We start from the raw sequence: 57,671 nt of genomic DNA on the forward strand, positions 1-57,671 counted from the left end.
GCGAAGCCGAGACAGTGGCGCACGAATGGCAAGGCATGGCCCAACGTGCCGTTTTGCAGGCGAGGGCTGGTCTGTACAGCGGCCCTCAGCGCGTCGCTTCGCAACGCAATGCGCTGACTGCTCACGATGATGTGCTGACCGCGCAGGCGGATCAGGCCAGGGCCTGGTTCCGCCTGTACCGCAGTCTGGGTGGCGGTTGGAACGTCGATCCGGATGCCATCGATCAACTGGCCGCTCAGTCATGAAGCATCGTTTCGCCTATCTTTCGGCCACCGCTGCGGCCCTTTCCATTGTCTGCGCCGCTCTGTTCGTGGCCATGCGTGATACGGCTCCTCTTGTCTCTGAATCGTCCTCTGCGGTGCCGCCTGCCTTGACGGTCAAGCGCACCTTGGCCACCGCGCAGCGGTGGCCACAAACATTGGACGCTGTTGGCGGCATTGCCGCCTGGCAGGAAATCGTGATCAGCGCTGAGATCGGCGGGCGGCGTCTGTCGCGCTTGCTGGTCGATATCGGTGACCGGGTAACGCAAGGACAGCTTCTGGCGCAGCTTGGTCCCGGCACGCTTGAGGCCGATCTGAACATCAGCCGTGCGGCGCTTCGAGAGGCCGAAGCCACTGCTGCGGAGGCGGGCCGTGCGGCGGATCGCGCCCGTGCCTTGCAGGGTACCGAGGTCTTGTCTGCACAGGCTATCGACCGGGCGCTGGTAGCCGGCGACGTAGCGCAAGCTCGTCTGGCTGCGGCCCGCGCACGCGTGCAGGCTGATGCGTTGCGGCTGGCCTACACCCAGGTGCGCGCGCCGGATGACGGCGTGATCAGCTTGCGACCTGCGGTGGAGGGTGCGCTCGTTCAGCAAGGGGAAGAAATCATGCGCCTGCAGCGCCAGGGTCGGCTTGAATGGCGTGCCGAATTGCCGGGGCCGGAGCTTGCGCGCGTGACGCCTGGTCAGGCCGTACGGGTCACGCTGGACGGCACGCGGACTGTCGAAGGCCGTGTGCGCAACATCTCACCACAGGTCGATCCGCAAAGCCGTACCGGCATCGTGTACGTGGATCTCAAGCCCGCCGCTCGAGTGCGGGCCGGGCTGTTTGCCCGAGGCGAGTTTCTACTGGATCAGCATGCGGTGCTGGCGCTGCCCGCAACCGCCATCCTGCTGCGCGACGGCTTCAGCTATGTCTTCCGCATCGAGGGTGACAGGGTGCGGCAGCAGAAAGTCATGCTGGGCGCAAGGCGCGGCGATCAGGTGGAGATCCGTGAAGGACTGGCTGCCGGCGCCGCTGTGGTTGAATCCGGGGTCGGCTTCCTGGCGGATGGGGTGACGGTGCGTGTCACCGCGACCGCTGCGACACTATCCTCCGACACGGTGCGCTGAAGAGGGCGGTCATGAATTTTTCAGCCTGGTCGATTCGCAATCCTGTGCCGACTATCTTGCTGTTTGCCCTGCTGACGGTGGCGGGGCTATTCGCATTCGGCGGCGCCAAAATCCAGAATTTCCCGGACGTCGACCTGCCCCTGGTGACGGTCGTGGCCAGCTTGCCGGGCGTGGCGCCCGCCCAAATGGAAACCGAGGTGGCGCGCAAGCTGGAGAATGCCATGGCCACCATGAAGGGGCTGCGGCACTTGCATACGACGGTGCAGGACGGCGTAGCCACGGTCTCGGCTGAGTTCCGCCTGGAGAAGCCCCCTCAGGAAGCTTTGGACGATACGCGGGCTGCTGTGGCCCGTGTGCGGGCGGACTTGCCTGCCGCCTTGCGTGACCCCGTCATCAGCAAAGTAGAGTTCAAGAATGCCCCGATTCTGACGTATACGGTGGCCTCGTCACGCATGGATGAGGAAGCCTTGTCATGGTTCGTCGATGACCAGATCACACGGCGTCTGCTGGCCGTTCCCGGCGTTGGAGCCGTCACCCGTGTCGGTGGCGTCAACCGTGAAGTCCGCGTGGAACTGGACCCCGATCGACTGCTGGCATTGCGCCTGAGCGCGGCTGATGTGTCACGCCGACTCGGCCAGATGCAAGGCGAGGCCCCTGGCGGTCGCATCAGGCTGGGTAGCAGCGAGCAGACGATACGCGCGGTCGTTGCGGCACCCTCGGCGGCGGCTCTGGCGGCGATTGCCATTCCCTTGCAGGATGGTCGTGTCGTGCGCCTGGACCAAGTGGCCACCGTGACCGATACCGTGGCCGAGCGCCGTAGCGCCGCCTTTCTCAACGGCAATCCGGTCGTCGGCTTCGAGGTCCTGCGCACCACGGGCGCGGGCGACCTGGATGTGGCCGACGGCGTGCGCCAGGCGCTCGCCGCATTGAAAGCCGAGCAGCCGGATCTTGAACTGACCGAAGCATTCAACGCCGTCGATCCGGTTGTGGAGAACTTTGAAGGCAGCATGTCGCTGCTTCTGGAAGGCGCTTTGCTGGCGGTGCTTGTCGTGGGACTCTTTTTGCGCGACATCCGCGCGACGTTCATCAGCGCCGTGGCGCTGCCGCTGTCCATCATCCCCACTTTCCTGTTCATGCAATGGCTAGGGTTCACGTTGAACGTCGTCACCTTGCTGTCGCTATCGCTGGTGGTGGGCATCCTGGTGGATGATGCCATCGTCGAGATCGAGAACATCATGCGCCACCTGGCGCAGGGCAAGGATCCGCTGGAGGCCGCGCGGGAAGCAAGCGATGAGATCGGGATGGCGGTGATCGCCACCACCTTCGCACTGATTGCCGTCTTCCTGCCCACTGCCTACATGGATGGCCTGGCCGGCAAGTTCTTCGTGCAGTTCGGATGGACCGCGTCCATCGCGGTCTTCTTTTCGCTTGTCGTGGCCCGGCTGTGCACGCCCATGATGGCGGCCTATTGGTTGAAGAAGCCGGCCCGGTCCCATGTCGAACCATTCTGGATGCCAGCCTATCTGAAGGCTGCGCACTGGGCATTCGCGCACAAGGGCGCGACGCTGGCGATCGTGGCGTTTTTCAGCATCGCCAGTTGCATGCCGCTGCTGACGGGCGCGATCAAAAGCGACTTCATGCCGCCCGCTGACGTGAGCCAGACCCGCGTCAGCGTCGAGCTGCCGCCGGGCAGCACCTTCGAACAAACGCGCGCTGTCGCTGATCAGGTGGGTGCAGCCGTGGCCGCGCATCCGCAGGTGACCATGGTCTATACCGCTGTCGGCGGCGGTAGCGCCGGAGATAGCCCGGTGCACAACGCAGCCGAAGCGCGCATGGCGAATCTGACGCTGAACCTGACGCCGCGCGAAGAGCGCCCAGGCCAGAGCCAGCAGCTCATCGAGCGCGAACTGCGTTCCCGTTTGCTGGATGTGGCGGGCGCACGCATCAAGGTGGCCGTGGATGAGGTCTATACCTTGGTGCTCTCCGGCGAGGATAGCGACCTGCTGGCGCAGCATGCGGCCAGGGTGGAGCAGGAATTGCGCGGTCTGGCGGGCATCGGCCAGGTGATCAGCAGCGCGAGCTTGCAGCGGCCGGAATTGATTGTGCGTCCGGATACGGCCCGCACAGCCGATCTGGGCGTGAGCACCGATGCGATTGCAGAGACGTTGCGGGTGGCTACTCTGGGCGATTATGAGCAATTTCTGCCAAAGCTGAATCTGGACCAGCGTCAGGTGCCGATTGTGGTGCGACTGCCCGATGATGCGACGCATAACCTCGTCTTGCTGCGCCAGCTCACGGTGCCGGGCGCTCGCGGCCCCGTGCCGCTGAGCCATGTGGCCGAGATGACGATTGCCAGCGGACCGGCGCAGATCAGCCGCCTTGATCGCCGGCGCAATGTGAACTTCGAGATCGAGCTCAACGGTCAGGCGCTGGGCGATGTACAGCAGCGCGTCGCCGCCTTGCCCAGCCTGTCGCATCTGCCTCCCGGTTTGTTCAGGAACGACATTGGCGAGGCGGAAACGTCCAACGAACTGGGCCGGAGTTTCCTGCTGGCGATGGGCGCCGGCGTGGCCTGCATCTACATCGTACTGGTGCTGTTGTTTCGTGCCTGGGTGCAGCCGGTGACGATTCTTGGAGCGCTGTTGTTAGCGGTGCCTGGGGTGATCCTGGTCTTATTCGCCACCGGCACCAATCTCAGCATGCCCGTCATGATCGGGGTGATCATGCTGATGGGGATTTCCTCCAAGAATTCCATTTTATTGGTGGAATATGCAATCATGGCGCGCCGTGATCACGGCATGTCGCGGCACGAGGCATTGCTGGATGCCTGCCATAAGCGTGCGCGCCCCATCGTGATGACGACGCTGGCGATGGGCGTTGGCATGCTGCCCATTGCGCTGGGCTTGGGCGCCGATCCGAGCTTTCGCGCACCAATGGCCATTGTCGTGATCGGCGGTCTGATCACCTCGACGTTCTTGAGTCTGTTGTTTGTTCCGGTGTTCTATGCCGTATTGGACGATCTTGCTCAGCGTTTCACGCCGGGATCTGGGCTGGCGAGGCCGTCCCGCCGCTAGCCTGCGTCGCCGCGGTTTACTCGCCCGCATTCACTAAAAACCTCAACTTGATGTTGGTCAATGATTTGCATACTATGCCCTTAAATCTGAGTGTTTTAGTCGGGTACTAAGCTATACTTGACTTTAATAGTCGGGTATAAATTTCCCGTGTGATTTGATTCAGAACCAAAAGGGGTTTCATCATGCGTTTGACGACCAAAGGGCGTTTCGCAGTAACGGCAATGATCGATCTGGCTCTACGCCACCACAGCGGCCCGGTGACATTGGCCGCCATCAGCGAGCGACAGAATATTTCCCTGTCGTATCTGGAACAGTTGTTCGGCAAGCTGCGGCGCCATGAATTGGTGGATAGCGTGCGCGGGCCGGGCGGGGGATACATGCTGGCCCGCCATGCCCGCGACCTGTCCGTCGCCGATATCATCTTTGCCGTGGACGAGCCGCTGGACGCAACTAGCTGCGGCGGCAAGGAAAACTGCGACATCGGACGCAATGGCCGTTCGGGGAAATGCATGACGCATGACCTGTGGGCGACCTTGAGTCGTAAAATGCTGGAATACCTGGATTCGGTGTCGCTGCAGGATCTGGTCGATCAGCAGCGTCTGCGGGAATGGCAGGAATCAGGGCAGCTGCGCAGCGGCCGCCCGACGATTCCCATCACACCCGTCGCCAGCAATACCCAGGAGCCCGTTTCCGCCTGATTGTTCTGGAGTCTCAATGTCGCAAGGTCTGTCAGCAGATCGCCCTATCTATCTGGATTATTCGGCTACCACGCCGGTGGACGAACGCGTGGTGCAAGCCATGCTGCCTTGGCTGGCCGAGCGTTTCGGCAACCCGGCCTCGCGCAGCCATGCCTGGGGCTGGGATGCCGAAGAGGCCGTGGAACAGGCGCGCGCCCAGGTGGCTGGTCTGATCCATGCCGATCCGCGTGAAATCATCTGGACCTCGGGCGCGACCGAATCCGATAATCTGGCGATCAAAGGCGTTGCCGGATCCCACGCGGCGCGGGGGCGGCACATCATCACCATGCGCACGGAGCACAAGGCCGTGCTGGATGCCTGCCAGGCATTGGAACAGCACGGTTTCCAGGTCACCTACCTGGACGTGGATGCCGATGGCTTGGTCGATCCTCAGGTGCTGCGGACAGCCTTGCGCCCCGATACCATTCTGGTATCGATCATGCTGGTGAACAATGAAATCGGCGTCATCCAGGACATCGCGGCGCTGGCGGCCGTGTGTCGGGAACAGGGTGTCCTGTTTCATACGGATGCGGCGCAGGCCACCGGCAAGGTCGCCATCGACGTCAATGCCCTGGATGTCGATCTGATGTCCCTGTCGGCCCATAAGACCTATGGCCCCAAAGGCGTCGGGGCGCTGTATGTGCGGCGCAAGCCCCGTGTGCGCCTGGAGGCGCAGATCCACGGTGGCGGCCACGAACGCGGCATGCGGTCCGGCACTTTGCCTACGCATCAGATCGTCGGCATGGGCCAGGCGTACGCCCTGGCGGCCGAACTCATGGATCAGGAAATCCCCCGCATTCGGGCTATGCGGGATCGTCTGTGGGACGGCTTGAAAGATTTGCCCGATATCTACCTGAACGGGGCGCCCGATCATCGCGTGGCGCATACCCTGAATGTCAGCATCGCTCATATCGAAGGCGAGGCCTTGCTGATGTCGATTCCTGAATTGGCCGTCTCCAGCGGGTCGGCCTGCACGTCCGCCAGCCTGGAACCCTCCTATGTGCTGCGGGCGTTGGGGCGCAGCGACCCCTTGGCGCATAGTTCTCTGCGCCTGACGCTGGGCCGCTATACCACGCAGGAACAGATCGACCTGGCCGTGACGCTGCTGCGTGCACAGATCCAACGGTTGCGCGAACTCTCGCCCTTGTGGGAAATGCGCCAGCAGGGCGCCCTGGAAACGTGGGCGGGGGTGCTGTAATGGCGGGGCCGACGTACGGGCCGCAGGTCCTGGATCACTACCTGCATCCGCGCCATGTCGGGTCTTTCGATCCGCAGGACCGTCAGGTGGGCACGGCGCTGGTCGGCTCTCCGGCCCTGGGCCAGGTGCTGAAACTGCAGATCCGTCTGCAGGGCGAGGCTATCGAATCAGCCTGTTTCCGCGCGTTTGGCTGCGGTGCGGCCATTGCGGCCGGGTCGCTGGCGACCGAATGGCTGCAAGGCCGCAGCCTGGATCAGGCGCTGGCCATCCACAGCCAGGATTTCGTCCAGGCCTTGGATCTGCCGCCCGCCAAGTTGCATTGCGCCCTGTTGGCCGAAGACGCCATTCGCGCGGCCGTCGCGGACTATACTGATAAGCATTCCTGAACACCGGTTTTTATTGTCGAGGTCATCATGGCAATCACACTCACACAACAGGCAGCCGATCACATCCGGCGCCATCTGGAAAAACGCGGCAAGGGCCTGGGCCTGCGCCTGGGCGTGAAACCATCCGGCTGCTCGGGCATGTCCTACCAGCTGGAATACGTGGACGATCCGATGGCCGAAGACCAGATCTTCGAGCAGTTCGGCGCCCGGCTGTACGTCGCGCCTGACAGCCTGACATATCTGCAGGGGACCGAATTGGACTACGCCCGAGAAGGCCTGAACGAAGGCTTTCGCTTCCGCAACCCCAATGAAAAAGCGGCGTGTGGCTGCGGGGAATCGTTTACGGTCTGACGCCGCATCGCGTTCAGTCCAGCAAAAAGGCCGGTTGATGAAACCGGCCTTTTTGCTGGGTGCGGCAAAGGATCAGTCTTCGCGCCGCAGGTGCGGGAACAGGATCACGTCACGGATGTTGGGGCTGTCGGTCAGCATCATGACCAGGCGGTCGATGCCGATGCCGCAGCCGCCCGTGGGCGGCATGCCGTATTCCAGCGCGCGCACGTAGTCGGCGTCGTAGTACATGGCTTCCTCGTCACCGGCGTCTTTTGCTGCAACCTGGGCCTGAAAGCGGGCGGCCTGGTCCTCGGGGTCGTTCAGCTCGGAAAACCCGTTGGCGATTTCCCGGCCGCAGGCAAAGAGTTCAAAGCGTTCGGTGATGCCGGGCTGGGTGTCGGATGCCCGGGCCAGCGGCGAGACCTCGATCGGATAGTCGATGATGAAGGTCGGGTGCCAGAGCTGGGCTTCCGCCGTTTCCTCGAACAGGGCCAATTGCAGGGCGCCCAGTCCTGCGTTGGCCAGGACCGGGCCGTTGACGTCGGCGCCCAGGCGGCGCAGATCCTGGCGCAGGAAATCGGCATCCTGCAGCTGTGCGGCCGTATAGGCCGGCGCATATTTCAGGATGGCTTCGGTGATGGTCAGGCGGTCGAACGCGCGGCCCAGGTCCAGTGGCTGGCCCTGGTAGTTCAGATCCGTCGTGCCGCAGACGCGCAGCGCCGTCTCGCGGATCAGGGACTCGGTGTAGTCCATCAGCCAGCGGTAGTCGGTGTACGCCGCATAGAATTCCATCATCGTGAATTCAGGGTTGTGGCGCGGGCTGACCCCTTCGTTGCGGAAATTGCGGTTGATCTCGAAGACCCGTTCGAAGCCGCCCACGATCAGGCGCTTCAGATACAGTTCCGGCGCGATGCGCAGGTACATGTCCATGTCCAGCGCGTTGTGGTGCGTGGTGAACGGTTTGGCGGCGGCGCCCCCGGGGATCGGGTGCAGCATCGGGGTTTCGACTTCCAGGAAATCGGCGTCCGACATGATCTGGCGGATGGCGGTGACGATGCGGCTGCGGGCCAGGAAGGTCTGACGCGTTTCCTGCGTCATGATCAGGTCCACGTAGCGCTGGCGATAGCGCAGTTCCTGGTCGGCGACGCCGTGGAATTTGTCGGGCAGGGGGCGCAGGGATTTTGACAGCAGGCGCAGCGATTCCACGCGCAGCGACAGTTCGCCCTTGTGGGTCTTGAAGACCTGTCCCTCGGCGCCCACGATGTCGCCGATATCCCAGGACTTGAAAGCCGCGTAGATGTCGTCGCCCAGCACGCCCCGGTCCAGGTACAGCTGCAGGCGGCCGCTGGCGTCTTGCAGCGTGGCGAAGCTGGCCTTGCCCATGACGCGCTTGAGCATCATGCGACCGGCCACGCAGGCGCGGCGGTTCAGGTCCTGCAGGGCGTCGGCGTCCAGTGCGCCGCAGTCCTCGTGCAAGGTGGCGGCGTGAGTGTCGGGGTGAAAATCGTTGGGGTAGGCGGGACCGGCGTCGCGCAGGCTGGTCAGCTTGGCGCGCCGTTCGGCGATCAGGCGGTTTTCATCGGGAGTATGGGATTCGGTCTGCGCGGTCATGTCGGAAGATCTGTAAGTCGTGGAAGAGGGCCGGGCGGGGACGCCAGCCCGGCCTGGGCGTGGCTGGGGGCTCAGACCCCTTGTTTCAGGCTGGCGGTGATGAAGGGGTCCAGGTCGCCGTCCAGGACTTTCTGCGTGTTGGAGATTTCGACTCCGGTGCGCAGATCCTTGATGCGGCTCTGGTCCAGCACATAAGAGCGAATCTGGTGACCCCAGCCCACATCGCTTTTGGCGTCTTCCAGTTTCTGCTGTTCCGCCATGCGGTTGCGCATTTCCAGTTCATACAGGCGCGATTTCAGCATCTGCATGGCTTCGGCGCGGTTGCGGTGCTGGGAACGGTCGTTCTGGCACTGCACGACGATGCCGGTGGGATTATGGGTGATGCGCACCGCCGAGTCGGTCTTGTTGATGTGCTGGCCGCCGGCGCCGCTGGCGCGGTAGGTGTCGATGCGCAGATCAGCCGGATTGACCTCGATTTCAAAGGAATCATCGATCTCCGGATAGACGAACACGCTGGCAAAGGACGTGTGGCGGCCGTTGGAGGAATCAAAGGGGCTTTTGCGCACCAGGCGGTGTACGCCGGTTTCCGTGCGCAGCAGGCCGTAGGCGTATTCGCCTTCGAATTTGATCGTGGCCGATTTGATGCCGGCGACTTCGCCTTCGGATTCTTCCAGGATTTCCGCCTTGAAGTCCTTGCGTTCACCGTAGTGCAGGTACTGGCGCAGCAGCATGGAGGCCCAATCCTGGGCCTCGGTGCCGCCAGCGCCCGCCTGGATGTCGATGAAGCAGTTCATGGCGTCGGCTGGATTGTTGAACATGCGGCGGAATTCCAGCGCCTCCAGACGTTCGCCCAGGGCGGCGCAATCGGCTTCGATGGCCTGCAGGGTCGCATCGTCATCGTCTTCGCTGGCCAGCTCGAACAGGTCGCGGGCGTCCGTCAGGCCGCGTTCCAGTTCGGTCAGGGTCTGGACGATGGTTTCCAGGGATTTTTTTTCGCGCCCCAGTTCCTGGGCGTGGGTGGGGTCGTTCCAGACGTCGGGGCTTTCGAGTTCGGCATTGACGACGATCAAGCGTTCGGCTTTGGTATCGTAGTCAAAGATACCTCCGAAGAATGGCCTGGCGCTCCAGATAGTCCTCGATGTGGGTGCTGATCTGGTTCTGGCGTTCGGCTTCCATGCGGGTTTCCTTTTTTCTGATACTGCGAAGATAATCTACCATTTTAACGCGCCAGGACGCCGGTATCGATACCGGCGTGGAAGCACCAAGGAGAGCTGCATGGATGAAGGGGAACAGGGCGGGAATGCGGGCGTGCCGGCGCCGCGCGCCGGCACGGCGTTGCTGGACCGAAGAGCGCGCGTGATCGGCGGGCTGGATGGGCGGCTGCGGGATCTGTCGCCTGCTTATTTCGGCCTGGTGATGGCGACGGGTATCGTGTCCCTGGGGGCCCATATGATGGGCCAGCCGCTGGTCGCACGGGCGCTGTTCCTGTTGAACGTGCTGCAGTATGGCGTGTTGTGCGTGCTGTATGTGCTGCGGGCGGTCTATCACCCCCGGCAGTTTTTCGGCGACATGGTCAGTCATCTGCGCGGGCCGGGCTATTTCACGGCGGTGGCGGCGACCGGCGTGCTGGCCAGCCAATGCTTCGTGCAGGTCGACGCGCCGCGCGCGGGTTTCGTCCTGTGGCTGCTGGCCGTTGTGCTATGGATCGGGTTGATCTATACCATCTTCACCGCTTTTACCGTCAAGACCGACAAGCCCACCCTGGACAAGGGCATCAGCGGCGGCTGGCTGCTGGCCGTGGTGGCGACCCAGTCGCTGGCTGTCTCCAGCGCGCTGCTGGCGACCCATATCGGGCAGCCGTATCGCCTGGAACTGAACCTGATGGCTTTGTCCATGTGGTTGTGGGGCGGCATGCTGTACATCTGGATGATGTCGCTGATTTTCTACCGCTATGTGTTTTTCCGCTTTTCCCCGGATGACTTGTCGCCGCCGTACTGGATCAATATGGGGGCGATGGCGATCTCGACGCTGGCGGGTTCTTTGTTGATCCTGAATGCCCCGGATGCGCCCTTTTTGGTGTCGCTGCTGCCGTTTTTGAAGGGTTTCACCGTGTTTTACTGGGCGACCGGGTCCTGGTGGATTCCGATGTTGCTGCTGCTGGGGATCTGGCGCTATGGCTTCCAGCGCTTTCCCTTTCAGTATGACCCCTTGTACTGGGGCGCCGTGTTTCCGCTGGGCATGTACGCCGCCAGTACCTGGCAGATGAATCTTGCCATGGAATTCGGCTTCCTGGCCGGCATGCCGCGTATTTTCCTGCATGTGGCCCTGTTCGCCTGGCTGGTGACGTTCATCGGCATGGTGCGGTCCGTGCTGCGGCTCAGGCGGCAACCGTCAGGGCGGGTTTAGTCGGCGTATTCGATCATCACGCCAGCCCCTGCATCCAGCTGGAATTGCGCCAAGGTGCGGCGCAGTCTGCTGATCCCCGAATCCTGTTCGGCGACGGCCTGTGCAGTGTCTTCCGCATGGGCCGTACTGCGGGCGCCCATGGCTTCCAGCAGGCGGGCGGCCTGAGCGGTTTCGTGGATCGCCCGCGCCTGCTGGTCGGTGGCAGCGGTGACCTCGTCCATGATCTGGCTGCTGCGGTGCGTGGCCGTGACGACGGCGCTCATGGCTTGCTGCGCCTCGGCAGCCAGTCGGGCGCCTTGCCGGCTGTTGCGCACGGCTTGCGCGATGGCGGTGTGAATGGTGTCGGCGGCGGCATGGCAGCGTTGTGCCAGGGATCGGACTTCCGCAGCCACAATCGCGAATCCCCGGCCATGCGGGCCGGCATGAGCGGCCTCGACAGCGGCATTAAGCGCCAGCAGATTGGTCTGGAAGGCGATTTCACCGATCTGCCGAGCAGCGGCCTCGACATGCAAGCCGTCTTCAGTGATGCCTGAAATGGCCTGGCTTAGCCGGGCGACGCTGTCAGAGCCGGTCTTGGCCTGCTGGTCGCTGCATTCGCTCAGGCGCCGCGCTTCCAGCGCCCGGTCGTGATTCTGCCTGACCGTGTCGTCCAGGTAGTGCATGGCGGCCGATACCTGGCTGGCCATCTGGCGCTGCGCGTGGCTGTCCTGCAAAGCGGCGTCCTGACTCGATGTCAGCAGGCCGGCGCTGGCATCCACGCGGGTGAAATGATCAGAGACCTCGCAGAGCGTTTGATTCAGACCGGTGCGGATGTTTTCCAGGGCCGCCATCATCCTGCCCATTTCGTCGCGCCCGGTTTGTTCGATGCCGATGGTGAGATTGCCGGCGGACAGATGGCCCGCCAGTACCAGGCCCTGATCCAGGGGGCGCTTGATGGATCGGTACAGGCTGAGCAGGGCCGCCATGCTGGAGAGCAGCAGCGCCAGCACGGCGGCGATGGCTGTATAGCCTGCGGATTGTCCGGCAGTGGCGGCGTTGTCGACTTGGTGCGCCAGACGCTGGGATTGTCGGGCATCGAATGCGTTGATCAGCGCTCTGATGGCAGCCTCGGTGTCCGTGTATTGCTGGCTGAAAATCAGAGCCTTGGCCAGCATGGCGTTAGGCAGGGCGATCTTGATGCCGCCGTTGCCGTCATCCAGTTCGCCCTTGGCGGTGCCGATGGCCTCTCGCTGGATCTGGGTCAGCGCCAGCAGCTGAGCGTTTGCGTCTTCGATCAGGCTCAGTTCTGCTGCATCGAAACCGGCGCCGCGAAAACGCGTCATAGTATCGGCCTGGATGCCTTGGGCATCGGGCGCTTGCCCCGTCAGGATGGCAAGATCCTGTTGGTGTCGCTGTTCGAATTCCGGCTGTTCGCTGCCGACGAATGCCATGGTGTTGCGGGTCAAGGCGTCGGTCAGGGCCTGGTAGCGGGTGGCCAATTGGGTCGCCTGGTAACGCGCAGATTCCGTGTGCTGCAAAGAGTCTGTCGTGCGTAGCAGATGCAGCACGGCGCCCAGCACCAGGGCCGTGCACAGGGCTAGCAGCGTCAGAAACAGGATGAATCGGCTTTTCAGTGTGAACGCAGGCCGCATGCGTGGATCCCCTGGCAGGAAGGCCTGGGCCGGATGGCCCAGGCATCGCAGGGATTATGGGTGTCGTATGTGACACCCATATGTCAGGCGCTTAGCCGAACAGTCCGGGCAGCCAGAGGCTGATGATGGGGACGTAGGTGATGAAGACCAGATAGACCAGCAGCAACGCCAGCCAGGGCAGCGCGGCGCGGATGACCTGACCGATGCTCATCTTGGTGATGCCGGCCGTCACGAACAGGTTCAGGCCCACCGGCGGGGTGACCATGCCGATCTCCAGGTTGACCACCATGATGATGCCCAGGTGCACCGGATCGATGCCCAGTTCCATGGCGATCGGAAACAGGATCGGGGCCAGGATCAGGATGATGCCGGTCGGCTCCATGAAGGCGCCGGCCACCAGCAGCAGGATGTTGACCACGATCAGGAACTGCCAACTGCTCATGTCCCAGGCGATGATCTGCTCGGCGATGGCCTGCGGGATGCGTTCGGTGGTCAGCACGTGGGCGAACAGCAGCGCGTTGGCGATGATGAACATCAGCATGATGGTCACCTTGGCCGCGTCGATCAGGACCTCGGGGACCTGCGTCATGCCGATGTCGCGGTAGACGAACACCGCGATGAAAAAGGCATAGACGGCGGCCACGGCGGCGGCCTCGGTCGGGGTGAAGATCCCGCCATAGATGCCGCCCAGGATGATGACGATCAGCAGCAGCCCCCAGATCGAGTCGCGCGCGGCGGCGCTGACCTCGCCCAGGCTGGCGCGCGGCTGACGGGGCATCTTGCGCACGCGCGCCACGATGTAGATGGCCACCATCAGCACCAGGCCCAGCAGCATCCCGGGGATGACCCCGGCCATGAACAGCGCGCCCACCGAGGTTTCGGTGACGGCGCCGTAGACCACCATGACGATGGACGGCGGGATCAGGATGCCCAGGGTGCCGGCGTTACAGATGACGCCCGCAGCAAAGGACTGGGAATAGCCCGCGCGCACCATGCCGGCGATCACGATCGAGCCCACCGCCACCACCGTGGCGGGCGAGGAGCCCGAGACGGCGGCAAACAGCACGCAGGCCATGACTGAGGCGATCGCCAGGCCGCCGTGCAGGTGGCCCACCGAGGCGATGGCAAAGCGGATCATGCGCTTGGCCACGCCCCCGGTGGTCATGAAGGCGCCGGCCAGGATGAAGAAGGGGATGGCCATGAGCGTGAAGTGCTCGGAGGTCTCGTAGAGCTTGAGCGAGAGCGAGGCCAGCGAGTCGGTGCCAAAGGCCATGATGGTCAGCAGAGACGACAGCCCCAGGGCCACCGCTACGGGCAGGCCCATGAACATGAACAGGAACAACAGGATGAACAGTGCGATGGTGGTCATTTTTGTTCTCCCGCGTCGTCGCTACGGTACTTCATGGCATCGGCGACCTCGTCGCCCAGCAGCGAGGCGTGATCGCCCTTGATCAGGTGCCAGAGCACCTCGCCGAATCGGTAGATAAGCAAGGCAAAGCCCAGGGGCATGACCACGCGCGGGACCCACTGCGGGATGGGCAGGTCCTGGGCCATGATGCCGATCATGTGGATCTTGCTGACGTAGATCCAGCTGCCGTAGAGCACGATGAAGGCATAGGCTATGCACAGCACCGTGCTGGCGATGGCCAGGCGGTGGGCGGCGCGCGCCGGCAGCAGGCGCACAAAGGCGTCCACGCCGATGTGCGCGCCCACGCGCACGCCGTAGGAGATGCCCAGAAAGATCAGGGCGCCGAAGAAATACATGGTCAGCTCGAGCGCCCAGACAAAGCTGTAGTTGAAGACGTAGCGCGCGATGACCTGGGCGAACGTCACCACGGTCATGGCCGCCAGCAGAAAGGCGATCAGGCTTTCCTCGATGTGTTCCAGCCAGTTTTTCAACATGAGAGGGAACTCCTTGATTCAGAGATGAAACGACCGCTGGGGACCTTCCGGATCAGAGGGTCCCCAGCGGTAGCCGTGTGCAGGAACTGCAGCGACAGATTTAGGGCTGGTTTGAGGCCTGAGCGGCGTCGATCAGGTCCTTGCCGATGCCGCCCTGGAATTTTTCCCAGACCGGATGCATGGCGGTGCGCCACGCGGCGATGTCTTCCTTGGACAGGGGCTGGATCTTGGCCTTGCCGGCTTCGGCAATGCGTTTCTGGTCGCGGTCATTGATCTCGGCGGCCAGCTTGTTGGCGTGTTCCGTGGCGCCCGCCATGGCTTTTTTCAGCGCGTCGCGGACATCGGCAGGCAAGCCGTCCCACCAGCCGGCATTCGTGATAACCATATAGTCCAGCGCGCCATGGTTAGTGACGGCGATGGTCTTCTGGACTTCGTGGAATTTCTGCGAGTAGATGTTGGACCAGGGGTTCTCGGCCCCGTCCACCACGCCGGTCTGCAACGCCTGGTAGACCTCGGCGAAGGCCAGTTTCTGCGGATTGGCGCCCAGCTGGCGGAATTGGGCTTCCAGCACGTCAGACGCCTGGATGCGGAATTTCAGGCCTTTGACGTCTTCCGGGCGGGTGAGCTTGTCCTTGTTGGTGGACATCTGCTTCAGGCCGTTGTGCCAGTAGGCCAGGCCCTGGATACCCTTGGATTTCATGGAGTCCAGCAGGCTTTGGCCGGCGGGGCTGGCCTGGAAGCGATCCAGAGCGGCCATGTCGTCAAACAGGAAGGGCAGATCAAAGATCTGGACCTTTTTGGTGTAGCGGTCGAATTTGGCCAGGGACGGGGCGATGATCTGCACGTCGCCCAGCAGCAGGGCTTCCATTTCCTTGCCGTCGCCAAACAGTTGCGAGTTGGGGAAAACCTGGACTTCGACCTTGCCCGGCAAGGCGGCTTCGGCCAGTTCCTTGAATTTCAGAGCGCCCTGGCCCTTGGGGGTGGATTCGGCCACCACATGGCTGAATTTGATGACGGTGGGGGCGGCTTGGGCGGTCATGGCGGCCAGGCCCAGGGTCAGGGACAGACCCAGCGAGGCGGCAAGGCGGGTGGTCGAAAATTTCATCGGTGATTCTCCGGGTAGCGGTGCGCCCTTGGACAGCAGGGCGTCTGGCTGACAGACCACTGACTGAACGGCGGCTGAACGTGCGGAGTGTACCGAACAGGGGGAGTGTGCGCGATGGGTGGAAACCACTATTTCAGTGCTTGGCGCAGCAGGTCCAGGGCTGCGTCGTCCAGCAGTCGGCTCGCCATGGGCAGCAGTTCCTCGTCGGCTTGTTGCAGGTAGGTCTGGTAGTCGTCGATCCAGGCCGGCAAGGCGGTCGTGGCGGTTGTCGCGTCGCCCAGATGGTCCCGGATGGCATGCCAGCGCTGGTACAGCGCCTGGCCCAGCTCGGACAGTCCCTGAGTCATGCCTTTCAGGCAGACGGCGTCCGAACCCGCCATGGACTCGATCAAGGCGGGAAACAGCAGTTGCTGCAGGATCCGGTGCTGCTCGGGGGCGGGGCCGTCGAACCAGGCGGCTGCTTGAGCGCGGCGGGCAGGGTCCGCCAGCAGCGCCAGCTGATGCCGTGTGGCGGTGTGGTCCGCCAGCAGCTGGGCGATGGGATCGTCGGCCGGAATACGGGTCATGACATCTCCTGGAGCAGGGTGGATTTCATCGTAGCGCAATTTCTTTATTGCTAATTGAAATAAAGAAATTGTTAATCAATCGTTGTTATGTATTAAGCCAAATCGTTAAAGTTTGCTATGCCCAATCAATTTGCAGTTATGAAGCCGTGGGGCCGTGATCCGTCTGGTCGCGACTCGGCAGGCAGGAAACAATCATGAATCTTTCCTTCAGTCAGGTTGAAAAGCACTTCGGCGATCTGCGCGTGGTGAATCGCTTCGACAGCGAGATCACACCGGGTGAGCTGGTGGCCCTGGTCGGGCCGTCAGGCTGCGGTAAATCGACGTTGCTGCACATGGCCGCCGGGCTGGAAACGCCCAGTGCCGGTCGGGTGCTGGCCAATGGGCAGCCGATCCGCCGCCCCGATCCCAGCCGCATGCTGATGTTCCAGGAAAATGCGCTGTATCCCTGGCTGACCCTGGCGCAGAACGTCGCCATGGCGTTGGAACTGCAGAAGGTGCCGCGCGCCCGGGCCCGCGAACAGGCGTTCGTCTGGCTGGACAAGGTCCGCCTGAAGGGTTTCGAGGACTACTTCCCGCATCAGGTGTCGGGCGGCATGCGTCAGCGTTGCGCGTTGGCGCGCGCCTTCATCACGCATCCCGAGGTCCTGTTGCTGGATGAGCCTTTCGGCGCGCTGGATGCTTTGACCCGCATGACGCTGCAAGACGCCCTGCGTGCGCTGATCCGTGAAACGCGCCCGACGGTCCTGCTGGTGACGCACGATGTCGACGAAGCCCTGTTTCTGGCCGACCGCATTCTGGTGTTCAGCGCCCGGCCATCGAATCTGCTGAAAGAATTTCATTTGTCCGATGGCGACAAAACCCATGATCTGTCGAACTTTGCCGAGATGCGCCGGGAAATCCTGAGCCTCCTGGGCATCGTCGCCGACACCGAATCTTCCCTTCATTCCATTCCCGAGGAACTTGCAGCATGAAATTGAGTCGCTTTTTGACGCCGGGCCGCCCCAAGGCAAAAAACGCCCCCTTGGGGGGCAGCAAGCCGCAGGCGCGGCGTGGGGGCATCCGCTTATTGATTCCAGTCCTGGCCGCCTTGACGATGGCGTCTCAGGCCGCCGTGGCTGCTGAACCCTTCAAGGTCGGCTACATTCGCGTCATGGACGACGCCCAGGCCATCACCGCCTTCGAGGGCAAGTTCTATGAAAAGCAGGGCCTGGATGTGCAGCTGGTGGAATTCAAGTCGGGGACGGACCTGATCAAGGCCATCGTCGGCGGCCAGTTGGATACCGGCGTGCTGGGCTTCACCAATGCGGCTTCCTGGTCCTCGCGCGGCGCGGATCTGAAAGTCGTCGCCGGCGCGCAGCGCGGCTATCACGCCCTGGTGGTGCGTGAAGATACCGGCATCAAGACCGTGGCGGACCTGAAAGGCCACACCCTGGCTTCGCAAAAGGAAGGCAGTACCGCCGATACCGTCTTGCGCGGCGTGGTGCTGAAGGATGCCGGCCTGCAGGCTGCCGATGTGAACATCCTGGGCGTCAGCCCGCAGGTGGCCGTGCAGTCGTTGGTGGGTAAACGTGTCGATGCCGCCTTTCTGTTCGAGCCGCAGGCCAGCATCGCCCAGCTGATTGCGCCGGTCAAACAGATTTATGAAATCGGTGAAGTCTGGCCCTTCCCCTGCATGGTGACAATCACCTCCGGCAAGACCCTGCAAGACAAAAAGGATCAGGTCTGGAAATCATTGGACGCGCAGCGTCAGGCGATCGAATTGCTGCAGCAGAAACCGGACGAAGCCGCCAAGCTGATCGCCAGCTATTTCATCGCCGAACCGACGCTCAAGACCTTGAAGGATGGCGATGTGCCGCGCGAAAAAATCATCAGCAAAGCCATCCAGACGCAGACCTTCAGCCCGGCCTTGACGGCCGAGGATCTGAGCCGCATGCAGGAAGTCGCCGACATCATGCAAGCCCAGGGCGCGCTCAAGACCCAGGATGGCAAGCCTTTCGATGTGAAGTCGATTGTGGACCTGGACTGGCAGCAGACCCGCAAGCTCTAAAATCAGGGGGTGCGATAATCGCGCCCTTATCCTGTTTTCCCTGGTGGCCGGGTTAGTCCGGCCATATTCTTGAGCATGAGCAAAAAAAGAAGAGTTTCTCCCGCAGGCCGCAAGCTGGCCATGCTGGTGGCCATCGCCGCCATCCTGCTGGTCTGGCAGAGCGCCGCCTGGACCTTGCCGGACTTTCTGATGCCGGGTGTGCCGGTAGTGCTGGAACGTGTGTGGCACGATCTGCAGACAGCCGAATTTCGTACCATTCTGGCTGGCAGTATGGGGCGCCTGGGCGTGGGCTATGGCTTTGCGCTGCTGTTTGGCATCGGTTTCGGGCTGGCCGGCGGTTTGCTGCTGTTTTTCCGCGAGGTGCTGAAATCCGCCATCATCGTGCTGCAGTCCATTCCTTCGATCGCCTGGGTGCCGCTGTTCCTGATCCTGATGGGTTTCGGCAATGTGCCCATCATCGTCGTGATTGCGCTGGCTGCGTTCTTTCCGGCAGCGCTCTCGGTCATGAATGCCACGGAAAGCGTGCTGCAGACGCATGTGTCGGCGGCCCGGGTCATGGGGGCCAGTCCGTGGGACATGTTGCGCCGGGTCTACCTGCCCGCCGTCATGCCGGAACTTATCACCGGTGCGCAATTGGCGTTCGGCAATGCCTGGCGCGCCTTGATTTCAGCGGAAATGCTGATCGGCTTCGGTCAGGGGTTGGGGCGGTCGCTGGCCTATGCCGGGGAAACCGCCGATATGGTGGGGGTCATGAGCAATATCCTGACGATTGCCATCCTGGCGACGCTCATCGATCAGGTCATCCTGGAAAACGTCAAACGCCGGGTGCTGCGTTATCAATATGTCTGACTTGATCGAGCGGCTGCCGCGCCGCCTGCTATTTGCCGCACTGATCGGGCTCTCGGCCGGGCTGGTGCTGCTGCCGGCTGATGCCCAGGAATCAGGCGGTTGGCGCCTGGGGGTGGCCCAGGTCCCGGACGCGCCGGCGCCTGGCGCCAAGCCGCGCACCCTGGTGCGCCTCGAAGCCCTGGCTGCCCAGGCGGTACCGGACAGCGCACCGTTGCAGGCCTTGACGTTGGATCAGGCCTTGGAACGGTTACAGGCTGATCAGCTGGATGCCTGGGTTGGCATCGTGCCGGAGGATGCCGCATTGCCGGGCGGCGTGCAGCGCCGGGCGCTGGCCTGGTCGGCCAGTCCGATGGCGATTCTGCGCGTTGATACTGATATTCATGACTGGACAGCCCTGGCGGGGCGCACAGTCTGCCTGAGCGCTGATGGGCGTTTTGTGGGCGAGCTGAATGCGCGCTTTGCGGCGATCGAGCAGGTCTACCCGTCGGCGACGGACGCGCTGCTGGCCTTGCGCACCGGGCAGTGTGATGCGGCGGTGCAGGACGAGGATTTTTTGCGTCAGTTGCTGACGTACCCCGAGTGGCGCAAGTTTTCAGCGCAACTGCAGCCGTATCGCAAGCTGGCGTTGGCGCAGTTGCGCCGTGCCGATCTGCCGGTTTCGGGCCGTCAGGCCCTGCAGCAGGCCTTGAGCGCTGCCAGCCTGCAGCATGCCGTGCAGGAACAGGTCAAGGCCATTGCTTTTGAGGTCTATCTGGATCAGACGGTACCCGATTGCCATTGAACCGGGCAGATGCCACAGAGAATCAGCGGCGGCGGGGAGTGGTAGGGGCGCTGCCGGGGCCGCGGTTCAGGTGGCGGAAGGTGATGCGGCCTTTGCTGAGGTCGTAGGGAGACATTTCCAGCGTGACCTGGTCGCCGGCCAGAATACGGATATGGTGTTTGCGCATCTTGCCGCCGGTGTAGGCGATGACCGGGTGCCCATTGTCCAGGGTGACGCGGAAACGGGAGTCCGGCAGGACTTCGGTCACGGATCCGTGCATTTCGAGTAGTTCTTCTTTAGCCATATATGGTGTGCTCCCGTAGGGTCGTCAAATCATCAGCGGGCGAATGCGGGGTCGGTCCAGCCGTGGCGGGCGGGTCGACAGGATCGTAAGGGCGATCAGAATCCAGACAGGGGTGCGAAGGCCCCAGAGAGGCAGCGGGCACCAGGGACACTGGACCTGCCAAGGCAGCCGGCGAACCGACAAATACTGAAAACCACTGATGAAACAATCTCTTATGATAAGGGTTGGGGCAGTATTATGTCAAGAAATAAAGTGGCGGTTAGAATCCTTGCTGATGAGGCAGGCTGACGATACGCATGAACGATAGATTGACTCCCGGAACGGTGGCCTTGCTGCTGATCCCGCCCATGCTTTGGGCGGGCAATGCCGTGGTGGGCCGGGCGGTGGTGCACCTGGTGCCGCCCTTGACCTTGAATTTTCTGCGCTGGGCGGTGGCTCTGTTGCTGCTCCTGCCGCTGGGCTATCGGGTGTTGCAGCGCGGCAGCGCCGTCTGGCGGCAGTGGCCGCGCTATGCCTTGCTGGGGCTGTTGGGGGTGGGTTTATATAACTCGCTGCAATATTTGGCCCTGCATACGTCCACGCCGATCAATGTCACGCTGGTCGCTGCCAGCATGCCGGTCTGGATGATGATCGTGGGCCGGATGTTTCATGGCGTCGCCATCCGTCCCGCCCAGGTGCTGGGGGCTGCGCTATCCCTGGCCGGAGTGGCCGTGGTGCTGTCTCATGGCAAATGGGCGCAATTGTGGGCCTTGCGTTTCGTGGCGGGGGATCTGCTGATGGTCCTGGCGACCATCATCTGGGCGTTTTACAGCTGGCAGTTGACGCGGGTGCCCGCCGATGCGCCGGTTCGCGCTCATTGGGCGGGGTTCTTGCTGGGGCAGGTCCTGTACGGGGCGGCCTGGTCCGGACTGTTTGCCGCCCTGGAATGGGGTTTCAGCGATTGGCGGGTCGTCTGGGGCTGGCCCTTGGCGTTGACCGTGGCGTTTGTCGCCATCGGCCCGGCCGTGATCGCTTTTCGTTGCTGGGGGGCGGGGGTGCAGCGGGTGGGGCCGACACTGGCGGGTTTTTTCAATAATCTCACGCCCCTGATGGCGGCGTTGCTGTCTCTGGCCTTGCTGGGCGAGACGCCCCATTTTTATCACGCGGTGGCTTTCCTGCTGATCATCGGCGGTATCGTGCTGTCCTCGCGCCGGGGCGGCGCATGAGGCGCGCCGCCGGCACGGAACTGAGTCCGGGGCTGGCCTATGCCTGCCTGGGGTCCAGTATGTTCGTGGTCGGGGCCTATGTCGCCCTGAGCAAACCCTTGGCAGTGATTTTCCCTGTCTTTTTGCTGGGTTGTCTGCGTTTCGGCATCGGCGGTCTGGCGGTTCTGCACTGGCTGCGCAAGCCCGCCTCCGAGGCCCCCCTGACCGCGCGCGTACGTTGGCTGATCTTTCTGGAATCCTTCATCGGCAGTTTTCTGTTCACGGTCTTCATGGTGCTGGGGGTCAGCTACAGCAGCGCGGTAGCGGCTGGCGTCATCATGTCGGCGATCCCTGCCGCCATCGCGGTATTGAGCCGTCTGGTGCTGCGCGAAGCCATCCGGCCCCAGGTGGTGGCGGCCATCGTCTGCGCCATCTGCGGGATTGGTCTGCTGGCTGTGGCGCAGCCGGCTGGGGATGCCGATGCCGATTCAGCAAACCGCTGGCTGGGGTATGCCTTGCTGGGAGGCGCCGTGCTGTGCGAAGCGGCTTACGCTGTCATCGGCAAGCAACTGACAGGGGTCCTGTCAGCCAAGCGCATCAGCGCGCTGATGAATGCCTGGGGCTTTGTCCTGATGCTGCCGGCGGGAGCCTATGCCGCCTGGCATTTCGACTTTTCGGCCATCACCGGCCCGGTCTGGGGGCTGCTGTTGTTCTATGGCCTGGCGGCCAGCGGGACCATCTGGCTCTGGATGACGGGTTTGCGCCGGGTGCCGGCCTCGCGGGCCGGGGTGTTCACCGTGCTGCTGCCGGTGGGGGCCGCCTGCGTCGGGGTGGGCATGCTGGGGGAAGCCTTCAGTCAGCTGCATGCGCTGGCGTTTGCCGCCGCCTTGCTGGGGCTGGTCCTGGCGGTCTGGCCGGGGCGCGACGCCGGGGCCTGACGCCTGTTCAGCCTGCCTGGGCGTGCTCGATCAACAACTGCACCGTGGTCTGTCCGCCCCAGGTATTGCTGCTCAGGCGGTAGACGGCTTCGATCTGTTCGGGCAGGGGCTCGGCATGATTGAACCAGATGGCGTCCAGCCGTCGGCCATCACGTTCCAGGAAGAGCTTCAGGTGGCGTTCTTTCAGCACGCGCTGATGCACGACCTGGAATCGATCCTGAAACAAAGGGGCCGGAAAGCCTGCGCCCCAGATCTGCGCGGCCAACAGGTCGGCGGTATCGGTCGTGGCGTAGAGCGGCTCCAGCGAACCGTCTGTTTCCAGGCTGGGCTCGAAGGTTTCCCGGCCGCTGATCGTGCGGACGGCGTCGTCAAATTGCGGAGCGAAATCGTCGAATGCCGCCTGGCGCAGGGTCAGACCGGCCGCCATGGCGTGGCCGCCGAACTGCAGGATGGCGCCGGGCAGCCGTTTGCTGACCAGATCCAGGACGTCGCGCAGGTGGACTTCCGGGATGGATCGGCCCGAGCCGCGCAGCGTGCCGGCCTCGTCCGGGGCGAAGGCCAGGGCGGGGCGCCAATAGGTTTCTTTCAAGCGCGAGGCGACCAGGCCGATTACGCCGGGGTGCCAGCCCGCTTGCCAGACACAAACGCTGGCGGCCTGGGCCAAGGGTTGCGCATCCAGGTGCGCCAGGGCCTCGTCGCGCATTTCTGTTTCGCGGTGGCGCCGTTCGCGATTGATTTCGTCCAGGGCTTGCGCCAGGGTGCGGGCGCGGGCGGGATCGTCTTCCAGCAGGCAGTGGATGCCCAGACTCATATCGGCCATGCGCCCCGCCGCGTTGATGCGCGGCCCCAAGGCGAAGCCCAGGTCGTCCGTGCCGGCCTGCCCAGGGTCGCGCCCGGCGATCTCGAACAGGGCGGCGATCCCGGCCTGCATGCGCCCCTGGCGGATGCGCTTGAGCCCTTGGGCGACCAGCAGGCGGTTGTTGGCATCCAGGCGGACGACGTCGGCCACGGTGCCCAGGGCAACCAGGTCGCTCAGGCTGTCCAGGCGGGGACCGCCCTGGGCGGGCAGCTCGCCGCGTTCGCGCAGCACGGCCCGCAGGGCCAGCAGCACGTAGAAGATCACGCCGACCCCGGCCAGATGTTTGGAGGGAAAGCCGCAGCCCGTCTGGTTGGGGTTGACGATAGCCAGGGCATCGGGCAAGTGCGGCCCCGGCAGGTGATGGTCGGTGACGATGACCTGCATGCCGGCGGCGCGCGCGGCTGCCACGCCTTCGATGCTGGCAATGCCGTTGTCCACCGTGATCAGCAGATCCGGCTTGCCGGCGGGGTGCTGGCGGGCGAGTTCCACGACCGCAGGCGACAGGCCATAGCCGGTCTCGAAGCGGTTGGGCACCAGAAAATCCACCTGAGCGCCGAAGGCTCGCAGACCGCGCACGGCGACTGCACAGGCGGTGGCGCCGTCGCAATCGTAGTCGGCCACGATCAGCAGCTTCTGCCGGGCGGCCAGGGCATCGGCCAACAAGCGGGCGGCGTCGAGCACGTGCGTCAGTTGGGCGGGCGGGATCAGCGCCGACCATTCAGTCGGGGTCGTTTGCGCCAGGCCTCGGGCCGCCCAGAGCCGCGCCAGCAGCGGATGGACGCCGGCCTCGGCCAGCGCTTGCGCCCGCTGCCGGTTGGCGCTGCGCGGGCGGATCAGCGGCTGCACCACCAGCGCCTCCAATCCTGAGTGCGCAGCCGCGCCAGCCAGCCGTTCTGTACGGTGATGGTGGCGTAGCGGTCGCGGCCGGTCAGCACCAGCGTCGGGTGGTGTCGGGCCAGCGGTGCGAAACAGTGCTTGTTCCAGCGCTGCCAGCGCCTCGATCCAGACCCCCCAGTTCTGGGCGGTGGCAGCGTCCTGCAGCGCGGTTTCAATGCGCAGGTCGGCAGGCGGGGAGCTGGGTCAACTGGCTGGCGCGGGCGCCGCCGTACAGCCAGAGGCTGTTGATGGGGGCCTGGCCTGCCTGTTGACGCGCCTGGTTGACGGGGTGCTCGAACCAGGCCATCTGCAAGGTGTTGACCAGGCGGCGCCAGGGTTGCGCCACCGGGTCCTGAGGCCACCAGTCGTTGACCGCGCTGACGGCCACCAGGGCGGGGCTGGCGCAGGCCAGCCGGATGGGCTGCGGCCAGCGCAGGCGCCAGGTATCGGGGCGCAACAGGTCCAGTTCCAGGCCGCTATCGTCCAGGTGTTCCCGGGCGGTGCGCAGCAGCGCGTCGGACTGTTCCGCCGTGATATCCAGCGTGGCGGCCGGCAGCAAGGCCGCGCCGTCGCGCGAGGGCGCCATGTGAATCAGTTCGGCCAGCCAGACGGGCTCGTCGTCCTGCACGTCGGCGCACAAGGGGCCTAGACCTGCGCTAATATGCTCGGCTTGTGCTGCGATAAAACCGTGCGCCTGCAAACGCCAGTGTTCCAGCGGTGTGCACCAGGTGTCGGCGGCCAGGCTGGCGGTCGGGACAAGCTTGCCGCGCCCCAGCCAGCCAGCCAGGGTGGGCGCGCGTTGCGCCAGGTGGGGCGCCAGTTCGGCAGCCACTTCAGGATCGGGCCAAGCCCCGGAAATCACGATATGCATGTCGGAATTGTAGAGTCAAACAGAAGCAAGGGCGGTGCGCATGGCCTATGAATGGTGGATAGGGGCGCGGTATGCCGGCCTGGCCCGCGTCGGGCGCGGCGGACGCCGGGGCGACCGTTTTGTGTCTTTCGTGGCGGCCAGCTCCATGGCCGGCATCGGTCTGGGGGTGGCGGCCTTGATCATCGTGCTGTCGGTCATGAACGGTTTTCAGACACAGGTGCGCGACCGCATGCTGTCGGTACTGCCGCATATCGAACTCTATGTGCCGGGCGGCGGCCACGAGCAGGTGCTGGATCGCTGGCAGGATCTGGCGCAGGCAGCCAAGGCCGATCCCGAAGTGCGGGGGGCGGCGCCGTTTGTCGCGGCCCAGGCCATGCTGGCGCGAGGCCAGTCGCTCAGCGGCGTCCAGATCCGAGGCATCGATCCGGCCATCGAACCGCAGGTCTCCGATCTGAAAGGCCAGCTGGAATCCGGGACGCTGGACAGTCTGTCGCCGGGGTCCTTCAACGTCATCATCGGCAGCCAGATTGCGCAGTCCCTGGGCCTGATGGTCGGCGATACGGTGCTGATGCTGGCGCCCCAGGGATCGATTTCACCCGCCGGGTTTGCGCCGCGCATGCGGCAGTTCACCGTGTCGGGCGTGTTTGCCACCGGTTATTACGAATATGACGCCACACTGGCCTTTGTGAACGTGCAGGATGCGGCGCGCGTCTTTCGCGACAGCGGCGTCAGCGGCGTGCGCCTGAAAATCGCCGACATGCAACAGGCGCCGCAAGTCGCCCGGCAATTGCTGAACCTGATGCCGCCGGGCGTCCAGGCGATGGACTGGACGCAGAACAACCGCACCTGGTTTGCCGCCGTGCAGACGGAAAAGCGCATGATGTTCCTGATCCTGACGCTGATCGTGGCGGTGGCGGCGTTCAATCTGCTGTCGTCCCTGGTGATGGCGGTCAAGGACAAGCGGTCCGACATCGCCATCCTGCGCACCCTGGGTGCGACCCCTGGCGAGGTCGCCAAGATCTTTCTGATCCAAGGGGCGCTGATCGGGGTCGTGGGAACGGCGGCGGGCGTACTGCTGGGTACCGTGACCGCCTACAACATCGACGTCATCGTGCCCTGGATCGAACGGATGCTGGGCATTCAGTTTCTGCCGCAGCAGATCTATTTCATCAGCGAGCTGCCGTCCAACCCGCAGGCGGGCGACATCACGGTGATCGGCGTGACCTCGCTGGTGCTGTCGCTGCTGGCGACGCTGTATCCCAGCTGGCGGGCGTCCCGCCTGCAGCCTGCCCAGGTGTTGCGCCATGACTGATGCGATGAATGATGTGAAAACGGTGCTGCGCGCCGAACACCTGGTCAAGACCTACGACGAGGGCGCTGGCAGGGTCGACGTTCTGCAGGATGTGAGCCTGGCCGTGCGCGCGCATGAAATGGTCGCCATCGTGGGCGCGTCGGGTTCTGGCAAGAGCACGCTGCTGCACGTCTTGGGCCTGTTGGATCAGCCGGATGGCGGGCAGTTATGGATCGCCGGAGAGGCCGCCGGCGGTCTGAACGAACGCAAGCGCAGCCAGCTGCGCAATCGCGCGCTGGGTTTCGTCTATCAGTTCCATCATCTGCTGCCCGAATTTTCCGCGCTGGACAATGTCGCCATGCCGCTGATCGTGCGCCGCATGCATCGCGCCCAGGCGCGGGAACAGGCGCGGCAGCTGCTGGAACAGGTGGGTTTGGGCAATCGCGCCACGCATTTCCCCGGTCAATTGTCGGGGGGCGAGCGCCAGCGGGTCGCGCTGGCCCGCGCCCTGGTGACGCAGCCCGCCTGCGTGCTGGCCGACGAACCCACCGGCAATCTGGACCGCCATACGGCGGATGTCATGTTTGACCTGCTGGGCAGAATCAATCAGGATCTGGGGACGGCCTTTGTCATCGTGACCCACGACCCGGCCCTGGCGGCGCTGGCGCATCGCCAGTTGCACATGCAGGCGGGGCGGCTGGTCTAACGATTGCGGAATAGGGCGGCTGGCGCGGGTCGCAGAGGCCTTGCAGGCTGAAAGGAGGCGCGGATGCTCATCGATACGCATTGCCATCTGGATGCCGCCGAATTCGACGCGGATCGGCCCCAGGTCATCCGTCGGGCGCAGCAGGCAGGCGTACGCAGCATCGTCATCCCCGCCGTGTGCCGCGACAACTTTCAGACAGTGCGAGATCTGGCGGCTTCCCTGCCGGGCGGCGCCTATGCGCTGGGCATCCATCCCCTGTACGTGTTGCAGGCGGATGAGGCTGATCTGACAGTTTTGGAAAACTGCCTGCAGGCGTGGAAGAATGATCCGCGCCTGGTCGCCATTGGCGAAATCGGCCTGGATTTTTTCGTGCCCGAGATCAGCACCCCGGCGCTGCGGGCGCGGCAGGAATGGTTCTACACCCGCCAACTGGATCTGGCGCAGCGCTTTGGCCTGCCGGTGCTGCTGCATGTGCGCAAATCCCAGGACATGCTGTTGAAGCACCTGCGCCGTCGCCCGCCGATCGGCGGCATCGCTCATGCCTTTAACGGCAGCTTTCAGCAGGCCGGACAGTTTCTGGAACTGGGATTTGCGCTGGGAATCGGCGGGGCCATGACCTTTGGCCGAGCCTTGCAGATCCGCCGTCTGGCTGCGCAGTTGCCCGCGACGGCGCTGGTGCTGGAAACTGACGCGCCCGATATTCCACCCGCCTGGTTGGGGCGTGATGCGGATGGTCGCCGGCAGCCCGCCCGTAATGAGCCGGCGGAAATTGCACAGATCGCTCAGGAGTTGGCTGGCTTGCGGTCGGAATCTCAGGACGCAGTGATCGCGCAGTGCGCGCGCAATGCGGTGCGGGTTCTGCCGCGTTTGAAAGGGTTGCTGCCGTTTAACTAAGTCGGTCTGTCAGTTGCTGTTGGCGCCTCCGCTTTCCGTAGCCCGGGTGTGATGAAAATGGCCTAAGGGCCTGGTTTTGTCGCACTCGCGCCCTTTAGTCTTGATGGTCTGGGGCTTCTGGGGCGGGACATGATCGGACGGCTGGCGATGGTGGCAGGGCTGCTGGGGGTGGGGGCCGTGCACCAGTTGCCTGAGCTGCCTGCCTGGCCTTGGGCTGCGGCGGCGGTGCTGACTCCGGTGGCTTTGTTGGGACTGGCCTGGTATCTGGGGCATCGGCTAGGCGTTCGCGCGGTTTGTGTGCTGCCTCCGGCAGGTGTCGCTGGTTTGTCGCTTCGCCGGTTTTCCCTGCTGAGCCGCCTTTTACGTATTCTGGCGTTCTGGATGCTGGCCGCTGGTCTGGCCTTTGCCATCACCGTTTTCTGGGCGCAGCAGCGGCTGGATCAGCGCTTGGTCGACGGTAATGTGGACCGGGTGTCGCGGGTCACGCTGCGTGTGCAGGGGCTACCCCGTCTGCAGCCGGACCGGGTTCGCTTCGAGGCCGATGTGCTGGATGCGCATCCGACCGGCGTGCCGCAGCGGATCCTGGTCAACTGGTCTGCTTCAGGCTGGCGCAGTCCTTATGCGGCGGCGCAGCCTGCCGATCCGCCGTTTCCCGAGATCCGGGCAGGGCAGGTGTGGCGCATGGCGCTGGTCCTGCGTCCTGTGCGGGCAGCGCAGAACGTGGCAGCCTTCGACTACGAAGCGCACGTCTTTGCCGCAGGCATTCGGGCGACCGGCGCCGTGCGCGGCACACCGGAGCATCTGCGCGACGAGGACTGGCACAGCATTGCGGTCGTCGCAGACCGGGCGCGGCACCGGATCCGCCAGGCCATGACGCCGCACCTGGACGGCAAACGCTACGGCGCCGTGCTGCGGGCGCTGGCGATCGGGGATCAGGATGGGATGGGCGACGCCGACTGGCGCATCTTCAACCGCACCTCGTTGACACATTTGGTTTCAATATCCGGGTCCCATATCACGATGCTATCCGGTGCGGCTGCCCTGACCGCATACTGGCTATGGTGCCGTCTGTCCTGGCGCGGCAGAGTGCTGGCCGAACGGTGGCCCGCCCGCCGGGCTGCGGCCTGCGCCGCCCTGATCACCGCCTGGCTGTATTGCCTGCTGGCCGGCTGGGGCGTGCCCGCTCGCCGCACCTTCATGATGTTGGCGGTCGTGGCGGGCGCCCAAGCCCTGCAGCTGCGCCTGAATGGCTCGCGGGTGTTGGCCTTGGCCGCCGTCGTCGTGGTCGCGCTGGATCCTTGGTCGGTGTTGGCCAGCGGTTTCTGGCTGTCTTTTGCCGCCGTCGCGGTACTGCTGGCCGTGGGGCGGGATGCCACGGTCTCATCGGCCCAGGCTGCGGCCTCATCTCTCGTGCTCGACAGCCAGCAGGGCGCCGTCGCAGTCGCTGCTCCTCCGGTCGTGTCGCGTTCAGGCCGCTGGCTGCGCGGCCTGCGCCTGGCAGCCCGTTTGCAATGGGCCATCACCCTGGCTCTGGCGCCGGCTCTGGCCTGGCTGTTTCACGAGGTATCCCTGGTATCGCCGTTGGCCAATGCCTATGCCATTCCCGTGATCGAACTGCTGGTCACGCCGCTGTCCTTGTTGCTGGCTGCCGTCTCCCTGGCGCCGGGTCTGGAGGGGGCTGCCGCCGGTCTGGCCTGCTTGGCCCACGGTGTGCTGTCCCTGATGATGCAGCCCACCGAATGGCTGGCGGGTTTGCCGACATTGCCGGTGGCGGCAGGGCCGGTGTGGCTGTATTGGCTGGCAGCGGGCGGGGCGGTGTGTGCCTTGTGGCCGGGATCGCCCACCTTGCGGTCGGGTTCGTCGACCAGGCAGGACTCGGGTGAACCGCCTTTGGGTTGGACAGGGCGGGTGGGCGCGACCGTACCGGCTGCGGTGCAAAGCCTGTGGCGTCGGCGTCGTTGGGCCTGGTTAGCCCTGCTGCCGATGGCGCTGTGGACGCCGCCGCGTCCCGCCGAGGGAGAATGGGACCTGCACGCTCTGGACGTCGGCCAAGGCAGCGCCCTGTTGCTGCGCACCGCCCGGCACGCCATTGTCTTTGACGCCGGCGCCCGCCATGCGCGAGATGCGGACGAGGGCGCCCGCACCGTCGTGCCTGCCTTGAAGGCGCTGGGGGTGCGGCGGCTGGATGCCCTGATTATTTCCCATGCCGATCTGGACCATGCCGGCGGCGCGCGCAGCGTGCTGGAAGCCGTACCGGTAGAACAGACCTTTAGTTCCTTCGACCTGGACCGCTGGCTGGACAGGGAATCCCGACTGCTGCAGGCCGAGCCCGCACCGCGCCCCTTGGCCGCCAGCCCCTGCCTGTTCGGCGGGCGCTGGCAGATCGACGGTGTCAGTTTTGAGTTCCTATGGCCGCTGGATGTGCGCCGCGAACGCAAGGGCATTCAGGCCAACGCCGGCAGCTGCGTGCTGCGAGTGCGTGGCAAATATCACAGCCTGCTGCTGACGGGCGATATTGAGGCCCGCACCGAAGCGGCCCTGGTGCAACGTGGCCTGACGCCCGCCGATGTGGTGGTAGCGGCCCATCATGGTTCTCGGACTTCTTCGACGGCGCCCTTTGTCCAGGCGGTGGGGGCGCAGCATGTGATTGTGCAGGTGGGGCGCTGGAATCGTCATGGGCATCCGAATGATGCCGTGCTGGAACGCTGGGGGCAGGGGGGTGCGGTGATGTGGCGTACGGATTGGCAGGGGGGGATCAATGTCCAGTCGAGGGGGGCTGGACTGGCGGTGAGCAGTGTTTTGGAGTTGTCACGGCGGTATTGGCATGGGGGGCGGCCGTAGGTTAACTCTAGGCTGTTCTTGATAAAAAAATGCATTTTTCTTAAAGGCCTCGTCAAGGAAGGGTTCTTTCAGGCCGCTATCGGCTGTGGATTCAACCGGTGGATGCAACATACTAGCAACTGCGTAAGCAGAAGGAGTGTTGCAGATGAAGCAGCGGCCTCGAATCTACTACACGGACGGTCAGAAGGCCGTGATGTGGGAGCGCTGGCGTAAGGGCGAGTCGCTTCAGCAGATCGCCCAGATGTTTGGCCGAAACCACTCCTCGATCCAACGGATTCTTGCTGAGACTGGTGGCATACAACCAGCGCCAAGGTGCCGATCCCGTCTGGCGCTGACGCTAGCCGAGCGCGAGGAGATCTCGCGAGGGTTGATCGCTGGTCATTCAATCCGTTCGATTTCCACAGGTCTCAAGCGAGCGCCCTCCACGGTCAGCCGGGAAGTCCATCGTAACGGAGGGCCATCGGATTATCGCGCCAACCGAGCCGAACAGGCCGCGTGGGACAGGGCACTTCGCCCTAAGACGTGTAAATTGGCAGGCAATCCAAACCTAGCGCACCTTGTGGCTGAGAAGCTCCGGTTGCAGTGGTCGCCGGAACAGATCGCTGGATGGCTGAAGTGTGCCCATCCCACCGACGAGGAATATCAGGTGTCACACGAGACCATCTATCGCACGCTCTTTATCCAGACGCGCGGCGCCTTGAAGAAGGAGCTGTTGGCGCACTTGCGGCGCACTCGAGCCATGCGTCGCTCCCGCCATCATACGCAGAAGGTGGACAACCACGGTCGGATTGTCGGCGCGGTCTCGATCAGCGAGCGTCCTGCTTCAGCGGAAGATCGAGCTGTTCCAGGACATTGGGAAGGGGACTTGCTCTTTGGCAGCAGCAACAGCCAGATTGCGACTCTGGTCGAACGCCAGACGCGTTATGTCATGCTGGTGAAGGTGGCGGCCAAGGATACTAAGACGGTGGTCAATGGGTTGATCAAGAATGCTCGACAACTGCCACGGGAACTCTATAAGTCGCTCACCTGGGATCGAGGCAAAGAGTTGGCAGATCACAAGCGATTCACGTGGCCACCTGGCCACAGATATCAAAGTCTATTTCTGTGACCCTCAGAACCCCTGGCAACGTGGAACGAACGAGAACACCAATGGTCTTGTGCGACAGTACTTGCCAAAGGGAATCGATCTATCCGACTATTCACAGGCCAAGCTCAATGCGATTGCGCGGCGACTAAATGAGCCGTCCGAGAAAAACTCTAAACTACGAGACACCAGCGCAACGGTTCAATAAGACCGTTGCATCCACCGGTTGAATCCACAGCCAAGAGCGGACATCCAGCGTAGACTGACATACGCCTAGTTATACGCTACTTCAAATTTGGCACTTCACATACGGGCCAATCACTACACTATTTTTGGAAAAAATCCACTGCTAAACTCATCTACTACACTTTCAGCTCTTAAGTAGTTCTCGAATTTTTTCGCGAGTAGTTATACCTGCCTCAGATATTATTTTTTCAAGGTGGCCAGCTACCTCTTCGATTTGAATCGAAAACGCTTCGTTATCATTCAAAACGGCAATCACTGCGTCGCGGACTTTTTTTTGCGATTTAGGTGCTGCGTCTAATATATCAGGTGTGCTCCAATGCATTCTAAATAAAGCATATAATGCATAGAATCTATAAATAACCCGTGACCTATCTGTCTTTGCCGTGCGCACTAGGAAGTCAAACTTATACAGTGCTAGAGCAGCCACATGATAGAGCTCAACATTATGACCTTCTGTAAATATCCGCTCCGAAAATTCACTTCGAATCCCCCTATGATCGCGTGCCGCTCGATGCGGTTGGTGGAAAAACATTGCTGCAGCAGCCTTCATCAGATCCGAGGGTTTAAAGATACGCGTGCGTTCAATTGATATGTCTCGATACTGATTATCGCGTCTTTCTATAAATATTCTGCTATCACCACTTTGAAAGGCGCAATACTCTTCTAAGTCCTTCATAAATGGGCGCATCGCCCAAAATTGATCTTCTTTAACTTCGTTTTGCCTGTTAGTGCCAATTATGATACTAGATACAAAATCAATATCACTACAGCCGATTAAGCGTAATGGAACTGATATTCCCTCAGCGTTTTCCCTAATGTGAGCCAATATGTTGGTGGTTTGGCACCCATTAACAATTTGATAGTCTTCAATGGTAAAAGTATCACCTTTGCGATCTATGCTTTTCGAGACCACGGTTATTCCATTGTTTTTGAAAACAAAAGAAGCATTATCACCAGACTCTAACTCTGAAATAATTTTTTTATTTATTTCTGAATCTGGGTTGAAACCCCTAACATTATCGTAGAATAGCGACCTATTTATATGACGAACTCCGTCCTGATCAGGGTCGCCAAGTGATATTTCTAGAATTTCAGATGCAGGAACATACCCTATGTATGCCTCGTCAACCTTCTCATGGGTTGGCATCGTTATCGCTTTTGGAAAATTTATTTTTGCAGATGATGAGTTAGTCGCAGAACGAAAACCATTCTGAATTATTTTGGCGCCCATGCATTCTATTTGGATTTCTTCAAATATATTTAACTCAGACAATCGATCTTTATTGGTGTCAATCAATTTTTGAATCACGGTAGAAACTTGACCCGACCCTGTAGTGCAGTAAAAGCATCTCAATGAGGGACTGGTTTTAGCTGTCACTTCATATATCTTATCTTTCACTTCAACCAGACTCTCTAATTGCGTTCCAGTTGTCAATTCTTGGCTAGTAAAGAAGTCATATACCGCATCCAAAAACCTTGAAATATCACCATAATCTAGTTTGTCCGATGTTTTCGACTGATAGAATCGGAATTCTGAGGTGTGATTTTTTCCAACAGATAGGATATCTTCCGCCTCATCCACATCAGTGCAAAGTGTTCCTTGAATGGAAATAGCAACGCCATCTATACCAAACTCATCTCCCTTTAAGTGAGCCCTAAAGGGGTCAATGTTTTCTCCAAGAAATCCATTTTCCAATGAAAAAATTGACATGACCTCAAAGAAATCTGATTCACTATAGGTTGCGTTGGGGTTCTTTTAATAAATGTACCTAATTGTGCCTTAATAATCGGATTCATTGCCACTTCACTTCCTTTGAGTTTAATTTAATCAAAACTAGACTGTGAAAAAATTCAAGGTGTTTGCTGTATAGCAATTTATTAGACGGCGCATTCTATGATTGAATAAACGTGCTGGCACATTTTTTCTGGCAAATGTAGCCTGCCAATTTCTCCAACCCTATAACCCGTTGGGATTTTAGTTTCTATTAATCAATATAGCCAAAATTCGCACGACTGCTGCATTTCCCGCATGTGAGCTTTGGGTCGAAAGCAGACTTTGTGACATACCTTGGAGAGCCTCTCGTATCGCGGGCTCAATGCTATGGAGAGAGCTGCGATTGCGAAAATTCGATGTCAGCACCCTTTTCGCCCGTCCGAAACTCAGCTCCACCGTGTATGCCGTTCGATCAGCGCAGCGTCGTCTCTGATGCGTGAGAAAGGCTCTATGGCCGCCTTGATTGTTTCTCGGTGTGCGGAGGAGAGCCATTCGTCGGAATCGTCCAGCAGTTCCAGCATCGCTCGAAACACATTGTCCACTACAGCACTGTTGGGCACAATCCACCATTCCCGAACATGCTCGTGGATCATTTGAACAAGGGCCGCATGATCCTGTGGAACGCCGCGAAGCCCCAATTTCGAACCGGCGAACCTTACATAGCCTTTTCCACCTTGCGCGACCAAAGCAACGGCCCGAAAGAGTTCATCCAGATCGCGCTGGTGAATATACGGCTCTGGTTTCTCTGGAATATGGAAAAAGCGCTGCAGCACAATCACGCTCTCGACCAGCCCGGCAGACCACTGTCCATCGCGCATCAGCGCATGTTGGCGCAGATCTCTGGCTACGAATCGCTCATCAAGATGCGCGGCCAGACTCCTCGCGTGTGTGCGATGAAGAATTTCCTTCCACCGCTTTCCAGAAGAAGCGTCTATATATGCGCTGCTTTACTTCGGGCAGCAGCGTCTCTGTCAGCCACTGGAACGCGAATTCACATGCCCACCAGCCACGCGGCGAGAATGCCGGTTTCGAATACGAATCGTCGGGTTGCCACAGCAGCACAACCTCGCGCTCGAATGACAGGCCCTCAATCTTGACGGCGTAGAACACACCGTGATAGCCCGCATCGAAATGCTCAGTCGACTGCTGGTGGTAGGGTTTCAGTATCTCGGAGTTTCCATCAAACATATGCCAGGATGTCGTGCCATTCGAAACGTCATGCTCGTCGGCGAATCTTCTGATCTCGTTCCAGACTTCCAGGCTGATAAGCAGCCAGCCCAACTTTCCTCCCACCCCACGTCTGCCGAACGGGAAATCTTGTGCTGCCCAGGCAGTCTCCATCGACCGGAGAGACTTGCGCATGGCGGTAGCCAGCATATCGGCCACCCATGCGATTTCCCTGACACCATCTTCCTCAAGAGAGAACCGGCAATGCGGTAAGTCGACGATGTACAAGCCGGAATCATGCGGCATTGTCCCAACGATGAATCCGCGGCAGGCGTCTGTCAAAGGTGCATTAGAGCCCGACAGGAACCGCTTCAGAAGCCACTTGTGGTCGAGAGTAATCGTCAGGCCCTGGATGTCCGGCCTATTGAACGTGATTGCGGCCGAGCCTTGACTGAAGCCCCCCTCGGGCAGTATTGCACTAAGCGAAAACCAAGGTCCGTTGGAATCCCAAGAGTTGGCGGCCTGACTGACTCTTCGGTATACCCCATCAACAGCGAGAGCAGGCCTTCGCGCATCGTATGTATCGAACTGAACGTGCGATGATAGAGCGGCCTCCGCCGTGCTCAGGCTATCATGCGAACGACTATCGGGCCCATCGTCGACATTGGCTTGCGTCGTTGCCCCGCATTTCGCGCGCCCAGTCGCGCGCGCGTTCGCGCGGATCGAAGAGTGCCTTGCTGACTAGCTCATAGAAGCCGACACGCTGCATCCAAAGATTAGCGTGATGTTCGACACTAACCCACGGAAAAAATAGTGGTTTTTTTTTTTTTTTTTTTTTTTTTTAGAACGTCCGGATAGAATTTGGACTTTCAGCGTGAGCGTATGTGCAGTCCATAGTTCTGGCGTCTATCCCGACCCGTTTCAAGCGTCCCATTTCCTCTGTCCAGCGGCTGGCCAACGCTCGTCCGACATCCTGTTGCGCAAGAATCAGCGTGAATTTCCTGGTCAACTCCGCCCAGCTTCCGCTCAGAAATCCGTCGATCGCCTCTTTCAAATTCGTGGAAGTGAAGTCCTTCCGGGCCTTGCATTGAAGACACTCAGTTTCTCCGCGGGCTGCTGCTCATCGAATGCAAAAAGATCAATGCCGCCTTGCTCTGTTCCGCTGCGACCGAGACGTTTGCAGCCAATCAGAGCCCGTTCCTTCGTCAAAAGCCACCAGCAAAACTGTTCGAATGTTGTTGCGTTCATTCGAGAGAAATCGAGCAATGGCTCACCAATTGCTGCAGCGGTCCTGAGACCGAAAACTGTCGCATCCGCGACAAGAGATTCCGCCCACTCCTGGGGGAGAGGATTGGGAAAAATGAGTTCGGCATGCTGGTGTCTCGCGTTATCGGCGACAAAAGTTTAATCGACTGCCGAGGCACCGAACTAACTATTACTCGCCGCTGTCCTTTATACTGGCTTTATACAGGGCATACTCAACTTGCAAGTATGAGAAATTCGTGCAGTACTGGATCGCCACCTAGACGACACGCATCCGCTATCCTCCTGTTCGGATCCTCTGCCGACGGCGGCCTCAAGCCTCATAGCAATATCGATCTACCCGTAACTGCCGACGCCTCTCTCGCCGGGTCTTCACCGCGTGGCCTGATGACGGATCTGCTCGACATGTCGGTTTAGCTGGGCGCCAGCAAGACGCTGCTCGCTCGAAGTCACGATGAGGAGTACGACCCAAGGTGATTATGATGCTGTTCGCCACGCTGTGGAGCGTCGCCTTATGGCCGGTGGCTGACCTTCGCGGAGGCCTGCCAACTCTCCCCAACAGCCAGCATCGGCGCGGCCCTCACGCCCCACCCACCCAGCCCACCAGACCAACGACTACACAGCCGAGTCAGAGTGTCGCACACCATAAGCACCCAAAAACCCACTGATTGATACCCATATTCCCCAGACCAACGAGCGCCGCATGAAGCGCCCACTGGCCAGTTATAGTCCCATCGAGTATCGTCATGCGCTCGACTGGCTGGCTACGTCAGCCGCCCAATAACAAATCCACACCCAAAAATGAGCACCCCGCTATGACGGTTACCATCTACGGCATCAAGAACTGCGACACGATGAAAAAGGCCTTCGCATGGCTGGGTGCCCAGGGCATTGATTACACCTTCCACGATTATCGCGTCGCGGGTATCACCCGCGCCGAGGTCGCGGCGTGGGTGGCCGAAGCGGGGCTCGACAAGGTGCTGAACAAAGCGAGCAGGACGTTTCGCGCGCTGCCTGAAGCGGCACGCGACGGTCTGGATGAAGCCAAAGCGATCGATCTGATGGTCGCGGAACCGACGATGATCAAGCGTCCGGTGCTGACGACGCCGCACGGTATTGAAGTCGGTTTCAAGCCCGAGCGCTATGCAACGATTTTCGCGATGTAAGCTTACTGCCTTGCTCAGGTGCTGGACGTTCATATGCCTCTTTCCGATTGGAAGCGGAATCTGCATCAAGCCGGCGTTCTGTCCGCCTTGGCGGCGGCGCTGTTGTTTGGCGCTGGCACGCCATTGGCCAAGGTCTTGCTGGAACGCGTGGATCCGTGGATGCTGGCGGGTCTGTTGTATCTGGGGGCGGGCGTCGGTCTGACGCTATATCGCCGCCTGACGCATGCACCGTCGGTGCGGCTATCGCGCCGGGAGGCGCCGTACTTGTTCGGGGCGATCGGCGCCGGCGGCGTGCTGGGACCGGTTTTGCTTATGCTGGGTTTGACCGGAATGCCCGCGTCAGGCGCTTCCTTGCTGCTCAATGCCGAAGGCGTGTTGACGGCGTTGTTGGCCTGGTTCGTCTTCAAAGAAAATGTGGATCGCAGGATTGCGTGGGGCATGGCGGCTATCGTTGCCGGGGCCTTGGTGCTGAGCTGGCCCGGTGAGGCGCGTTTTTCCGGGGTCTGGCCGGCTTTGGCGGTGCTGGGGGCTTGCCTGGCGTGGGGGATCGATAACAACCTGACGCGCAAGGTTGCGCTGACCGATGCCACCTGGATCGCCGCGGTTAAAGGCCTTGTGGCTGGCAGCGTGAATGTCATGCTGGCGCTGGTTTTGGGCGCCTCCTGGCCTGCATGGCCCAGTGTGGCAGGCGCCATGGTGGTGGGGTTTTTGGCGTATGGCGTCAGTCTGGCGCTGTTTGTGGTCGGCTTGCGTCATCTGGGAACGGCGCGGACCGGCGCCTATTTTTCGGTCGCGCCGTTCTTTGGCGCGATGCTGGCGGTCGCCTTGGGTGAGTCGCTTACCGCGCCCTTGTTGCTAGCGGGGGCCTTGATGGCCGTGGGGGTCTACTTGCATCTGACCGAGCGGCATAGCCATGTCCATACGCATGACGCGCTGGAACATCAGCATCGGCATGCTCATGACGCGCATCATCAACATGCGCACGACGAGCCGGTTGCGCCGGGAACCGTGCATAGCCATTGGCATCGGCATGAACCGATGACGCATGATCATGCGCATTTTCCGGACGCTCACCACCAACACCGGCACTGACTTGTGATGCGCCAGCTGGCAAACCGGGGTAAATGCCCGGTCGCGCAGCACCCGTCTGTCGATGTACAGTGTTCTTGAGTCGTCTCGTTGTGATTGGCGCGGACGGCGCCCGTAGTGGTTTACGCGATCTTGCGCAGCATGGCAGGATCAGCGATGATGCGGCAGCCGTCCACAAGACGACTATTGCCCGTCAACGGGTTATTGGCAAATCCAAAAGATTTCTGCGACCATGACACAGACACCGCTGAAGTTCTATGTCCCCGAACCCTCGGGGCGTCCCGGTCAGGCGACCGATTTTTCCTATCTGCAGCTGCAGCCGGCAGGCGCCGCCCGCAAACCTCCCATCGATACCATCCCCTACGATACGCGCGATCTGGCATTGGGCCTGATCCGGGTGCTGGACGATGACGGCCATGCCGTCGGCCCCTGGGCTGAAAACCTGCCCGACGATGATGTCTTGCGCCGGGGCATGCAGGCCATGATCAAGACGCGCATCTTCGATGCCCGCATGGTCATCGCCCAACGCCAGAAAAAAACCTCTTTCTACATGCAATGCCTGGGCGAGGAAGCCATCGCCATCGGCCAGTCGCTGGCGCTGCAGCAGGGCGATATGCATTTTCCGTCCTACCGCCAGCAGGGGCTGCTGATTGCGCAGGACTACCCCCTGTTCGACATGATGTGCCAGATCTTTTCAAACGACAAAGATCCGCTGAAAGGCCGCCAGTTGCCGGTGCTGTATTCCGTGCCGGAAAAGGGCTTTTTCACCTTGTCGGGCAACTTGGGCACGCAGATGCCGCAGGCCGTGGGCTGGGCCATGGCATCCGCCATCAAAGGCGATACCCGCATCGCCTGCGGCTGGATCGGCGACGGCGCCACCGCCGAATCCGACTATCAGACGGCGCTGCTGTTTGCCAATGTCTACCGCGCCCCGGTAATTCTGAACGTGATCAACAATCAATGGGCCATTTCCACCTTTCAGTCGGTGGCGGGCGGCGAGGGCATTACCCTGGCGGCGCGCGGGATCGGTTCCAATGTGGCGTCCCTGCGGGTGGACGGCAATGATTTCCTGGCGGTGTATGCCGTGTCGCGTTGGGCGGCTGAACGGGCCCGCAGCAACTGCGGCGCCACGCTGATCGAATGGGTCAGCTACCGGGCCGGGCCGCATTCGACGTCCGATGATCCCTCCAAGTACCGGCCGGCAGACGATTGGTCGCGGTTTCCTCTGGGGGACCCGATTCCCCGCCTGAAGCAATACTTGATCGGGCGCGGCATTTGGTCCGAAAAAGAACACCAGGAAACGCAGAAATCCTGCGAGGCCGAGATCGTCGCGGCCCAGAAAAAAGCGGAAGCCCATGGCACGCTGGCCACGGGACGCACGTCCAGCGTGGCCACCATGTTCGAGGACGTTTATAAAGACATGCCGGAACACTTGCGCCGGCAGCGCCAGGAACTGGGGGTGTGATCATGACGCAGAACACAATGAAAACACGCCCCATGACCATGATCCAGGCCTTGCGATCCGCCATGGACATCATGCTGGAGCGCGATGACAACGTGGTTGTCTTTGGCGAGGACGTCGGCTATTTCGGCGGCGTGTTCCGCTGCACCGAAGGCCTGCAGGCCAAATACGGCCAGTCGCGGGTGTTCGATGCGCCGATTTCCGAAAGCGGCATCGTGGCTGCCGCCGTCGGCATGGGGGCCTACGGTCTGCGCCCGGTGGTGGAAATCCAGTTTGCCGACTATTTCTACCCGGCGGCCGATCAGATTTTTTCAGAGGCCGCCCGGATGCGCTACCGCTCGGCGGGCGGTTATACGGCGCCGCTGACGATTCGCATGCCTTGCGGCGGCGGTATTTTCGGCGGCCAGACGCACAGCCAAAGCCCCGAGGCCCTGTTCACGCATGTCTCGGGTCTGCGAACGGTGATGCCGTCCAACCCCTACGACGCCAAGGGCCTGCTGATCAGTTCTATCGAGAACGATGATCCTGTCATCTTCCTGGAACCCAAACGCCTGTACAACGGGCCGTTCGACGGCCATCACGATCAGCCGGTCGTGCCCTGGTCCAAGCATCCGCTGGGCAATGTCCCCGAAGGCTATTACAACGTGCCGCTGGACAAGGCTGCGCTCTACCGCGAGGGCCGCGAACTGACCGTGTTGACCTACGGCACCATGGTCTATGTGGCGGAAGTCGCCGCCCGCGATGCCGGCATTGAGGCCGACATCATCGATTTGCGCAGCCTGTGGCCGCTGGACCTGGATGCCATCCTGACATCCGTGCGCAAGACCAGCCGTTGCGTGGTGCTGCACGAGGCCACCCGCACCAGCGGTTTCGGCGCCGAACTCTGCGCCCTGGTCCAGGAACATTGTTTCTATCATCTCGAAGCTCCGATCGAGCGCATCACGGGGTGGGATACGCCGTATCCGCATTCCCATGAATGGGCGTATTTCCCCGGCCCCAAACGGGTGGCCGAGGCGTTCAAACGTGCGTTCCGGGAGGCATAATGGGCATTCATATCATCAAGATGCCGGATATCGGCGAAGGCATCGCGGAAGTCGAACTCGTCGAATGGCACGTCCAGCCGGGTGATGCGGTGGTCGAGGACCAGATCCTCGCCGACGTCATGACCGACAAGGCCACCGTGCAGGTGCCGTCCCCCGTGCATGGGCAGGTCGTCTCATTGGGCGGGCAGGTCGGTCAGGTGATGGCGGTCGGGTCCGAGCTGATCCGTCTGGAAGTCTCCGGCGAAGGCAACGAACACCTGTTCAAGACCCGCGCCGCGCCGGCTGAATCGTCTCGGACGCAGGCCGCTGCACAAGCGGCGCCTGTGGCGGCGGCGGTCGAGATCGCTCCCGCTGTCTCCGCCCCCGCCCCGGCAGCGGCAACGGTCGCCGCGCCTGCGGCCCCCGCAGTTTCGGCGCCGCATGCGACGACCCACGCGCCTGCGCGGCCTGAAGGGCAACGGCCTCTGGCTTCACCTGCCGTGCGTCGTCGCGCCTGGGACCTGGGCGTGACCCTGCAGTATGTGCCGGGCAGCGGGCCGGCAGGCCGCATCACGCAGGGCGACCTGGACGCCTGGCTGGCGCGCGATCGCAACGATACTTCGCACCGCACCACCGGCGCCCTGTATCAGTCGCACAACGACGAAACCGCAGTGCCGGTGATCGGCCTGCGGCGCAAGATCGCGCAGAAAATGCAGGAAGCCAAGCGGCGTATCCCGCATTTCACCTATGTCGAGGAAATCGACGTCACCGAACTGGAATCCCTGCGCAGCCGGCTCAATGCCCGCTACAGCACGGAACGCGGCAAACTGACCTTGCTGCCCTTCCTGGCCCGCGCCATGGTGTTGGCCCTGCGGGAATTTCCGCAGATCAACGCCCGCTTTGATGACGAGGCCGGGGTGGTGACGCAGTTCGGCGCCGTGCACCTGGGGGTGGCGGCCCAGACGCCGTCGGGCCTGATGGTGCCGGTGGTGCATCATGCGGAAACCCTGGATCTATGGTCTTGCGCCGCCGAGATCATCCGCCTGGCCGAAGCCGCCCGTCAGGGCAAGGCCGCGCGCGATGAACTGACCGGCTCCACCATCACCATCACCAGTCTGGGGCCGCTGGGCGGCATCGTGTCCACTCCCGTGATCAATCACCCCGAGGTCGCCATCGTGGGCGTCAACCGGGTGGTCGAACGTCCGGTCTTCGAAGAAGGCCGGGTGGTGGCCCGCAAGCTCATGAATCTGTCCTCGTCCTTTGATCATCGCGTGGTCGACGGCATGCACGCCGCCGAGTTCATCCAGTGCATCCGGCGCTATCTGGAATGCCCGGCGCTTCTGTTTGTGGAGTAAGCAGCATGTCCAATCCCCTCAATACCACCTTGTTGATCGTCGGTGGCGGCCCTGGCGGGTACGTGGCGGCCATCCGGGCCGGCCAGTTGGGCATCCCGACCGTGCTGGTCGAGGGCGCCACCCTGGGCGGCACCTGCCTGAATATCGGCTGCATTCCGTCCAAGGCGCTGATCCACGTGGCGGAACAGTTCCATGCCCTGCAGGGCTATGCCGGGGATTCGCCGTTGGGCATCCGCACCCAGGCGCCGGAACTGGACCTGGATCGCAGCATTGCCTGGAAGGACGGCATCGTCAAAAAGCTGACGACAGGGATCGGGGCCTTATTGAAAAAGCACAAGGTCACGGTCGTTCAAGGCTGGGCGCACATTGTCGACGGCAAGACCGTCGATGTCGATCCGGTGGTCAAGGGCAAGGCGGGCGCGCCCCAGCGCATCCGCTGCGAACACCTGTTGCTGGCCACCGGGTCCGAGCCCGCCGCCTTGCCCTTCATGCCGTTTGGCGGCCCGGTGATTTCCTCCACCGAAGCCCTGTCGCCCAAGAAACTGCCTAAATCCCTGGCGATTGTGGGCGCAGGCTATATCGGCCTGGAGCTGGGCACGGTATATCGCAAGCTGGGCGTCAAGGTGGATGTGATCGAGGCTCAGGACCGCATCCTGCCCGTCTACGACGCCGATCTGGTCAAGCCCGTGCACAAGGCGCTGAAATCCCTGGGCATCGGCCTGCATCTGCAGACCCAGGTGCTGGGGTTGGCTGAGGACGGCAAGGGTCTGCGCATCCAGCCGCCCAAGGCGGATGAACAGATACTGGCCGCCCAGCAGATTCTGGTGGCGGTGGGACGCAAGCCCCGTAGCCGGGGATTCGGCCTCAGTTCCCTGATGCTGGATATGGACGGCCTGGCGGTGCGGGTGGATGAGCGTTGCCGCACTTCCATGAACGGGGTGTGGGCCATCGGCGACCTGACCGGCGAACCCATGCTGGCTCATCGCGCCATGGCGCAGGGCGAATGCGTGGCCGAACAGATCGCCGGCCAGACCCGGCGTTTTGCGCCTGCCGCTATTCCCGCCGTGTGCTTCACGGACCCCGAAGTCGTCACGGCGGGGTTGTCGCCGCAGCAGGCCGCTGCCGCCGGCCTCGATGCGATCGAAGGCGTCTTTCCCCTGGCGGTCAATGGGCGGGCCATGACGCTGGAATCCACGGATGGCTTTGTGCGCGTCGTGGCGCGGCGTGACAACCACCTGATCCTGGGCTGGCAGGCCGTGGGGCGGGGCGTATCCGAATTCGCTGCGGCTTTTGGCCAATCCATCGAAATGGGGGCTTGCCTGGAGGATGTCGCACACACCATCCACGCCCATCCCACCCAGGGCGAAGCCATCCAGGAAGCAGCCTTGCGGGCGCTGGGGCAGGCGCTGCACATCTAAGGCGCTTTTCTGCGACGGCGCAGACCCGCTTTGGGGCGACCAAGGCGGGGTCTCGTACGTCGTGCAAGCCAAGGCGGGCAGGCCGACTACAATCGAAAGACCCTCTTCTTCGCCCAAGGCTGCGACCATGTCTGCCATTGCCCATTCGGCCACCGAACCCCGCCTGAATTCCGTCACCTGCGCCAGTCCCGCCGGCCTGCATCGCATGGCCTACTGGGAATGGGGCGACCCCGACAATGATCGGGTGCTGCTGTGCGTGCATGGCCTGACGCGCACCGGGCGCGATTTCGATGTGCTGGCTCAGACGCTGCAAAACGATTATCGGGTGGTGTGTCCCGACGTAGCGGGACGCGGGCGATCCGACTGGCTGATCGACCCGGCAGGCTACGTGGTGCCGCAGTATGTGGCCGATATGGTGGCGCTGGTCGCCCGCCTGGCGCCTGGGCGGCTGGACTGGGTGGGTACGTCCATGGGTGGCCTGATCGGCCTGGGTCTGGCGGGCGCCGCGACGATGTCGCCGGCGCTGCGCCCTGGCCGGGGCCGATGGGGCCTGGGCGCCGCGCCGGACATTCCCTTTGGCCGCATGGTGTTCAACGACATTGGTCCTGCTTTGAATCTGGATGGTCTGTCGCGTATCGGCAGCTATGTCGGTCAGGATATCCGCTTCGCCTCGTTTCAGCAGGCGGTGGATTATGTGCAGGCCGTGTCCCAGGGCTTCGGTCCGCACGATGCAGCCGGTTGGGCAGCGCTGACCGAACACGTCTTTCATGAACAGGACGGGCAATGGGTCAAACATTACGATTTGCGCATGGCCCAGCCTTTTGCCTTGCAGACGCCGCAAGCCACCGCTGCCGCTGAAACGCTGCTGTGGCAGGCCTGGGATCATCTGCCTGTGCCGGCGCTGATCATGCGGGGCGAGCAGTCCGACATTCTGTCGACCCAGACCGCACAGCAGATGGTCAGCCGCAACGCCCGTGCCCGCTGCGTGGAATTCGCAGGGGTTGGACATGCCCCCACGCTGCGGTCCGGCGAACAGATCGACGCCGTGCGGCAGTTCCTGCTGGCGCCTTGATTGCCTGCAGGGCGGGGCGCGCTCGTGTACAGTCGGACAGATGATGTTGAATATTGATTTACATAGCCATTCCATGCAGTCCGATGGCGTGCTGTCGCCGACGGATGTCGCCGAGCGGGCGCATGCCAACGGGGTGGACTGGTGGGCGCTGTCGGATCACGACGAGACCAGCGGCTTGGCCGAGGCCGCACAAGCCGCTGCCAATCTGGATATGGGCTTTATTCCGGGGGTGGAAATTTCTGTCACCTTCTGCGACAAGACGGTTCACATCCTGGGGCTGCATATCGACCCGGCCAATGCCGATCTGGCCGCCGGCTTGGCTGCCATCCGCCGCAGCCGCTTTGACCGGGCGCATCGGATGGCTGATCGTCTGGCCGATTGCGGGATCGCGGATGCCTTCGAGGGCGCGTTGCGCTATGTAGACAATCCGGATCTGATCAGCCGCGTGCATTTCGCCCGCCATCTGCGGGAACAGGGGCATGTCAAATCGCTGCAGCAGGCCTTTGACCGGTATCTGGGGGACGGCAAGCGGGCGTCCGTCGTGATCCAGTGGGCCAGCCTGGAACAGGCGCTGGGCTGGATACGGGCGGCGGGCGGCAAGGCGGTGATCGCTCATCCGGGGCGCTACAAATATACGCCCCAGCAGCATGACGCCCTGTTTCAGACCTTCAAGGACCTGGGCGGGCAGGGGATCGAAGTTGTCACCGGCAGCCACACGCCGGCGCAATACAAGCAATACGCCAAGCTGGCGGCTGCCTATGGATTTCAGGCCTCGCGTGGGTCGGATTTTCATGCGCCGGGCGCCGGGCGGGTCGATCTGGGCGGCATGCCGGATCTGCCTGACGGTTTGATCCCTGTCTGGCAAGACTGGATTTGATGCGGGAGACCGAACATGAACAAAGCCTTTGTCAAAGAATCCGACAGGGACGAGGACGACGATCTGCCTGAAATCCAGTCCCTGCCTGCCGGCACGAAAAACTATATGACCACGACGGGCTACCAGACGCTGAACGACGAACGGATGCATCTGCTGAACGTCGAGCGGCCCGAGATGGTGCAGATCGTGTCCTGGGCGGCGTCCAACGGCGACCGCTCTGAAAACGGCGACTATATCTACGGCAAGAAACGCCTGCGGGAAATCGACCGGCGCGTCCGTTTCCTGACGCGCCGCCTGGAATCCGCCGAGATCGTCGATCCGGCCCTGCAGCCCAATCGCGATCAGGTGTTCTTTGGCGCCACCGTGCATTACAGCGATAGCCAGGGTCAGGAATTCACCGTCACGATCGTGGGGGTGGACGAGGCCGAGCCGCTGCTGGGGCGCATCAGCTGGGTGTCGCCGGTCGCGCGCGCCTTGATCAAGGCGCACGAGGGCGATACCGTGACCCTGCGCACCCCGGCGGGTATCGAAGAACTGGACGTCCTGGACGTCAGTTATCCGCCTGCGCCGAACTGAATCAGTTCGCGTCTCGCGCAGCCGGCTGGATGGATCGGATTGCGTCGATCCTGAGCCGGCAGGCCAGACCCGCCGAGAGGGTAACGAGGACATAGGCCTGCTGTCGGCCCGATCCCGGTAAAATGGAGGATTATTCCTTTGTTTGTCTTGGGCCTTCTGTCGTGACCACCGTATTGATCATTCCCGGTTCTGCTGCTTTGTCCGATTTTCGCCGGCAGCGTCTGCTGCGCACCCTGACGGATCAGGGCCTGCCGGTGGCGGCAGTGGCGGCTCAGTCCTGCTATTTCGTCGGGGTTGACGGGGATCTGTCCGATGCCGACCGGGCACGGCTGGATGCCTTGCTGGATGATGGCCGTCGCGAACCCTGGCAGGCTGACCGCCATGCCGTGGAATTTCTGGTGGTGCCGCGTCTGGGCACGATTTCCCCCTGGGCCAGCAAGGCAACCGATATCGCCCGGCATTGCGGTCTGCCGCAGGTGCATCGCATCGAACGCGGCGTGCGTTACGCCATCCAGCCCGAACGCCGTTTGCTGAGCGCCCAGAAACTGGATGATCGCCAGATTCAGGCGGTTGCCGCTGCGCTGCATGACCGCATGACGGAGACCGTCGTCGCGGCGGATTTCGACGGGCAGGCGCTGTTCGCGCCGGTGTCCGGACAGCCGGTGCAGGCGGTGCCCGTCATGGCCCAGGGCCGTGCAGCGTTGGACGACTGCAATACCCGCCTGGGCCTGGCGCTGTCGGCCGATGAAATCGATTATCTGCTGCGCGCCTACCGCGATCTGGGGCGCGACCCCACCGACGTCGAATTGATGATGTTCGCGCAGGCCAATAGCGAGCATTGCCGCCATAAGATCTTCAATGCCCACTGGACGCTGGACGGCCAGGCGCAGACGCAGACGCTGTTCGACATGATTCGCGCCACCCATGCGGCCCAGCCCGAAGGCACCGTCGTGGCGTATTCCGACAATGCCGCCGTCATGGCAGGCGGCCCGGCGTCGATCTTTCATGCGGGCGCCGCCCAGGATACGGTCTATCGTCGTCACGACGTCACGGCCCACATCCTGATGAAGGTCGAAACCCACAACCATCCCACCGCGATTGCGCCGTTTCCCGGCGCGGCCACCGGGGCAGGCGGGGAAATCCGCGACGAGGGCGCCACGGGCCGGGGTTCCAAACCCAAGGCCGGTCTGACGGGCTTTACGGTGTCCAATCTGCGGGTGGACGGTGCCGTCGAACCCTGGGAAGGCCCGGCCAGCGCGCCGGAGCGCATCGCCACGCCCCTGGACATCATGATCGAAGGCCCTGTCGGCGGGGCGGCGTTCAATAATGAGTTCGGCCGGCCGAACCTGCTGGGCTATTTCCGCAGCTTCGAACAGACAGTGGATGGCGTGCGCTGGGGCTATCACAAGCCCATCATGCTGGCCGGCGGCCTGGGCCAGATCGATGCCCGCCTGACGCATAAGGATCCCTTGCCCCCGGGGGCGCTGCTGGTTCAGCTGGGCGGTCCCGGCATGCGTATCGGCATGGGCGGCGGCGCCGCGTCCAGCATGGGCGCCGGCACCAATCAGGCCGACCTGGATTTCGATTCCGTGCAGCGCGGCAATCCGGAAATGCAGCGCCGCGCCCAGGAAGTCATCGACCGCTGCTGGCAGCAGGGGGGCGACAACCCCATCCTGGCCATCCACGACGTGGGCGCGGGCGGCCTGTCCAATGCTTTCCCCGAGCTGGTCAATGACGCCGGGCGGGGGGCTGAATTCGAATTGCAGCGCGTGCAGCTGGAAGAATCCGGTCTGTCGCCCGCTGAAATCTGGAGCAACGAATCTCAGGAGCGCTATGTGCTGGCCGTGCTGCCGGCGGATCTGGATCGTTTCGCCCGGATCGCGGATCGCGAGCGCTGTCCCTATGCGGTCGTGGGTATCGCCACGGAAGAACGCCGCCTGCGTGTGACCCTGGGCGAGGGCCTGCCCGGCCTGGATCGCCCGGAGGGCGAGCTGCCCGCCACCAGCCTGCGGCCCGTGGATGTGCCGGTGGACGTGATCCTGGGCAAACCGCCGCGCATGCAGCGCGAAGCGACCCGTTCAACGGTCGCCAGCCAGCCGCTGGATCTGTCCGGTGTTGAACTGCCCGATGCGGTGGAACGCGTGCTGCGCCATCCGACGGTGGCCAGCAAATCTTTCTTGATCACCATCGGCGATCGCACGGTGGGCGGCCTGACGGCCCGCGATCAGATGGTCGGTCCGTGGCAGATCCCTGTCGCCGATTGCGCCGTCACTCTGCGCGACTACGAAGGCGTGGCCGGCGAGGCCATGGCCCTGGGCGAACGCAGCCCCATCGCCGTGATCAATCCGGCGGCTTCCGGTCGCATGGCGGTGACGGAAGCCCTGACCAACCTGGTCGCCGCCGGGGTGGCCCGCCTGGAAGACATCAAACTATCCGCCAACTGGATGGCGGCCTGCGGCGCGCCGGGCCAGGATGCGGCCTTGTTCGATACCGTGGCAGCCGTCAGCGACTGGTGCCAGACTCTGGGCCTGTCGATTCCGGTGGGCAAGGATTCCCTGTCCATGCGCACCGCCTGGCAGGACGATGCCGGTGATCAGCAAGTCGTGTCCCCGGTGTCGCTGGTCGTCACGGCTTTTGCGCCGGTGGCGGACGTGCGCGCCACGGTTACCCCGCAGCTGCGCACCGATGCGGGCGATTCCGTGTTGCTGCTGATCGATCTGGGCGAAGGCCGTCAGCGCATGGGCGGTTCCGTCCTGGGTCAGGTCTATGGCGGCATGGGCGCTGAAACCCCCGATATGCAGGACGGCAATCTGCTGCGCACCGCCTTTCTGACGGTGCGTGAACTGGTGGCGCGCGGCTGGGTGCTGGCCTGCCACGATCGTTCCGATGGCGGGCTGCTGGCCGCCGCCGCGGAAATGGCCTTTGCCGGTCACGTGGGCGTGTCCTTGAATCTGGACATGCTGACCATCGACCCGCACACCGCCGACGCCGGCGACTACAAGATCCGCAACGATCAGGTCGCGGTCCTGCATCACGAACACAATCTGACGGCGCTCTTCAACGAAGAAGCCGGCTGGCTGCTGCAAGTGCCTCGCGCCCATCGCGACGAGATTCTGCAGTTCCTGCGCCAGGCCGGTCTGGCGGCCATCACGCAGGTCGTTGGCATGTTGAACACCAGACAGGAACTGCAGGTGTTCCGCGACGGCGCCATTCTGTATCACCGACCCTTGTCCGAACTGGGGCAGATCTGGAGCGAGACCACCCGCCGCATCATGGCGCGGCGCGATCACCCCGATTGCGCTCAGGCAGAATATGACACCTGGCTGGACGTGGATAATCCGGGGCTGACGCCGACAGTCGGCTTTGATCCGCAGCAGGACGTGGCGGCGCCGTTCATCGCCAGCGGCGCGCGTCCTCGGGTCGCCATCCTGCGCGAACAGGGCTGCAACAGCCAGGTGGAAATGGCCTGGGCCTTCGACGTGGCCGGCTTCCAGTCCGTGGACGTGCACATGACCGACCTGCTGGCCGGGCGCATCCGCCTGGACGATATGCAGGGCCTGGTCGCGGTGGGCGGTTTCAGCTACGGCGACGTGCTGGGCGCAGGCGAGGGCTGGGCGCGCACCATTCGTTTCAATGCAGCCTTGTCCGATCAATTCGGCGGGTTCTTTGCGCGCCCGGACATCTTTGCCCTGGGTGTCTGCAACGGCTGCCAGATGCTGGCCGCTCTGGCCGATATGATTCCGGGCGCGCAGCACTGGCCGCGTTTCACCCGCAACATCTCGGAAAAATACGAGGCGCGGCTGTCGCTGGTGGAAATTCTGGATTCACCGTCCTTGTTCTTTGCCGGCATGGCCGGGGCGCAAGTGCCCATCGCCGTGGCGCATGGCGAGGGCTACGCCGATTTCAGCCGCCAGGGCGATGCCAGGCAAGTGCTGGCGGCGGCGGCCTTTGTGGACAATCGCGGGGTGCGTACCCAGGCGTATCCGGCCAATCCCAACGGCAGTCCCGATGGCCTGACCGCCGTCACCACGGCGGATGGCCGCTTCACCGCCATGATGCCGCACCCGGAACGGGTCACGCGCAACGTCGCCATGTCCTGGCGTCCAGCCCGTTGGGGCGCGGCGGATCAGGGCGGGGATGACACGGTGCACGGCGGCTACACCCCCTGGATGCGGATGTTCCGCAACGCCCGGGTGTTCCTCGACTGATCAACCCCGTGCCTGTGCTCCCGACGGCCCCTGGAAGTCGGGGGCGAAATCGTCCACGGCAATCACCCGGTCGTGCAGGGCGTTGCGTTCGCGCAGACGTTCGTATTCCTCGTCCGTCAGCCCGCCTGCGGCATGAACGGCCTCGGCGATGTCGCGCACGTTGGCGCGCGGATCGGCGGCGGGGATCTGTCCCGATTTTTCGAATGCGCGCACGCGGGCGTCCAGCGATTGCGTGTCCAGCACGGCCTGCAACGCGGCTTCCAGGACGCCTATGGGATCTTCCAGATCCGTGGGCACGTGGACCAGTCGGGTCAGGCGATCTCGGGCGGGGCCTGGCGCGCAGAGCGCATCCGCCACGGCGGCGGATAGCGCATCCGAGGGCGGCGAGAAGCTGCGGCCCCAGGGGAACAGCAGCACTTTCAGCGTGCAGGCCAGGAAACGGTTGGGGAAATTGCGCAGCACCCCGTCGATGGCGTCCTGCGCCCGGCAGAACGCATCCTGGATGGCCCAGTGCGCCAGCGGCGCATCGGCGGTCTGGCGGCCTTCATCCTGGAAACGCTTGAGCGTCGCGGAAACCAGGTAGAGCTGCGACAGCACGTCGCCCAGGCGGGCGGACAGGGATTCACGGCGCTTCAGCGATCCGCCCAGCACCAGCATGGCAACATCCGCCAGGGTAGCGAAGGCGGCGGAAAATCGTGTCAGTTGCCGGTAGTAGCGCGCCATGCCGGGATCGACGCCGGTGTCGGGGCGGGCCAGCAGGGCGCCGGTCCAGCCGTGCCAGATCGCGCGCATTTTATTGCCTGCGGTATGGCGCATGTGCCCCCAGAACGCCGTGTCGAAATCCGCCAACCCCTGTTCCGGGTCGCTGGCCTGCGCCGCCCGCATTTCCGCCAGCACGAAGGGGTGGCAGCGGATGGCGCCCTGGCCGAAGATGATCAGGCTGCGCGTCAAGATGTTGGCGCCTTCGACGGTGATGCCCACGGGAATCTGCTGGTAGGCCCGCCCCAGAAAGTTCTGCGGCCCCAGGATGATGCCCTTGCCGCCGAGAATGTCCATGCCGTCGTTGACCACGTCCCGCCCGCGTTCCGTGATGTGATATTTGGCGATGGCCGACAGGACGGCGGGCTTCTCGCCCAGATCGACTGCGCCTGCGGTCATGGAACGCACGGCGTCCATCAGATAGGTGTTCGCGCCGATGCGGGCCAGCGGTTCGATGACGCCTTCGAAATGATGGATGCGGGTGCGGAACTGATCACGGACCGCGCTGTAGGCGCCGACCGTCCGGGCCGTCAGTTGCGCCATGCCGGCATAGGATGCGGGCAGCGAGATCGAGCGCCCGGCTGCCAGGCATTCCATCAACATGCGCCAGCCCTGGCCTGCGCGTTCCGGGCCGCCGATGATGAAGTCCAGCGGCATGAAGACGTCGCGCCCTTGTGTGGGGCCGTTCATGAACATGGCGTCCAGCGGAAAATGGCGCCGACCGATCTCGACGCCGGGGTGGTCGCGCGGCACCAGGGCGCAGGTGATGCCGATGTCGGGTTCATCGCCCAGCAGCCCGTCCGGGTCATAGAGCCGGAACGCCAGGCCCAGCACCGTGCAGACCGGCCCCAGCGTGATGTAGCGCTTGTCCCAGGTGACGCGCATGCCCAGGGTTTCCCGGCCTTGCCACAGCTCTTTGCAGACGATGCCGTGATCCGGGATGGCGGCGGCGTCCGACCCGGCCCAGGGGCTGGTCAGGCCGAAGGCAGGGATCTCTTCGCCGCGCGCCAGGCGGGGCAGGTAGTGATTTTTCTGTTCTTCCGTGCCGTAGTGCAGCAGCAATTCGGCAGGCCCCAGGGAATTGGGCACCATGACGGTGACCGACAGCGCGGAATTGCGCGATGCCAGGCGGGTCACGACCGCTGAATGGGCGCTGGCGGAGAACTCCAGCCCGCCGTATTGCTTCGGGATGATCATGCCGAAGAAACGGTGCGTCTTGATGTAGTCCCAGGCCTCGGCAGGCAGGTCCAGGTCCTGGCGCGTGACCTGCCAGTCGCGCACCAGGGCGCACAGCGTTTCGACTTCGTGATCCAGAAAGGACTGTTCTTCGTCCGACAGCCGGGGCGCAGGGATGGCATGCAGGGCGCGGGCGCTGGGCCGTCCGGAAAAGAGGTCGCCGTCCCACCAGACCGTGCCGGCCTCCAGGGCCTCGCGTTCGGTGTCCGACATGCGGGGCAGGATGCGCCGGAACAACCGGTACAAGGGCCGGCTGAGAAATCTCAGGCGCCAGTCCCGCCGCGTCAGCACGCAAGCCAGCGCAATCAGGATGAGGATGATCAGAAGCAGCACGACAGTCATGACGCGACTCCAGGTTCGGGTTTTCGTGTTCAGACGTTCAGAACATGATACCGCTTGAGGATTGCGGTCAATGCGGGCCTGTGCCCTGGTTCCTGTGCTGCGGCCAGGCGATTGCGCCCTGGCTTGCCGATATTGTCTAGGGGTTTATCCGTAGGCCCCTACGGCGTATAATCCTGCTTTGCCCGGAGTCTATACAGTTTATGCGTCTGATCAAAAAAGCGCTCACCTTCGACGACGTTCTCCTGGTGCCTGCCTTTTCCCAGGTTCTGCCGCGCGACACGCGCCTGACCACGCAGCTGACGCGTGGCATCCAGTTGAACATCCCCCTGGTTTCCGCCGCGATGGACACCGTGACCGAATCCCGCCTGGCGATTGCCATGGCCCAGGAAGGCGGCATCGGCATCATCCATAAAAACCTCAGCGCCGACGAGCAGGCCCGCGAGGTCGCGCGCGTCAAGCGTCACGAATTCGGCATCGTCATCGACCCCATCACCGTGACGCCCACGATGAAGGTTCGCGACGTCATCGAACTGCAGCGTCTGCATGGCATTTCCGGCCTGCCCGTGGTCGAAGCCGGCAAGCTGGTGGGCATCGTCACCAACCGCGATCTGCGTTTCGAAGACCGTCTGGATGTGTCGCTGCGCGAAATCATGACGCCGCAAGACCGTCTGGTGACGCTGCGCGAGGGCGCTACCCTGGAAGAAGCCCAGGCGCTGATGCATAAGCACCGGCTGGAACGCGTGTTGATCGTCAACGAAAAATTTCAGCTGCGCGGTCTGGCGACGGTCAAGGACATCGTCAAGAACACCGAACACCCCTTGGCCAGCAAGGACACCCAGGGCCAGCTGCGCGTCGGCGCCGCCGTGGGCGTGGGCGAAGGCACGGACGAACGCGTCGAAAAACTGGCGGCTGCCGGGGTCGACGTCATCGTGGTCGACACGGCGCATGGTCATTCGGCCGGTGTCATCGAGCGCGTGCGCTGGGTCAAAAAACATTATCCCAACATCCAGGTCGTGGGCGGCAACATCGCCACGGCTGCTGCCGCTTTGGCGCTGGTGGAAGCCGGCGCCGATGCAGTGAAAGTCGGCATCGGGCCGGGTTCCATCTGCACCACCCGCATTGTGGCGGGGGTCGGCGTGCCGCAGATCACGGCCATTGCCGATGTCGCCCAGGCGCTGGAAGGCACTGGCGTACCCTTGATCGCCGATGGCGGCATCCGCTATTCCGGCGACGTTTCCAAGGCCCTGGCGGCTGGCGCATCCACCTGCATGATGGGCGGCATGTTCGCGGGCACCGAAGAAGCTCCCGGCGAGGTCGTCCTGTTCCAGGGCCGGTCCTACAAGTCGTATCGGGGCATGGGCAGTCTGGGCGCCATGGCCGATGGTTCCGCTGATCGCTATTTCCAGGATCCGAACAACAACGTCGACAAGCTGGTCCCCGAAGGCATCGAGGCGCGCGTCCCCTACAAGGGCAGCGTCATCGCCATCATCTTCCAACTGGTGGGCGGCATCCGGGCGTCCATGGGCTATTGCGGCAGCGCCACGATCGCCGATCTGCATGCGCAGGCCGAATTCGTGGAAATCACGGCAGCCGGGGTGCGTGAATCCCACGTCCACGACGTGCAGATCACGAAAGAAGCCCCGAACTACCGGGCCGACTGATCGCGATGTCCCTGACCGGCGTCCCCACGCCCGCTTCGGCGGGCGTGCAGATCAATGATGATCTGGCGCAGACCATGCGCGGCTGGCGTCGCGATTTTCATCAACACCCGGAACTGGGCCACCAGGAACACCGCACGGCTGCGCGCGTGGCCGAATTGCTGCGTGGCTGGGGCATCCGTGTGCACGAAGGCTATGGCGGCACGACGGGCGTGATCGGGGTATTGGACGGACGTCTGGGGGCGGGGCCGACACTGGGGTTGCGCGCCGACATGGATGCGCTGCCCATGCAGGACCAGAGCGGGCTGGCGCACCAATCCCGGCATGACGGGGTGGCCCATGCCTGCGGTCATGACGGCCATACCGCCATGTTGCTGGGCGCCGCCTGCCATCTGGCGGCGCAGCCGGATTTTGCCGGCCGCGTCGTCTTTATTTTTCAACCTGCCGAAGAACCCCTGACCGGCGCCCAGGCCTTGGTGGCAGCGGGCCTGTTCCGGGATTTTCCCTGCGACGAACTGTACGGCCTGCACAATAATAATTGCATCGGTCCGGGTCAGGTCGGCGTGCGCACCGGCGCCATCCTGTCGGCGTGCGATCTGTTCGAGATCCATATTCGCGGCGTAGGCGGTCATGCCGCCATGCCGCATCAGGCCAACGATCCCATCGTGGCCGGTGCGGCGCTGGTGCAGTCTCTGCAATCCGTGGTCAGCCGCAACATCAGTCCTTTCGATACGGCAGTGCTCAGCATCTGCCAGTTCCAGGCGGGCAGCGCCATCAACGTCATCGCCGACCATGCCGTGTTGCGCGGAACGGTGCGGACACTGTCGCGCGAGGCACAGACCTGCACCCTGCAACGCCTGCGTGATCTGTGCGAGGGCGCGGCGCGGGGTTATGGCTGCGAGGTGGAATTCCGCCATCTGCTGAGTTCTCCGCCGACCATCAATCAGGCCGGGCCGGTGGCGCATGTAAAGCGCGCTGCCGCTGCCGTGCTGGGGGCGGATCAGATCGTCGATCCTGTGACGCCGCTGATGGCTTCCGAAGATTTCGCCTACCTGCTGGATCATTGTCCAGGGGCGTATTTCTTTTTGGGACACGATGGTTTGACGTGCCACCATCCGGCCTTTGATTTCGATGATGCACTATTGCCCCAAGGGGCGGCGATTTTCGCCACCCTGGTGCATCAGCGGCTGGCGGCCCCCGCGTCCAGCAGGGCGCTGACCACCTGATCTGGTGCGCTGATCATGGCGTCGTGGCCGCAGGCCAGGTCGTGCCAGGTCCAACGGGTTTCATACTGCGAGCGCGCCCACTCGTATCCTTGTCCGACGGCTTGGAAGGGCTGTTCAGTACAGCGCAGATACGTGGCCGGCAGGCCATTGCCCAGCGGGTGCTCCAACTGCAGCGCTTCGCGGTAGGTGCCGATCGGCTGGGGGGTCATGTTTTCCTGCGCGTAGGCGATGTCCGCCGGTGCGCTCAGCCCCAGACTTTCAGGGCGGGGTGGGGGAATGCCGCCGGTACGGGCGGCAGCCAGTTCCAATCGTTCGACAATGTCCGCAGGCAGCGTGTCAAAGGTCGATGTGTCGGGCGGCAGTAGGAATGCATCCAGATAGACCAGCCGCCGGATGCGTTCGGGCAGGCGGTCGGCGGCGCCGGACACCACCAGCCCGCCGAAGCTGTGGCCCACCAGAATGATGTCGTGCAGATCATGGCGCAGCAGCGTATCGCACAGGTCCTGGATAAAGTCGCTGAGCGTGATGGCCGGGCTGAGCTGGTCGCGGCGCTCTCCCAGACCCGGCAGCGTGGGGGTGAATACCTGGTGGCCGGCCTGCCGCAGCAGCCGGTCTGCGACCGTGGCCCAGCACCAGCCGCCGTGCCAGGCGCCGTGGACCAGGACATAGGTGTCTGATGAGGTCATGTGCGTGCTCCTGCTTGTCCTTGCAGCCGCAAAATGGGCGCTGCGCCTGCCAGCAGACCCAGTGCGCCCAACACCAGGGCGAACTCCAGCGGCGCGTTGAACCAGGCGTGCGTCAGGCTGAAAAACAGTGGTCCGATCAATTGCCCCAGGGCGAACGAGGCCGTCATGGCCGCCATCTGCCGCTTGGCCCCGGCAGGCCCGACGGTGGCCTGGGCTTCCTGCAGGCCGACCATGGTGATCACCATGAAGGTGCTGCCGACGCAGGTGGCGGCGATCAGTATGGCCGGCAGGGAATGCCAGATGGCCGGCAGCAGGACGCCGACGGCCATGATGATCTGGGCGCCCGCCCAGACCTGTGGCCGGCTGAAGCGCCGGGCAAACCGGCTGGCGATCAGGGTCGAGACCGCTCCCGCCAGTCCGAATACCGGCCACGCCAGGCTGAACAGCCAGGGGTTGGGTACCAGCAGGCGGGCCTGCGCTGGCAAGAACGTCGCCGGCAGAATGTAGCCGAAACCATAGACCCCGTAGCACAGGATCAGGCCCCAATGCAGCGGCGACGGAGTTGGGTCCGGCGGCGCCTCTGCGAGTTGGGGCGTGTCGGGCAGCGCAGTTGTCTGGGCGGGGGTGTCATCCGTCTTGGGGGCATCGAGTTTGATCGCTTGTTTTTCTGGATCGGGCGCAGCCCACAGCATGGACGCTCCCATCAGCCCCAACAAGGCGGCAGCCGCCAGCCACAGCCAGGCCTGCGAAGCCGTCGTACCCAGCAGCGTCAGCCCCATGCAGGCCAGCCCTGCAAACGTGATCCCGCAGCCCACGCCGGCGAAGACGATGCCGCTATGCCGTTCCTGGCCCTGGGCATTCAGTCGTGCGATGCATAGGGATGCGGTCCCGATCAGCACCCAGGCGCTGGCCACTCCCGCCAGCAGCCGCCAGCTCAGCCAGCCGGCCCAGTGCGTGTCCAGCCCCATGGCGGCGGTCATCAGCACTACCAGCCACAGGCCTCGGCGCAGCAGCGTGGCGGGCGGCCAGCTCATGTGCGTGACCAGCAGCGCGCCCAGCAGGTAGCCCAGATAATTGGCGCTGGCCAGCCAGCCGCCTTGCGCCAGCGACAGGCCAAGGTCAGCCTGCATCATGGGCAATACCGGCGTGAAGGCGAACCGGCCGATGCCCATGGCGACCGCCAGGGCCAGCAGCCCGGCCAGGGGCAGGGGAAGGATCGGTGCGCGGATGAGCATGGGGGATATTTTTTG

General features: G+C 62.9%; 46 protein-coding genes and 1 pseudogene (1 of these 47 only partly in view). 31 read left to right on the forward strand and 16 right to left on the reverse strand.

The window, feature by feature from the left end; genetic code table 11:
- From VDP79_RS09595 to iscA, 7 genes are all read left to right on the forward strand, one after another.
- A protein-coding gene (locus VDP79_RS09595) for an efflux transporter outer membrane subunit (protein ID WP_323017983.1) crosses the window boundary here: on the forward strand, positions 1–245 show its 3' portion. 1,219 nt of this gene lie to the left of the window's left edge; the window shows 245 of its 1,464 coding nt (coding positions 1,220–1,464); its start codon lies off the left edge, out of view; it ends in the stop codon at positions 243–245.
- Positions 242–1,369 (forward strand): efflux RND transporter periplasmic adaptor subunit, encoded by a 1,128-nt coding sequence (locus tag VDP79_RS09600; protein ID WP_323017984.1) that lies wholly within the window; start codon positions 242–244, stop codon positions 1,367–1,369. The genes VDP79_RS09595 and VDP79_RS09600 overlap by 4 nt, the downstream gene beginning before the upstream one ends.
- Before the next feature lie 11 nt (positions 1,370–1,380).
- Complete coding sequence (locus VDP79_RS09605) at positions 1,381–4,443, forward strand: efflux RND transporter permease subunit (protein ID WP_323017985.1); 3,063 nt, start codon at positions 1,381–1,383, stop codon at positions 4,441–4,443.
- Between the two features lie 182 nt (positions 4,444–4,625).
- A complete protein-coding gene (iscR, locus tag VDP79_RS09610) occupies positions 4,626–5,141 on the forward strand; it encodes a Fe-S cluster assembly transcriptional regulator IscR (RefSeq protein ID WP_323017986.1) in 516 nt (171 codons plus the stop codon).
- Between the two features lie 16 nt (positions 5,142–5,157).
- Positions 5,158–6,378, forward strand: a complete 1,221-nt coding sequence (locus tag VDP79_RS09615) for an IscS subfamily cysteine desulfurase (protein WP_323017987.1) — start codon at positions 5,158–5,160, stop codon at positions 6,376–6,378.
- The gene (locus VDP79_RS09620) at positions 6,378–6,764 is read left to right on the forward strand and encodes an iron-sulfur cluster assembly scaffold protein (protein WP_323017988.1); all 387 of its coding nucleotides are present in this window, start codon (positions 6,378–6,380) and stop codon (positions 6,762–6,764) included. The genes VDP79_RS09615 and VDP79_RS09620 overlap by 1 nt, the downstream gene beginning before the upstream one ends.
- 27 nt (positions 6,765–6,791) lie before the next feature.
- Positions 6,792–7,115 (forward strand): iron-sulfur cluster assembly protein IscA, encoded by a 324-nt coding sequence (gene iscA / locus VDP79_RS09625; RefSeq protein ID WP_323017989.1) that lies wholly within the window; start codon positions 6,792–6,794, stop codon positions 7,113–7,115.
- 72 nt (positions 7,116–7,187) lie between these two features.
- Here iscA and lysS read toward each other — a convergent pair whose 3' ends face one another.
- Both lysS and prfB read right to left on the reverse strand, forming a co-directional pair.
- The gene (lysS, locus tag VDP79_RS09630; protein WP_323017990.1) at positions 7,188–8,705 is read right to left on the reverse strand and encodes a lysine--tRNA ligase; all 1,518 of its coding nucleotides are present in this window, start codon (positions 8,703–8,705) and stop codon (positions 7,188–7,190) included.
- A 71-nt stretch (positions 8,706–8,776) separates the two neighbouring features.
- Positions 8,777–9,881, reverse strand: a protein-coding gene (gene prfB / locus VDP79_RS09635) for a peptide chain release factor 2 (RefSeq protein ID WP_323017991.1) whose coding sequence is annotated in 2 segments (ribosomal slippage) — positions 8,777–9,799 and positions 9,801–9,881 — 1,104 coding nt in all. Because the reading frame shifts where the segments join, the coding sequence is not laid out codon by codon here.
- Positions 9,882–9,980: 99 nt separating this feature from the next.
- Here prfB and VDP79_RS09640 point away from each other — a divergent pair.
- The gene (locus tag VDP79_RS09640; RefSeq protein ID WP_323017992.1) at positions 9,981–11,111 is read left to right on the forward strand and encodes a tellurite resistance/C4-dicarboxylate transporter family protein; all 1,131 of its coding nucleotides are present in this window, start codon (positions 9,981–9,983) and stop codon (positions 11,109–11,111) included.
- On the opposite strand, the gene VDP79_RS09645 is transcribed toward VDP79_RS09640, so the two are convergent.
- The 5 genes from VDP79_RS09645 to VDP79_RS09665 all read right to left on the reverse strand — a co-directional run bounded on the left by VDP79_RS09645 (position 11,108) and on the right by VDP79_RS09665 (position 16,315).
- Positions 11,108–12,742, reverse strand: a complete 1,635-nt coding sequence (locus VDP79_RS09645) for a methyl-accepting chemotaxis protein (protein ID WP_323017993.1) — start codon at positions 12,740–12,742, stop codon at positions 11,108–11,110. The genes VDP79_RS09640 and VDP79_RS09645 overlap by 4 nt on opposite strands.
- 91 nt (positions 12,743–12,833) lie before the next feature.
- A complete protein-coding gene (locus VDP79_RS09650; RefSeq protein ID WP_323017994.1) occupies positions 12,834–14,111 on the reverse strand; it encodes a TRAP transporter large permease in 1,278 nt (425 codons plus the stop codon).
- Positions 14,108–14,644, reverse strand: coding sequence for a TRAP transporter small permease (locus VDP79_RS09655; protein ID WP_323017995.1), 537 nt, complete (start codon positions 14,642–14,644; stop codon positions 14,108–14,110). Before VDP79_RS09655 ends, VDP79_RS09650 begins: the two co-directional genes overlap by 4 nt.
- Before the next feature lie 100 nt (positions 14,645–14,744).
- Positions 14,745–15,749: a TRAP transporter substrate-binding protein gene (locus VDP79_RS09660; protein WP_323017996.1), complete on the reverse strand. Its 1,005-nt coding sequence runs from the start codon at positions 15,747–15,749 to the stop codon at positions 14,745–14,747.
- 128 nt (positions 15,750–15,877) lie between these two features.
- Positions 15,878–16,315 (reverse strand): hemerythrin domain-containing protein, encoded by a 438-nt coding sequence (locus tag VDP79_RS09665; protein ID WP_323017997.1) that lies wholly within the window; start codon positions 16,313–16,315, stop codon positions 15,878–15,880.
- A gap of 194 nt (positions 16,316–16,509) precedes the next feature.
- On the opposite strand from VDP79_RS09665, the gene VDP79_RS09670 reads away from it, so the two are divergent.
- The 4 genes from VDP79_RS09670 (at position 16,510) to VDP79_RS09685 (ending at position 19,992) form a co-directional block, all read left to right on the forward strand.
- Positions 16,510–17,286, forward strand: coding sequence for an ABC transporter ATP-binding protein (locus VDP79_RS09670; RefSeq protein ID WP_323017998.1), 777 nt, complete (start codon positions 16,510–16,512; stop codon positions 17,284–17,286).
- 122 nt (positions 17,287–17,408) lie between these two features.
- Complete coding sequence (locus VDP79_RS09675) at positions 17,409–18,362, forward strand: ABC transporter substrate-binding protein (protein WP_323018085.1); 954 nt, start codon at positions 17,409–17,411, stop codon at positions 18,360–18,362.
- A gap of 75 nt (positions 18,363–18,437) precedes the next feature.
- Entirely contained in the window at positions 18,438–19,211 is a 774-nt protein-coding gene (locus VDP79_RS09680) for an ABC transporter permease (protein WP_323017999.1), read from the forward strand.
- Positions 19,204–19,992 carry a transporter substrate-binding domain-containing protein gene (locus tag VDP79_RS09685; protein WP_323018000.1) on the forward strand — a complete coding sequence of 263 codons (789 nt, stop codon included), beginning with the start codon at positions 19,204–19,206 and terminating at the stop codon, positions 19,990–19,992. Before VDP79_RS09680 ends, VDP79_RS09685 begins: the two co-directional genes overlap by 8 nt.
- 22 nt (positions 19,993–20,014) lie before the next feature.
- On the opposite strand, the gene infA is transcribed toward VDP79_RS09685, so the two are convergent.
- Positions 20,015–20,275, reverse strand: a complete 261-nt coding sequence (gene infA / locus VDP79_RS09690; RefSeq protein ID WP_323018001.1) for a translation initiation factor IF-1 — start codon at positions 20,273–20,275, stop codon at positions 20,015–20,017.
- Positions 20,276–20,571: 296 nt separating this feature from the next.
- On the opposite strand from infA, the gene VDP79_RS09695 reads away from it, so the two are divergent.
- Together VDP79_RS09695 and VDP79_RS09700 are read left to right on the forward strand one after the other, a co-directional pair.
- Entirely contained in the window at positions 20,572–21,480 is a 909-nt protein-coding gene (locus VDP79_RS09695) for a DMT family transporter (protein WP_323018002.1), read from the forward strand.
- Positions 21,477–22,397 (forward strand): DMT family transporter, encoded by a 921-nt coding sequence (locus VDP79_RS09700; protein ID WP_323018003.1) that lies wholly within the window; start codon positions 21,477–21,479, stop codon positions 22,395–22,397. Before VDP79_RS09695 ends, VDP79_RS09700 begins: the two co-directional genes overlap by 4 nt.
- Positions 22,398–22,404: 7 nt before the next feature.
- On the opposite strand, the gene recJ is transcribed toward VDP79_RS09700, so the two are convergent.
- Positions 22,405–24,105 (reverse strand): single-stranded-DNA-specific exonuclease RecJ, encoded by a 1,701-nt coding sequence (gene recJ / locus VDP79_RS09705; protein WP_416233088.1) that lies wholly within the window; start codon positions 24,103–24,105, stop codon positions 22,405–22,407.
- A 199-nt stretch (positions 24,106–24,304) separates the two neighbouring features.
- Positions 24,305–25,003, reverse strand: coding sequence for a hypothetical protein (locus VDP79_RS09710; protein ID WP_323018004.1), 699 nt, complete (start codon positions 25,001–25,003; stop codon positions 24,305–24,307).
- 40 nt (positions 25,004–25,043) lie between these two features.
- Here VDP79_RS09710 and VDP79_RS09715 point away from each other — a divergent pair, with 40 nt between their 5' ends.
- The 5 genes and pseudogenes from VDP79_RS09715 to VDP79_RS09735 all read left to right on the forward strand — a co-directional run bounded on the left by VDP79_RS09715 (position 25,044) and on the right by VDP79_RS09735 (position 32,049).
- Positions 25,044–26,315 (forward strand): lipoprotein-releasing ABC transporter permease subunit, encoded by a 1,272-nt coding sequence (locus VDP79_RS09715; RefSeq protein WP_323018005.1) that lies wholly within the window; start codon positions 25,044–25,046, stop codon positions 26,313–26,315.
- A complete protein-coding gene (locus VDP79_RS09720) occupies positions 26,308–27,000 on the forward strand; it encodes an ABC transporter ATP-binding protein (protein ID WP_323018006.1) in 693 nt (230 codons plus the stop codon). Before VDP79_RS09715 ends, VDP79_RS09720 begins: the two co-directional genes overlap by 8 nt.
- A gap of 63 nt (positions 27,001–27,063) precedes the next feature.
- Positions 27,064–27,894 carry a TatD family hydrolase gene (locus VDP79_RS09725; RefSeq protein ID WP_323018007.1) on the forward strand — a complete coding sequence of 277 codons (831 nt, stop codon included), beginning with the start codon at positions 27,064–27,066 and terminating at the stop codon, positions 27,892–27,894.
- A gap of 129 nt (positions 27,895–28,023) precedes the next feature.
- Positions 28,024–30,735 carry a ComEC/Rec2 family competence protein gene (locus VDP79_RS09730; protein WP_323018008.1) on the forward strand — a complete coding sequence of 904 codons (2,712 nt, stop codon included), beginning with the start codon at positions 28,024–28,026 and terminating at the stop codon, positions 30,733–30,735.
- 145 nt (positions 30,736–30,880) lie between these two features.
- Positions 30,881–32,049 (forward strand): annotated as a pseudogene (locus VDP79_RS09735) (IS30 family transposase).
- Between the two features lie 140 nt (positions 32,050–32,189).
- Here the strand turns inward: VDP79_RS09735 and VDP79_RS09740 are convergent.
- From VDP79_RS09740 to VDP79_RS09750, 3 genes are all read right to left on the reverse strand, one after another.
- Positions 32,190–33,776 carry an AIPR family protein gene (locus VDP79_RS09740; protein WP_323018009.1) on the reverse strand — a complete coding sequence of 529 codons (1,587 nt, stop codon included), beginning with the start codon at positions 33,774–33,776 and terminating at the stop codon, positions 32,190–32,192.
- 449 nt (positions 33,777–34,225) lie between these two features.
- Positions 34,226–34,657: a hypothetical protein gene (locus tag VDP79_RS09745; RefSeq protein WP_323018010.1), complete on the reverse strand. Its 432-nt coding sequence runs from the start codon at positions 34,655–34,657 to the stop codon at positions 34,226–34,228.
- A gap of 40 nt (positions 34,658–34,697) precedes the next feature.
- Complete coding sequence (locus VDP79_RS09750; RefSeq protein ID WP_323018011.1) at positions 34,698–35,294, reverse strand: hypothetical protein; 597 nt, start codon at positions 35,292–35,294, stop codon at positions 34,698–34,700.
- 1,790 nt (positions 35,295–37,084) lie between these two features.
- Here VDP79_RS09750 and VDP79_RS09755 point away from each other — a divergent pair.
- From VDP79_RS09755 to purL, 10 genes are all read left to right on the forward strand, one after another.
- Positions 37,085–37,435, forward strand: a complete 351-nt coding sequence (locus VDP79_RS09755) for a Spx/MgsR family RNA polymerase-binding regulatory protein (RefSeq protein WP_323018012.1) — start codon at positions 37,085–37,087, stop codon at positions 37,433–37,435.
- A gap of 33 nt (positions 37,436–37,468) precedes the next feature.
- Positions 37,469–38,527: a DMT family transporter gene (locus VDP79_RS09760; RefSeq protein ID WP_323018013.1), complete on the forward strand. Its 1,059-nt coding sequence runs from the start codon at positions 37,469–37,471 to the stop codon at positions 38,525–38,527.
- 229 nt (positions 38,528–38,756) lie between these two features.
- Positions 38,757–39,989, forward strand: coding sequence for a 3-methyl-2-oxobutanoate dehydrogenase (2-methylpropanoyl-transferring) subunit alpha (locus VDP79_RS09765; RefSeq protein WP_323018014.1), 1,233 nt, complete (start codon positions 38,757–38,759; stop codon positions 39,987–39,989).
- Positions 39,990–39,991: 2 nt separating this feature from the next.
- Positions 39,992–41,029 (forward strand): alpha-ketoacid dehydrogenase subunit beta, encoded by a 1,038-nt coding sequence (locus tag VDP79_RS09770; protein WP_323018015.1) that lies wholly within the window; start codon positions 39,992–39,994, stop codon positions 41,027–41,029.
- Positions 41,029–42,363 carry a dihydrolipoamide acetyltransferase family protein gene (locus VDP79_RS09775; RefSeq protein ID WP_323018016.1) on the forward strand — a complete coding sequence of 445 codons (1,335 nt, stop codon included), beginning with the start codon at positions 41,029–41,031 and terminating at the stop codon, positions 42,361–42,363. Before VDP79_RS09770 ends, VDP79_RS09775 begins: the two co-directional genes overlap by 1 nt.
- 5 nt (positions 42,364–42,368) lie before the next feature.
- Positions 42,369–43,781 (forward strand): dihydrolipoyl dehydrogenase, encoded by a 1,413-nt coding sequence (lpdA, locus tag VDP79_RS09780; protein WP_323018017.1) that lies wholly within the window; start codon positions 42,369–42,371, stop codon positions 43,779–43,781.
- A gap of 127 nt (positions 43,782–43,908) precedes the next feature.
- Positions 43,909–44,853 (forward strand): alpha/beta hydrolase, encoded by a 945-nt coding sequence (locus VDP79_RS09785; protein WP_323018018.1) that lies wholly within the window; start codon positions 43,909–43,911, stop codon positions 44,851–44,853.
- A gap of 46 nt (positions 44,854–44,899) precedes the next feature.
- Positions 44,900–45,730: a PHP domain-containing protein gene (locus VDP79_RS09790; RefSeq protein ID WP_323018087.1), complete on the forward strand. Its 831-nt coding sequence runs from the start codon at positions 44,900–44,902 to the stop codon at positions 45,728–45,730.
- 15 nt (positions 45,731–45,745) lie between these two features.
- Positions 45,746–46,306 (forward strand): transcription elongation factor GreB, encoded by a 561-nt coding sequence (gene greB / locus VDP79_RS09795; RefSeq protein ID WP_323018019.1) that lies wholly within the window; start codon positions 45,746–45,748, stop codon positions 46,304–46,306.
- 161 nt (positions 46,307–46,467) lie between these two features.
- Positions 46,468–50,514 (forward strand): phosphoribosylformylglycinamidine synthase, encoded by a 4,047-nt coding sequence (gene purL, locus VDP79_RS09800; RefSeq protein ID WP_323018020.1) that lies wholly within the window; start codon positions 46,468–46,470, stop codon positions 50,512–50,514.
- On the opposite strand, the gene VDP79_RS09805 is transcribed toward purL, so the two are convergent.
- A complete protein-coding gene (locus VDP79_RS09805) occupies positions 50,515–52,851 on the reverse strand; it encodes an acyl-CoA dehydrogenase (protein WP_323018021.1) in 2,337 nt (778 codons plus the stop codon). It lies immediately after the preceding gene.
- 200 nt (positions 52,852–53,051) lie between these two features.
- On the opposite strand from VDP79_RS09805, the gene guaB reads away from it, so the two are divergent.
- Positions 53,052–54,512 (forward strand): IMP dehydrogenase, encoded by a 1,461-nt coding sequence (gene guaB / locus VDP79_RS09810; RefSeq protein ID WP_323018022.1) that lies wholly within the window; start codon positions 53,052–53,054, stop codon positions 54,510–54,512.
- A gap of 5 nt (positions 54,513–54,517) precedes the next feature.
- Positions 54,518–55,735: a M20 aminoacylase family protein gene (locus VDP79_RS09815; protein ID WP_323018023.1), complete on the forward strand. Its 1,218-nt coding sequence runs from the start codon at positions 54,518–54,520 to the stop codon at positions 55,733–55,735.
- On the opposite strand, the gene VDP79_RS09820 is transcribed toward VDP79_RS09815, so the two are convergent.
- Together VDP79_RS09820 and VDP79_RS09825 are read right to left on the reverse strand one after the other, a co-directional pair.
- Positions 55,690–56,421: an alpha/beta fold hydrolase gene (locus VDP79_RS09820; protein WP_323018024.1), complete on the reverse strand. Its 732-nt coding sequence runs from the start codon at positions 56,419–56,421 to the stop codon at positions 55,690–55,692. The two genes, VDP79_RS09815 and VDP79_RS09820, sit on opposite strands and share 46 nt — an antisense overlap.
- Complete coding sequence (locus tag VDP79_RS09825; protein ID WP_323018025.1) at positions 56,418–57,656, reverse strand: YbfB/YjiJ family MFS transporter; 1,239 nt, start codon at positions 57,654–57,656, stop codon at positions 56,418–56,420. Before VDP79_RS09825 ends, VDP79_RS09820 begins: the two co-directional genes overlap by 4 nt.
- Between the last annotated feature and the right edge of the window lie 15 nt (positions 57,657–57,671).

Origin of the sequence: Castellaniella sp., assembly GCF_034675905.1 — a bacterium.
Taxonomy (GTDB): Bacteria; Pseudomonadota; Gammaproteobacteria; order Burkholderiales; family Burkholderiaceae_B; genus Castellaniella.

Bases quoted from the DNA above. Each gene is read 5' to 3' on its own strand.
- VDP79_RS09600 (WP_323017984.1), top strand. From the start codon at position 242: ATGAAGCATCGTTTCGCCTATCTTTCGGCCACCGCTGCGGCCCTTTCC.
- VDP79_RS09605 (WP_323017985.1), top strand. From the start codon at position 1,381: ATGAATTTTTCAGCCTGGTCGATTCGCAATCCTGTGCCGACTATCTTG.
- iscR (WP_323017986.1), top strand. From the start codon at position 4,626: ATGCGTTTGACGACCAAAGGGCGTTTCGCAGTAACGGCAATGATCGAT.
- VDP79_RS09615 (WP_323017987.1), top strand. From the start codon at position 5,158: ATGTCGCAAGGTCTGTCAGCAGATCGCCCTATCTATCTGGATTATTCG.
- VDP79_RS09620 (WP_323017988.1), top strand. From the start codon at position 6,378: ATGGCGGGGCCGACGTACGGGCCGCAGGTCCTGGATCACTACCTGCAT.
- iscA (WP_323017989.1), top strand. From the start codon at position 6,792: ATGGCAATCACACTCACACAACAGGCAGCCGATCACATCCGGCGCCAT.
- lysS (WP_323017990.1), bottom strand. From the start codon at position 8,705: ATGACCGCGCAGACCGAATCCCATACTCCCGATGAAAACCGCCTGATC.
- VDP79_RS09640 (WP_323017992.1), top strand. From the start codon at position 9,981: ATGGATGAAGGGGAACAGGGCGGGAATGCGGGCGTGCCGGCGCCGCGC.
- VDP79_RS09645 (WP_323017993.1), bottom strand. From the start codon at position 12,742: ATGCGGCCTGCGTTCACACTGAAAAGCCGATTCATCCTGTTTCTGACG.
- VDP79_RS09650 (WP_323017994.1), bottom strand. From the start codon at position 14,111: ATGACCACCATCGCACTGTTCATCCTGTTGTTCCTGTTCATGTTCATG.
- VDP79_RS09655 (WP_323017995.1), bottom strand. From the start codon at position 14,644: ATGTTGAAAAACTGGCTGGAACACATCGAGGAAAGCCTGATCGCCTTT.
- VDP79_RS09660 (WP_323017996.1), bottom strand. From the start codon at position 15,749: ATGAAATTTTCGACCACCCGCCTTGCCGCCTCGCTGGGTCTGTCCCTG.
- VDP79_RS09665 (WP_323017997.1), bottom strand. From the start codon at position 16,315: ATGACCCGTATTCCGGCCGACGATCCCATCGCCCAGCTGCTGGCGGAC.
- VDP79_RS09670 (WP_323017998.1), top strand. From the start codon at position 16,510: ATGAATCTTTCCTTCAGTCAGGTTGAAAAGCACTTCGGCGATCTGCGC.
- VDP79_RS09675 (WP_323018085.1), top strand. From the start codon at position 17,409: ATGGCGTCTCAGGCCGCCGTGGCTGCTGAACCCTTCAAGGTCGGCTAC.
- VDP79_RS09680 (WP_323017999.1), top strand. From the start codon at position 18,438: ATGAGCAAAAAAAGAAGAGTTTCTCCCGCAGGCCGCAAGCTGGCCATG.
- VDP79_RS09685 (WP_323018000.1), top strand. From the start codon at position 19,204: ATGTCTGACTTGATCGAGCGGCTGCCGCGCCGCCTGCTATTTGCCGCA.
- infA (WP_323018001.1), bottom strand. From the start codon at position 20,275: ATGGCTAAAGAAGAACTACTCGAAATGCACGGATCCGTGACCGAAGTC.
- VDP79_RS09695 (WP_323018002.1), top strand. From the start codon at position 20,572: ATGAACGATAGATTGACTCCCGGAACGGTGGCCTTGCTGCTGATCCCG.
- VDP79_RS09700 (WP_323018003.1), top strand. From the start codon at position 21,477: ATGAGGCGCGCCGCCGGCACGGAACTGAGTCCGGGGCTGGCCTATGCC.
- VDP79_RS09710 (WP_323018004.1), bottom strand. From the start codon at position 25,003: ATGCATATCGTGATTTCCGGGGCTTGGCCCGATCCTGAAGTGGCTGCC.
- VDP79_RS09715 (WP_323018005.1), top strand. From the start codon at position 25,044: ATGGCCTATGAATGGTGGATAGGGGCGCGGTATGCCGGCCTGGCCCGC.
- VDP79_RS09720 (WP_323018006.1), top strand. From the start codon at position 26,308: ATGACTGATGCGATGAATGATGTGAAAACGGTGCTGCGCGCCGAACAC.
- VDP79_RS09725 (WP_323018007.1), top strand. From the start codon at position 27,064: ATGCTCATCGATACGCATTGCCATCTGGATGCCGCCGAATTCGACGCG.
- VDP79_RS09730 (WP_323018008.1), top strand. From the start codon at position 28,024: ATGATCGGACGGCTGGCGATGGTGGCAGGGCTGCTGGGGGTGGGGGCC.
- VDP79_RS09740 (WP_323018009.1), bottom strand. From the start codon at position 33,776: ATGTCAATTTTTTCATTGGAAAATGGATTTCTTGGAGAAAACATTGAC.
- VDP79_RS09745 (WP_323018010.1), bottom strand. From the start codon at position 34,657: ATGCGCGATGGACAGTGGTCTGCCGGGCTGGTCGAGAGCGTGATTGTG.
- VDP79_RS09755 (WP_323018012.1), top strand. From the start codon at position 37,085: ATGACGGTTACCATCTACGGCATCAAGAACTGCGACACGATGAAAAAG.
- VDP79_RS09760 (WP_323018013.1), top strand. From the start codon at position 37,469: ATGCCTCTTTCCGATTGGAAGCGGAATCTGCATCAAGCCGGCGTTCTG.
- VDP79_RS09765 (WP_323018014.1), top strand. From the start codon at position 38,757: ATGACACAGACACCGCTGAAGTTCTATGTCCCCGAACCCTCGGGGCGT.
- VDP79_RS09770 (WP_323018015.1), top strand. From the start codon at position 39,992: ATGACGCAGAACACAATGAAAACACGCCCCATGACCATGATCCAGGCC.
- VDP79_RS09775 (WP_323018016.1), top strand. From the start codon at position 41,029: ATGGGCATTCATATCATCAAGATGCCGGATATCGGCGAAGGCATCGCG.
- lpdA (WP_323018017.1), top strand. From the start codon at position 42,369: ATGTCCAATCCCCTCAATACCACCTTGTTGATCGTCGGTGGCGGCCCT.
- VDP79_RS09785 (WP_323018018.1), top strand. From the start codon at position 43,909: ATGTCTGCCATTGCCCATTCGGCCACCGAACCCCGCCTGAATTCCGTC.
- greB (WP_323018019.1), top strand. From the start codon at position 45,746: ATGAACAAAGCCTTTGTCAAAGAATCCGACAGGGACGAGGACGACGAT.
- VDP79_RS09805 (WP_323018021.1), bottom strand. From the start codon at position 52,851: ATGACTGTCGTGCTGCTTCTGATCATCCTCATCCTGATTGCGCTGGCT.
- guaB (WP_323018022.1), top strand. From the start codon at position 53,052: ATGCGTCTGATCAAAAAAGCGCTCACCTTCGACGACGTTCTCCTGGTG.
- VDP79_RS09815 (WP_323018023.1), top strand. From the start codon at position 54,518: ATGTCCCTGACCGGCGTCCCCACGCCCGCTTCGGCGGGCGTGCAGATC.
- VDP79_RS09820 (WP_323018024.1), bottom strand. From the start codon at position 56,421: ATGACCTCATCAGACACCTATGTCCTGGTCCACGGCGCCTGGCACGGC.
- VDP79_RS09825 (WP_323018025.1), bottom strand. From the start codon at position 57,656: ATGCTCATCCGCGCACCGATCCTTCCCCTGCCCCTGGCCGGGCTGCTG.